At 58.9% G+C, this 56,372-nt stretch carries 56 protein-coding genes (1 of these 56 running past the window's edge); 18 read left to right on the forward strand and 38 right to left on the reverse strand.

The window, feature by feature from the left end; translation table 11 throughout:
• Positions 1-3: 3 nt before the first annotated feature.
• Both L8V22_RS04690 and L8V22_RS04695 read right to left on the reverse strand, forming a co-directional pair.
• Positions 4-1,035 (reverse strand): ATP-dependent 6-phosphofructokinase, encoded by a 1,032-nt coding sequence (locus L8V22_RS04690; RefSeq protein ID WP_238800994.1) that lies wholly within the window; start codon positions 1,033-1,035, stop codon positions 4-6.
• Between the two features lie 24 nt (positions 1,036-1,059).
• The gene (locus tag L8V22_RS04695) at positions 1,060-2,436 is read right to left on the reverse strand and encodes an MFS transporter (RefSeq protein ID WP_238800995.1); all 1,377 of its coding nucleotides are present in this window, start codon (positions 2,434-2,436) and stop codon (positions 1,060-1,062) included.
• Between the two features lie 47 nt (positions 2,437-2,483).
• Here L8V22_RS04695 and L8V22_RS04700 point away from each other — a divergent pair, with 47 nt between their 5' ends.
• The gene (locus L8V22_RS04700) at positions 2,484-2,807 is read left to right on the forward strand and encodes a hypothetical protein (protein WP_238800996.1); all 324 of its coding nucleotides are present in this window, start codon (positions 2,484-2,486) and stop codon (positions 2,805-2,807) included.
• A gap of 73 nt (positions 2,808-2,880) precedes the next feature.
• Here the strand turns inward: L8V22_RS04700 and L8V22_RS04705 are convergent, their stop codons facing one another.
• The 3 genes from L8V22_RS04705 to gatC all read right to left on the reverse strand — a co-directional run bounded on the left by L8V22_RS04705 (position 2,881) and on the right by gatC (position 5,246).
• Positions 2,881-3,375, reverse strand: coding sequence for an META domain-containing protein (locus L8V22_RS04705; RefSeq protein WP_238800997.1), 495 nt, complete (start codon positions 3,373-3,375; stop codon positions 2,881-2,883).
• A gap of 86 nt (positions 3,376-3,461) precedes the next feature.
• Positions 3,462-4,949, reverse strand: a complete 1,488-nt coding sequence (gene gatA, locus L8V22_RS04710) for an Asp-tRNA(Asn)/Glu-tRNA(Gln) amidotransferase subunit GatA (RefSeq protein ID WP_238800998.1) — start codon at positions 4,947-4,949, stop codon at positions 3,462-3,464.
• Positions 4,950-5,246 (reverse strand): Asp-tRNA(Asn)/Glu-tRNA(Gln) amidotransferase subunit GatC, encoded by a 297-nt coding sequence (gene gatC, locus L8V22_RS04715; protein WP_005327681.1) that lies wholly within the window; start codon positions 5,244-5,246, stop codon positions 4,950-4,952.
• Between the two features lie 204 nt (positions 5,247-5,450).
• On the opposite strand from gatC, the gene L8V22_RS04720 reads away from it, so the two are divergent.
• Positions 5,451-6,110, forward strand: a complete 660-nt coding sequence (locus tag L8V22_RS04720) for an ACT domain-containing protein (protein WP_238800999.1) — start codon at positions 5,451-5,453, stop codon at positions 6,108-6,110.
• A 10-nt stretch (positions 6,111-6,120) separates the two neighbouring features.
• On the opposite strand, the gene ligA is transcribed toward L8V22_RS04720, so the two are convergent.
• On the reverse strand, positions 6,121-8,190 hold the full coding sequence (gene ligA, locus L8V22_RS04725) for an NAD-dependent DNA ligase LigA (protein ID WP_255711762.1): 2,070 nt from the start codon (positions 8,188-8,190) through the stop codon (positions 6,121-6,123).
• A gap of 45 nt (positions 8,191-8,235) precedes the next feature.
• On the opposite strand from ligA, the gene L8V22_RS04730 reads away from it, so the two are divergent.
• The 4 genes from L8V22_RS04730 to L8V22_RS04745 all read left to right on the forward strand — a co-directional run bounded on the left by L8V22_RS04730 (position 8,236) and on the right by L8V22_RS04745 (position 11,899).
• On the forward strand, positions 8,236-8,907 hold the full coding sequence (locus L8V22_RS04730) for a 3'-5' exonuclease (RefSeq protein ID WP_238801001.1): 672 nt from the start codon (positions 8,236-8,238) through the stop codon (positions 8,905-8,907).
• A 40-nt stretch (positions 8,908-8,947) separates the two neighbouring features.
• Positions 8,948-9,445, forward strand: coding sequence for an ArsR/SmtB family transcription factor (locus tag L8V22_RS04735; protein WP_269966410.1), 498 nt, complete (start codon positions 8,948-8,950; stop codon positions 9,443-9,445).
• Positions 9,445-10,437 carry a serine hydrolase domain-containing protein gene (locus L8V22_RS04740; protein WP_238801003.1) on the forward strand — a complete coding sequence of 331 codons (993 nt, stop codon included), beginning with the start codon at positions 9,445-9,447 and terminating at the stop codon, positions 10,435-10,437. The genes L8V22_RS04735 and L8V22_RS04740 overlap by 1 nt, the downstream gene beginning before the upstream one ends.
• A 340-nt stretch (positions 10,438-10,777) precedes the next feature.
• On the forward strand, positions 10,778-11,899 hold the full coding sequence (locus tag L8V22_RS04745) for an AAA family ATPase (protein ID WP_238801004.1): 1,122 nt from the start codon (positions 10,778-10,780) through the stop codon (positions 11,897-11,899).
• Here the strand turns inward: L8V22_RS04745 and L8V22_RS04750 are convergent.
• Positions 11,896-12,813 carry a uroporphyrinogen decarboxylase/cobalamine-independent methonine synthase family protein gene (locus L8V22_RS04750; protein WP_238801005.1) on the reverse strand — a complete coding sequence of 306 codons (918 nt, stop codon included), beginning with the start codon at positions 12,811-12,813 and terminating at the stop codon, positions 11,896-11,898. The genes L8V22_RS04745 and L8V22_RS04750 overlap by 4 nt on opposite strands.
• Positions 12,814-13,899 carry a tRNA 2-thiouridine(34) synthase MnmA gene (gene mnmA, locus L8V22_RS04755; protein ID WP_238801006.1) on the reverse strand — a complete coding sequence of 362 codons (1,086 nt, stop codon included), beginning with the start codon at positions 13,897-13,899 and terminating at the stop codon, positions 12,814-12,816.
• A gap of 94 nt (positions 13,900-13,993) precedes the next feature.
• Here mnmA and L8V22_RS04760 point away from each other — a divergent pair, with 94 nt between their 5' ends.
• A complete protein-coding gene (locus tag L8V22_RS04760) occupies positions 13,994-14,830 on the forward strand; it encodes a spermidine synthase (protein WP_238801007.1) in 837 nt (278 codons plus the stop codon).
• Here L8V22_RS04760 and L8V22_RS04765 read toward each other — a convergent pair.
• Entirely contained in the window at positions 14,811-15,971 is a 1,161-nt protein-coding gene (locus L8V22_RS04765) for a glycoside hydrolase family 25 protein (protein WP_238801008.1), read from the reverse strand. The two genes, L8V22_RS04760 and L8V22_RS04765, sit on opposite strands and share 20 nt — an antisense overlap.
• 388 nt (positions 15,972-16,359) lie before the next feature.
• Here L8V22_RS04765 and L8V22_RS04770 point away from each other — a divergent pair, with 388 nt between their 5' ends.
• On the forward strand, positions 16,360-17,343 hold the full coding sequence (locus L8V22_RS04770) for an HNH endonuclease signature motif containing protein (RefSeq protein WP_238801009.1): 984 nt from the start codon (positions 16,360-16,362) through the stop codon (positions 17,341-17,343).
• Here the strand turns inward: L8V22_RS04770 and L8V22_RS04775 are convergent.
• From L8V22_RS04775 to L8V22_RS04800, 6 genes are read right to left on the reverse strand one after another with little or no spacing between them, the layout of a single operon-like run.
• Positions 17,340-18,455 (reverse strand): cysteine desulfurase family protein, encoded by a 1,116-nt coding sequence (locus L8V22_RS04775; RefSeq protein WP_238801010.1) that lies wholly within the window; start codon positions 18,453-18,455, stop codon positions 17,340-17,342. The two genes, L8V22_RS04770 and L8V22_RS04775, sit on opposite strands and share 4 nt — an antisense overlap.
• A complete protein-coding gene (locus tag L8V22_RS04780; RefSeq protein WP_238801011.1) occupies positions 18,455-19,396 on the reverse strand; it encodes an electron transfer flavoprotein subunit alpha/FixB family protein in 942 nt (313 codons plus the stop codon). Before L8V22_RS04780 ends, L8V22_RS04775 begins: the two co-directional genes overlap by 1 nt.
• An 8-nt stretch (positions 19,397-19,404) precedes the next feature.
• Positions 19,405-20,187, reverse strand: coding sequence for an electron transfer flavoprotein subunit beta/FixA family protein (locus tag L8V22_RS04785; protein ID WP_238801012.1), 783 nt, complete (start codon positions 20,185-20,187; stop codon positions 19,405-19,407).
• 24 nt (positions 20,188-20,211) lie between these two features.
• Complete coding sequence (locus L8V22_RS04790) at positions 20,212-21,345, reverse strand: THUMP-like domain-containing protein (protein ID WP_238801013.1); 1,134 nt, start codon at positions 21,343-21,345, stop codon at positions 20,212-20,214.
• Positions 21,342-22,169, reverse strand: coding sequence for an NUDIX hydrolase (locus L8V22_RS04795; RefSeq protein ID WP_238801014.1), 828 nt, complete (start codon positions 22,167-22,169; stop codon positions 21,342-21,344). The genes L8V22_RS04790 and L8V22_RS04795 overlap by 4 nt, the downstream gene beginning before the upstream one ends.
• Positions 22,166-22,987 carry an ABC transporter ATP-binding protein gene (locus L8V22_RS04800; RefSeq protein WP_238801015.1) on the reverse strand — a complete coding sequence of 274 codons (822 nt, stop codon included), beginning with the start codon at positions 22,985-22,987 and terminating at the stop codon, positions 22,166-22,168. The genes L8V22_RS04795 and L8V22_RS04800 overlap by 4 nt, the downstream gene beginning before the upstream one ends.
• Before the next feature lie 58 nt (positions 22,988-23,045).
• On the opposite strand from L8V22_RS04800, the gene L8V22_RS04805 reads away from it, so the two are divergent.
• A complete protein-coding gene (locus L8V22_RS04805; protein ID WP_238801016.1) occupies positions 23,046-25,055 on the forward strand; it encodes a maltotransferase domain-containing protein in 2,010 nt (669 codons plus the stop codon).
• A gap of 44 nt (positions 25,056-25,099) precedes the next feature.
• Positions 25,100-27,217, forward strand: a complete 2,118-nt coding sequence (gene glgB / locus L8V22_RS04810) for a 1,4-alpha-glucan branching protein GlgB (protein WP_238801017.1) — start codon at positions 25,100-25,102, stop codon at positions 27,215-27,217.
• A 4-nt stretch (positions 27,218-27,221) separates the two neighbouring features.
• On the opposite strand, the gene L8V22_RS04815 is transcribed toward glgB, so the two are convergent.
• The 20 genes from L8V22_RS04815 to rho form a co-directional block, all read right to left on the reverse strand.
• Positions 27,222-27,614 carry an arsenate reductase/protein-tyrosine-phosphatase family protein gene (locus tag L8V22_RS04815; RefSeq protein ID WP_238801018.1) on the reverse strand — a complete coding sequence of 131 codons (393 nt, stop codon included), beginning with the start codon at positions 27,612-27,614 and terminating at the stop codon, positions 27,222-27,224.
• A 20-nt stretch (positions 27,615-27,634) separates the two neighbouring features.
• On the reverse strand, positions 27,635-28,558 hold the full coding sequence (locus L8V22_RS04820; protein ID WP_238801019.1) for a tetratricopeptide repeat protein: 924 nt from the start codon (positions 28,556-28,558) through the stop codon (positions 27,635-27,637).
• A complete protein-coding gene (locus L8V22_RS04825; RefSeq protein ID WP_034656448.1) occupies positions 28,559-28,867 on the reverse strand; it encodes a thiamine-binding protein in 309 nt (102 codons plus the stop codon).
• Between the two features lie 10 nt (positions 28,868-28,877).
• A complete protein-coding gene (locus tag L8V22_RS04830) occupies positions 28,878-29,162 on the reverse strand; it encodes a hypothetical protein (RefSeq protein WP_238801020.1) in 285 nt (94 codons plus the stop codon).
• The gene (gene nucS / locus L8V22_RS04835) at positions 29,162-29,854 is read right to left on the reverse strand and encodes an endonuclease NucS (protein ID WP_238801021.1); all 693 of its coding nucleotides are present in this window, start codon (positions 29,852-29,854) and stop codon (positions 29,162-29,164) included. The genes L8V22_RS04830 and nucS overlap by 1 nt, the downstream gene beginning before the upstream one ends.
• A 23-nt stretch (positions 29,855-29,877) precedes the next feature.
• Complete coding sequence (locus tag L8V22_RS04840; protein WP_238801022.1) at positions 29,878-30,354, reverse strand: DUF2550 domain-containing protein; 477 nt, start codon at positions 30,352-30,354, stop codon at positions 29,878-29,880.
• A gap of 186 nt (positions 30,355-30,540) precedes the next feature.
• Positions 30,541-30,909 carry a F0F1 ATP synthase subunit epsilon gene (locus tag L8V22_RS04845; RefSeq protein WP_238801023.1) on the reverse strand — a complete coding sequence of 123 codons (369 nt, stop codon included), beginning with the start codon at positions 30,907-30,909 and terminating at the stop codon, positions 30,541-30,543.
• A gap of 10 nt (positions 30,910-30,919) precedes the next feature.
• On the reverse strand, positions 30,920-32,365 hold the full coding sequence (gene atpD, locus L8V22_RS04850; RefSeq protein ID WP_049361377.1) for a F0F1 ATP synthase subunit beta: 1,446 nt from the start codon (positions 32,363-32,365) through the stop codon (positions 30,920-30,922).
• 3 nt (positions 32,366-32,368) lie between these two features.
• Complete coding sequence (locus L8V22_RS04855) at positions 32,369-33,358, reverse strand: F0F1 ATP synthase subunit gamma (protein WP_238801024.1); 990 nt, start codon at positions 33,356-33,358, stop codon at positions 32,369-32,371.
• Positions 33,359-33,408: 50 nt separating this feature from the next.
• Entirely contained in the window at positions 33,409-35,049 is a 1,641-nt protein-coding gene (gene atpA, locus L8V22_RS04860; RefSeq protein ID WP_023021750.1) for a F0F1 ATP synthase subunit alpha, read from the reverse strand.
• A 60-nt stretch (positions 35,050-35,109) separates the two neighbouring features.
• Positions 35,110-35,925 carry a F0F1 ATP synthase subunit delta gene (locus L8V22_RS04865; RefSeq protein WP_238801025.1) on the reverse strand — a complete coding sequence of 272 codons (816 nt, stop codon included), beginning with the start codon at positions 35,923-35,925 and terminating at the stop codon, positions 35,110-35,112.
• Positions 35,926-35,931: 6 nt separating this feature from the next.
• Positions 35,932-36,504 carry a F0F1 ATP synthase subunit B gene (locus L8V22_RS04870; RefSeq protein ID WP_238801026.1) on the reverse strand — a complete coding sequence of 191 codons (573 nt, stop codon included), beginning with the start codon at positions 36,502-36,504 and terminating at the stop codon, positions 35,932-35,934.
• 44 nt (positions 36,505-36,548) lie between these two features.
• Positions 36,549-36,791, reverse strand: coding sequence for an ATP synthase F0 subunit C (locus L8V22_RS04875; protein WP_049361381.1), 243 nt, complete (start codon positions 36,789-36,791; stop codon positions 36,549-36,551).
• 103 nt (positions 36,792-36,894) lie between these two features.
• A complete protein-coding gene (gene atpB, locus L8V22_RS04880; RefSeq protein WP_049361382.1) occupies positions 36,895-37,707 on the reverse strand; it encodes a F0F1 ATP synthase subunit A in 813 nt (270 codons plus the stop codon).
• A gap of 458 nt (positions 37,708-38,165) precedes the next feature.
• On the reverse strand, positions 38,166-38,543 hold the full coding sequence (locus L8V22_RS04885) for a Cg1360 family ATP-synthase-associated protein (protein ID WP_238801086.1): 378 nt from the start codon (positions 38,541-38,543) through the stop codon (positions 38,166-38,168).
• Between the two features lie 73 nt (positions 38,544-38,616).
• Complete coding sequence (locus L8V22_RS04890; protein ID WP_238801027.1) at positions 38,617-39,792, reverse strand: MraY family glycosyltransferase; 1,176 nt, start codon at positions 39,790-39,792, stop codon at positions 38,617-38,619.
• Positions 39,793-39,805: 13 nt separating this feature from the next.
• Positions 39,806-40,474: an L-threonylcarbamoyladenylate synthase gene (locus L8V22_RS04895; RefSeq protein ID WP_269966411.1), complete on the reverse strand. Its 669-nt coding sequence runs from the start codon at positions 40,472-40,474 to the stop codon at positions 39,806-39,808.
• Between the two features lie 32 nt (positions 40,475-40,506).
• Complete coding sequence (gene prmC / locus L8V22_RS04900) at positions 40,507-41,343, reverse strand: peptide chain release factor N(5)-glutamine methyltransferase (protein ID WP_238801029.1); 837 nt, start codon at positions 41,341-41,343, stop codon at positions 40,507-40,509.
• 6 nt (positions 41,344-41,349) lie between these two features.
• A complete protein-coding gene (gene prfA / locus L8V22_RS04905) occupies positions 41,350-42,426 on the reverse strand; it encodes a peptide chain release factor 1 (protein WP_238801030.1) in 1,077 nt (358 codons plus the stop codon).
• On the reverse strand, positions 42,419-44,266 hold the full coding sequence (gene rho / locus L8V22_RS04910; RefSeq protein ID WP_238801031.1) for a transcription termination factor Rho: 1,848 nt from the start codon (positions 44,264-44,266) through the stop codon (positions 42,419-42,421). Before rho ends, prfA begins: the two co-directional genes overlap by 8 nt.
• Positions 44,267-44,617: 351 nt before the next feature.
• Between rho and L8V22_RS04915 the strand changes: the two genes are divergently transcribed.
• From L8V22_RS04915 to mobA, 5 genes are all read left to right on the forward strand, one after another.
• Positions 44,618-46,399, forward strand: a complete 1,782-nt coding sequence (locus tag L8V22_RS04915; RefSeq protein WP_238801032.1) for a long-chain fatty-acid--CoA ligase — start codon at positions 44,618-44,620, stop codon at positions 46,397-46,399.
• A 66-nt stretch (positions 46,400-46,465) separates the two neighbouring features.
• A complete protein-coding gene (moaA, locus tag L8V22_RS04920) occupies positions 46,466-47,578 on the forward strand; it encodes a GTP 3',8-cyclase MoaA (RefSeq protein ID WP_238801033.1) in 1,113 nt (370 codons plus the stop codon).
• A gap of 10 nt (positions 47,579-47,588) precedes the next feature.
• Complete coding sequence (locus L8V22_RS04925; RefSeq protein ID WP_238801034.1) at positions 47,589-48,788, forward strand: molybdopterin molybdotransferase MoeA; 1,200 nt, start codon at positions 47,589-47,591, stop codon at positions 48,786-48,788.
• A gap of 9 nt (positions 48,789-48,797) precedes the next feature.
• Complete coding sequence (moaC, locus tag L8V22_RS04930) at positions 48,798-49,277, forward strand: cyclic pyranopterin monophosphate synthase MoaC (RefSeq protein ID WP_238801035.1); 480 nt, start codon at positions 48,798-48,800, stop codon at positions 49,275-49,277.
• Positions 49,277-49,873, forward strand: coding sequence for a molybdenum cofactor guanylyltransferase (gene mobA, locus L8V22_RS04935; RefSeq protein WP_238801036.1), 597 nt, complete (start codon positions 49,277-49,279; stop codon positions 49,871-49,873). The genes moaC and mobA overlap by 1 nt, the downstream gene beginning before the upstream one ends.
• A 214-nt stretch (positions 49,874-50,087) precedes the next feature.
• On the opposite strand, the gene L8V22_RS04940 is transcribed toward mobA, so the two are convergent.
• The 3 genes from L8V22_RS04940 to L8V22_RS04950 are packed head-to-tail and all read right to left on the reverse strand — an operon-like array spanning position 50,088 to position 53,700.
• A complete protein-coding gene (locus tag L8V22_RS04940; RefSeq protein ID WP_238801037.1) occupies positions 50,088-51,455 on the reverse strand; it encodes a multicopper oxidase domain-containing protein in 1,368 nt (455 codons plus the stop codon).
• Positions 51,456-52,634 (reverse strand): beta-carotene 15,15'-monooxygenase, encoded by a 1,179-nt coding sequence (locus L8V22_RS04945; RefSeq protein WP_238801038.1) that lies wholly within the window; start codon positions 52,632-52,634, stop codon positions 51,456-51,458.
• Positions 52,621-53,700: a hypothetical protein gene (locus L8V22_RS04950; RefSeq protein ID WP_238801039.1), complete on the reverse strand. Its 1,080-nt coding sequence runs from the start codon at positions 53,698-53,700 to the stop codon at positions 52,621-52,623. The genes L8V22_RS04945 and L8V22_RS04950 overlap by 14 nt, the downstream gene beginning before the upstream one ends.
• 66 nt (positions 53,701-53,766) lie before the next feature.
• On the opposite strand from L8V22_RS04950, the gene L8V22_RS04955 reads away from it, so the two are divergent.
• The 3 genes from L8V22_RS04955 to L8V22_RS04965 form a co-directional block, all read left to right on the forward strand.
• The gene (locus L8V22_RS04955; protein ID WP_238801040.1) at positions 53,767-54,027 is read left to right on the forward strand and encodes a DUF2249 domain-containing protein; all 261 of its coding nucleotides are present in this window, start codon (positions 53,767-53,769) and stop codon (positions 54,025-54,027) included.
• 75 nt (positions 54,028-54,102) lie between these two features.
• A complete protein-coding gene (modA, locus tag L8V22_RS04960; RefSeq protein WP_238801041.1) occupies positions 54,103-54,867 on the forward strand; it encodes a molybdate ABC transporter substrate-binding protein in 765 nt (254 codons plus the stop codon).
• Between the two features lie 3 nt (positions 54,868-54,870).
• On the forward strand, positions 54,871-56,372 hold the 5' portion of the coding sequence (locus tag L8V22_RS04965) for an ATP-binding cassette domain-containing protein (RefSeq protein WP_238801042.1). It continues 331 nt past the right edge of the window; 1,502 of the gene's 1,833 nt are visible here — the first part of the coding sequence; its start codon is at positions 54,871-54,873; its stop codon lies off the right edge, out of view.

Below are 56,372 nucleotides of genomic sequence, written 5' to 3' on the forward strand. Positions count from 1 at the left end.
ACACTATCCAAAGAGCGCCTGCGCATTGCGGTAACGCGATTCCGGCACCGACTTTAGGGTTCCCACGGCCTCCTCCAGCGGAACAAGGTCAATATCCTCGCCATGGAGGGCAACACACATACCGAAATTCCCTTCGTGAATGGCGCGCGCTGCGTGCACACCATAGCGGGTGGCGAGGACGCGGTCATAGGCCGTTGGTGTACCACCGCGCTGAATATGGCCCAGCACCGTCGTACGCACGTCATACCCCGTACGCGCCTTGATTTCATCGCCAATTACCTGGCCAATGCCATTGAAGGTCTGGTGACCAAACTGATCGACGCCACCGGCCTCAAAGTCCATTGTCCCCTCTTTCGGGACAGCGCCTTCTGCCACGCAGATGATGCCGTACTTTTCCCCCATTTGGAACCGGCGCTCCATCGCCTTTGTAATTTCTGCGATATCGAAGGGTTCCTCGGGCACCACAGTGTAGTGCGCACCGCCGGCCATGCCCGCATGCAACGCAATCCACCCCACGTGGCGGCCCATGACCTCCACGATCAGGATACGGTTATGGGACTCTGCGGTCGTGTGCAGACGGTCAATAGCATCGGTGGCCACGGATACGGCGGTATCAAAACCAAAGGTGTAGTCGGTGGCGTTGACGTCGTTGTCAATAGTCTTTGGCACACCCACCACCGGCACGCCGTTATCAGAAAGCCACTTCGCGCCCTTGAGGGTACCTTCGCCACCGATGGCGACGAGGGCATCTACACCAGCATCTGCCATATTGGACTTAATCTGTGCAAGGCCAGCCTTGAATTTGTCCGGGTGCAGGCGGCCAGTGCCCAGGATGGTGCCGCCGCGCAACAAAATACGGTCGATTTCTGCATCGTCATAAAGATCGCGGCGACGGTCCTCCATAAGGCCGACCCAGCCGTCTTCATAACCGACGACGGTATCTCCAAATTCATTGGATGCGGTACGCACTACCGCTCGGATTACAGCATTGAGGCCGGGGCAATCGCCGCCGGACGTTAAAACTCCTAGACGCATACACCCCAATCTAGCGCGCGAATTTTAGCCCTGCAGTGTGTCCCTAAAACCTAGGGCAGAAACCAAACCCATCACCAGCGCAACTACGATGACGAGCAGCGAATTAATAATCGCTACTTCCGGGCTACCCGTTTGCATGACTGCAGATACCAAGGCGACTCCCAACACAGATCCCACTTGGCGGGAGGTGTTATACACGCCGGAGGCAGCGCCCATGAGCTGTGGCGGAATATCCCGCAAGGTGGTAGCTGCGTTAGAACCCCAAATGAACGATTGCCCTACACCTAGACCGGCAATAGGCAGGCCGAGGACCCAAGGAAGGGCGTCGACGTACATCACCCACCATGCTGCTAATAGCGAAAGTATAAGGATGGAAAATCCCATTACCCCAAGAAGGCGCGGATTAAGGTAATCCGCCATGATTCCTGCGAGCGGGGATATCAGCAAAGAGACCAGCGCCATTGGCGCCACAATGATGCCAGCCTCGTCCGCTGGAATGCCCTGCATGGTCTGCAGCCACAACATGATGGGTAGCATCACCGCGGCCGCCATAAACCCCATAGCAATGATGCCTACCGAGCCGGCAAGATAATTGCGGTCGCGAAAGAGCGTCAGCGGCACCAGCGGGCTCGCTCCCCGAGCGTGAGCGGTAGCCTGCAATCGAATAAACCATGCGCTTGCAAGTGCCCCGGCAAGCAGAATAAGCCAAATGGGCCAGTCCCAGCCCATTACTGGGCCTTGTTGGATACCAAAGACAATCGCAGCCAAGGCGATCAAGGACACGATAGCCGAGGGCACGTCGATGGACTGCGCGGTGGTGGGCAGCTCAGGTACCCACATCAGCGCAAATAAAATGGCAAGTACCACGAAGGGAATGTGCACCCAAAAGGCCGCCTGCCAGCCAAACTGCCCCACCAGGAATCCGCCGAAAAGTGGGCCGGCGAGTGCGGCCACCGAGCCAATTACGCCCCATACGCCGAGTGCGCGGCCACGTCGCTCACGCGCGAAAATTCGATTAATTAAGGACATGGTCTGCGGCATTTGCAAGGAAGCACCCACACCCTGCACGGCTCGCGCTGCAATCAGCATTTCCACGGTGGGAGCCAGGGCACACGCCCCCGCCCCCACGCCGAAGATAGCCACGCCTAGGCAGAACATCCGGCGTTGGCCTAAAACATCACCCAAGCGGCCAGCAAAAAGCAGTGGCACCACCACAGCTAATAGATAGGAAGCCGATACCCACATAGTGTGGTTTACCCCTGCGTTCAATTCGCGCTGTAGGTCCGGCAGTGCCACCGCCACGATGGATTGGTCCAAAAGGGATACAAAAAATCCCAGCGACAGCGCAAACATGGCGCGCCACGCTTGGCGCTCGGGCGGCAGGTGTGTCTCCACAGTCATGGCCATAGAGTCTAGCGGTCCCAGAGATGTCGGCCTAGACTGGCCATATGTCCATGATTGATATCAAAAAGCCCCAAGACGTTTCCACTGCCACCACTGTCACCCTCGGCCTCATCGGTGGCTGGGTTACTGCCCGCGAGACCGGTATTCGCCCACTCGGAGGCGTGCTCCTCGCCGCCGCCGGCGTGTGGGCAGGCCGCTCCTGGGCCAAGAAAACCACTCCGGCTACCACCGCTGGCCTGTGCGCACTCTACGTGGGTGCCTTTGGCGCTTCCCACCCGCTGGCTAAGAAGATCGGCGCTTGGCCGGCCGTCCTTGGCGTCACCGCGGCCTCGGCAGGCGCGGCCTATGCACTGTCCGACGCCAAGTAGTCCCCCCACACAAAAATGCGCACCATGCCCGAAGACATGGTGCGCATTTTTAGTTTTAGAGTGCTGCGAGTTTTTACTTGGCAACACTAAACTCGACCGCCGCGTCCTTGCTGCCCAAGGCGACGGTACCGCCGGGGAGGTTAAAGAAGGAAGGCTTGGATTCAAGGAGGCCGAGCAGGGCGTCGGAAAGCTGCTGCGTATGCTCATCGCAAGCCGCGAGCGTGGAGTTAAACTCGCCGACGCTGATGGTGCCATCCGCTGCCACCTTGTAGGTGGTGGTATAGGTATTGCAGCCATCATTCATCACCAAGGAGTGGTCCTTGGCAAATTCGACGCTAAACTTTCCTTCTTCCTTAATGGAGTGGAGAGTTCCAGTGATGGTCTGACCCTCGATGTGAGGCTCCAGCTTCTCCGCGCCCTTCGGCAGCGGGGCAATAAGCCCAGAGTTGGTCGGCGCGGTCATGCTGAACCCCGGATCGATGGAGGGTACCTGCGCGGCATTGGCAACGCCTACGCCCATGAGTGCAGCGGCGGACAGCGAAAAAATTGCGGTCTTCTTGAAATGCATACCCAATATTTTACCCCCGCCGAATATAAATTCAACGGGGGTAGATAAACCTTTATGGAATCGCCAGGAACCCCACAGAAAGACGCTTACTTAGTACGGCCCGCCTCATAGGCGGCGCCCACCTTGTACAGGCGGTCATCTTCGAAGGCTGGCGCCATGATCTGCAGGCCGGTCGGCAGCTTGGTATCGCTGGCCAAGCCCGATGGCACGGACATGCCACACAGACCGGCCAAATTCAGCGGCAGGGTGCACAGGTCGAAGTTGTACATTGCCATCGGATCCTCGACCTTCTCCCCCAGCTTGAATGCGGTAGTCGGGGTGGTCGGGGAAACGAGTACGTCAACCTGCTCGAAGGCGCGAGCAAAGTCCTGGGCAATGAGCGTACGCACGCGCTGCGCCTGCAGATAGTAGGCATCGTAGTAGCCCACGGACAGCGCATAAGTACCTAGCATGATGCGGCGCTTGACCTCAGGGCCAAAGCCCTCTGCACGGGACTGGGACATGACCTGCTCGGCAGAATGGGAGCCGTCATCGCCCGCGCGCAGGCCGTAGCGCATGCCGTCGAAACGCGCCAGGTTAGAGGACACCTCGCACGGCATGATCAGGTAGTACGCAGCCAGTGCGTCATCGAAGTGCGGGCAATCTACCTCGACAATCTCCGCACCTTGCTCGCGCAACTGCTCAACGGCGGCATGGTAGTTCTCCATCACGCCTTCCTGCCAGCCATCGCGCTCAAATTGCTTAATCAGGCCGACCTTGATTCCAGAGAGGTCACCCTTAGCACCCTCGCGTGCAGCGGCGACAACCGGCGCTACCGGCTTATCAACGGAAGTCGCATCGAAAGCATCGTGGCCAGCGATGACCTCGTGCAAGAGCGCGGTATCGAGGACAGTGCGGCCGCACGGACCCGCCTGATCAAGGGACGAGGCAGCAGCGATAAGACCGTAGCGGGACACGGTGCCGTAGGTCGGCTTTACGCCAACGGTGTTGGTCAGCGCAGCTGGCTGGCGGATGGAACCGCCAGTATCAGTACCGATGCCAAGTGGCGCCTGCCCGGACGCAAGCGCAGCAGCGGTACCACCGCCGGAGCCGCCCGGGGTGCGCTCGGTGTCATAGGGGTTATGCGCTGGGCCAAAAGCGGAGTTCTCATTGGAAGAACCCATAGCGAATTCATCCAGGTTGGTCTTGCCCAAGATGGGGATTCCAGCCTCGCGCAGCCGCTTGGTCACGGTGGCGTCATACGGAGAAACGTATCCCTCCAGCATCTTGGAGGCCGCGGTCGTCGGCGCATCGGTGGTAACCAGCAGGTCCTTAAGTGCCAGCGGCACGCCAGCTAGCCCGGAGGTCGGCTCTTCGCCGGCGTCGAGAGCCTTATCCACGGCGTCGGCAGCCGCGAGAGCTTCTTCCGCGCCTACGTGCAGGAAGGAGTTAAGCTCCTCGTTGGTCTCGGCAATACGGTCCAAGAAGGCCTGGGTAACCTCGCGGGAGGTAACTTCGCGGGAGTGAATCTTCTCCGCCAACTCAGCGGCGGTCAGGGAGGTCAAGCCCTCCGCAGGAACGGTCAGGTTAGACATTTATTCTCCTCCCAAAATCTGTGGCACAACAAAGCGCTCATCTTCTACGGCCGGCGCCTGGTCCAAGGCTTGCTCTGCAGTAAGGGTGCGTACAATAACGTCCTCGCGCATCGGGGCGTCCACGGAGTGCGGGTGGCTCATCGGCTCCACGCCCTCGGTATCCACGTTTCCTACCGCGGAAACGGAATCAACAATCTCATCAATCTGCGTTGCAAACTGGGCCAGCTCTTCCTCACTCAGGGCCAAGCGGGAAAGCTTGGCGAGGTGGGCTACCTCATCACGCGAAATCTCAGACACGCGAACTCCATCCTTTTTCTGCATAATCGTCATGCGGGTGAAAAATATTCACAAGAAGCATGTACCATGTGAATTGCTATCGCCCCATGGTACTGCACCTACCGAGACGGCTGCCGCGTCACCCCAAATTTGCGTTGCTTGAAGCCCGCATTGTGACGCACGTATCATGTTTGGGACTGCAAATTACCGAAAGCGTGCGAGACCATGTCCTTTTTGATTCGTGTACTGCTCCCCGATGCCCCAGGCAGCTTGGGCCAGCTTGCCGACGCCTTTGGACTCGTCGACGGCAATATCCAATCGGTGGATATCGTAGAAAACTTCCCCGATGGCACGGTCATGGATGACATTGTCATTGAGTTGCCACACGGTACCATGGCCGACGTCCTAATCACCGCTGCTTCCTCCGTCGACGGCGTGGAGGTCGACTCCATCCGCCCATTCAGCGGCCGAGTGGACCGCCGCGGACAAATCGAACTGCTTGCGCGCGTTGCCCATGCTACGAATGTCACTGCCGCTATGGAAGAGGTAGTAGCCGCGATCCCAAGGGCTTTAACCTCCACATGGTGCATCGTCATTGACAATAACGAGCCCATCCACCGCGTAGCTTCTTCCAATGCTGCCCCCGAAGATGACGGCACCGTTCCTCACGATATTGAGGTGGAAAGCGCACGCGTGCTCAGCCCCGAGCGTGACGAGTGGGTGCCAGATAGCTGGTCACTGCTTGACTCCGCACTCGCCGCCGCCCCGCTCGGCGATACCGGATTGGTTATCGCCATGGGCCGCACCGGCGGCCCTGACTACCTAGCCTCTGAAGTGGAGCACCTAGGCCACATCGGCACCATCTTGGGCAGCTTCCTCAAATAGCCGGACCGATTTAGGCCTTACCAGTTTCCAGGAGCTGCTGGAACTGCGCTTCATTGAGTATCGGGATTTCCAGTTCGCGGGCCTTGTCTTCCTTGGAGCCCGCATTCTCACCGGCCACCACATAGGAGGTCTTCTTCGATACCGAACCGGTAGCCTTTCCACCGCGAGAGACGATAGCCTCTTTCGCGGAATCACGGGTAAAGTTTTCCAAGCTACCGGTCACCACAATGGTCAATCCCTCTAGGGTTTGCTCCTTGTGGTCTTCCACCGCTACCTCCATAGCCACCCCCGCGGCGGCCCATTTGTCCACGATAGTGCGGTGCCAGTCCACTTCGAACCAATCGTGGAAAGATTGCGCGATGGTCATGCCCACGCCATCGACTTCTGCCAGCTCCTCTGTCTTGGCTGCGCGCAATTTATTCATGGATCCATAGCGAGAAGCCAGTGCCCGAGCGGCAATTGGCCCCACGTGGCGAATAGACAGCGCGACCAAGACGCGCCAGAAGTCACGGCCTTTGACCTCATCCAGATTCTTCAACAAGTTTTGTCCGGCCGTATTGACCTTGACATTTCCTTCTCTTTTGGTGCGCTTGTCTTTTGTATCCTTCTTCGCCGTGTAGACGTCCGAGGCCAGTAGCTTTTCCTCGGTGAGCTCGAAAAGCTCTGACTCATCGATGAGGATGCCGTTGTCAATTAGATCCATGGCCCCCTTCTCTCCCAGGGCCTCAATGTCCAGTGCCTTGCGCGAGGCCAAATACTCCAAGCGCGCGGAAAGTTGTGCTGGGCACGATTGGGTATTGGGGCACCGCCAATCCGCGTCGCCGTCTTTTTGTGGGGCCAATTTAGTACCGCAAGCCGGGCAGTTCTCCGGGAAAGTCCACTCATACTCGCTACCATCGCGCTGCTCGCGCACTGGTCCGAGCACCTCCGGGATAATCTCGCCCGCCTTGCGAATGATGACGGTATCCCCGATAAGCACGCCCTTGCGCTTTACCTCTGACTGATTATGCAAGGTAGCCATGGACACTGTGGAACCGGAGACAAAGACCGGCTCCATGATGGCAAACGGGGTCACTCGCCCGGTACGTCCAACACCCACCTCAATGCCCTTGAGCTTTGTGGTCACTTCCTCCGGCGGATACTTATAGGCAATAGCCCAGCGCGGGGCGCGGGAAGTCGCACCCAGTGCGCGCTGCGAGCCCAAATCATCTACCTTGACGACGAGCCCATCCATCTCAAAGATGGCATCGTGGCGGTGTTCTGCCCAATGTGCCACCTCGTCTTGGACTTCCTTGGCCGAATGAACCTGCTTGGTATATGGGGAAACCGGCAGCCCCCAAGCCGCAATTGCCTTATAAGCATCATGTTGGGAAGTGGGTGAAAATCCCTCGCGCGCGCCTAGGCCGTGGCACACCATTTTCAGGCGGCGCTTTTTCACCTCGGCGGGATCCTTCATGCGCAGTCCACCTGCCGCAGCATTGCGCGGATTAGCAAACTTTTCTTTGCCATCGGCCGCGCGCTCCTCATTGATCTCTTCAAAATCCTCGGGGCGCATATAGACTTCGCCGCGAATCTCGATCAGCTCTGGGACCGAGTATTCATCTGTCCCCTTGAGCTCATGCGGAATGTCTTCAATCACGCGCGCATTAGCAGTTATGTCTTCGCCCACTGTGCCATCGCCACGGGTCGCGGCGGTGATCAGGCGCCCATTGCGATAGACCAAATCGATAGACAAGCCATCAATCTTGAGCTCAGTGAGATAAGTCTTTGCTGGGGTTCTATCGAGCCAATCCTGCATCTCGCCAGCGCTAAAAACATTGTCCAGGCTCATCATGCGCTCAAGGTGCTCGATATCTTCGCCAGCACTGGGAGCGGCGCCTACCTGTTGGGTAGGCGAATCAGGCACGGCAAGCTCAGGATGTTCTTCTTCGATCGCAAGAAGGCGCTGGAAGAGGGCGTCAAAGTCGGCGTCGGGAATAGCCGGCTCACCGTTGTAGTACAGGTTGCGATGCCGGCGCACTTCCTGCGCAAGGTCATTCCATTCACGGTGCAGATCAACTGGATTAGTCACGCTGCCCAAGTGTAGCTATCCCTCGTGTCGGGGCTAGCTACTAAGGTATGGATCATGAATTTCGACGCCTCCCGCATGCTCGCCTTCGACCTTGAGACCACCTCGGCCAATCCCAAAGAAGCCCGCATCGTCACCTCTGCCCTAGTCCGCATTGATGGCCGCGATGTACAAAAGGTGGAGCACCTCGCCGATCCCGGAATCGAGATCCCGCAGGAAGCGACCAACGTGCATGGCATCACTACCGAAAAAGCCCGCGCCGAGGGCCGACCGCACGAAGAGGTTCTGAAAGATACGGTCGAGACAATCAAGGCCGCATGGGAGGATGGTCTAACGCTCATTGTCTACAACGCTGCTTTTGATCTCACCGTGCTGCGGAGCCTCACCGGCGATTTCACGGTCACTGGCCCGGTCTATGACCCCTATGTAATCGACCGCGTCAGTGATAAGTGGCGCAAGGGCAAGCGCACCCTTGGCGCCGTGTGCGAGCACTACGGCGTCGAGTTGGGCAACGCCCACGAAGCTACTGCCGACGCCCTCGCAGCCGCCCGCGTTGCCTGGAAACAGGTACGCCAGCACTACCCCAACCTGGCACAAATGGATGAAAACGAGCTCATGGAATTCCAGGCGGTCAAGTGGTACGAGGACCGGACTGCATTCAAGAAATACCTAGAGGGCAAGGGCCGCGATGCATCGGATGTCTCCACTGCATGGCCCCTAATTTCCTAAAACCGTTGCAATAGTTCTAGCTTTTTGGAATTCTAGAACTATGGAATCTTTGGAATCGAGAGTCTTGGCCCTCGAAGAGCGCGTCGCCAAGCTCGAAAGCCCCACAACAACCCCAGCAGAAGCTTCCACAGGCGAGTCCACGATGTGGCTCGCGGACACCCTCGAGCCTTCTCCAGAACTCCCCGAGGGATCCGTTATTTTTGGCGGCAACCTCACTATCGGCCAGAGCTCTTATACCTACCAATGGCAGCGGCCAGCTGAAGTAGTCACACATGGCGACTGGTCTGAAAACCTCGACCGCCTCGCCGCACTAGCCCACCCCGTTCGTGGCGATATCCTGCGCCGACTCCTTATTGCACCAGCTACCGCCGCAGAACTTGTCGAAGAAGAACTAGTTACTTCCACCGGTACCGCCTACCACCACCTCAGCGCCCTCACTAGTGCTGGATGGACCACCAAGACAGGCGGACGATACGCAATTCGACCTGCCCGAGTGGTTCCTCTCCTGACCATCATTACCGCAAGCGAGGCCCACTAATGCGCAAATTAGCACTGGCCACCATCGCGGCCGCGATATCGGCCACCTTCCTGCTCATCGTGGGACCCCAGCGAATCTCGATGGCTACTACCGCAACCGGCGATCCAGAACTCTCCACATACCTACGGGAGCACCCAGAGCCCGGCTTCAACAACCTCACCGTCTTCACACTTGTACAGGAAAAGGCCACCTTCGCCGGACTCGGCGCCGATGAGCACACCGAGGTGGAAATCGGTTCTGTAACCAAGATGTTCACCGGGGAAATTGCCCACCAACTAGTAGAAGAGGGAAAGATTCGCCTCGACACCACGGTGGGCGAAGTTCTCGAGGTTGACGACGCACCCGTCTCCGATGTCACAGTTCAGGAGCTGCTCGAGCACACCTCGGGGCTTCCACGGTTAGCGAATGGCAGCTTTTTCTCCTCCGTATTCGGGAGCGTCACTGGCGCTAACCCCTACGCGGGAGAAACCAACCGAAACATCTTAGATACAGCGATCGAAGCAAAGCTTGAAGATCGTGGTACAGAAACCTATTCCAACTTGGGATACGCCCTGCTCGGAATCCTTTTGGAAAGGGTCACTGATACGCCCTATGAACAGCTGCTCCACGAGAGAATCTTTAAGCCAGCTGGGATGACGGAAACTTATCTCATGACACCAGGGGCCGTCCCCGAAAATGCTCCACGCGGACTCACCTCCACCGGCCGAAAGGCTGAGCCTTGGGAAATGGACGGCTGCTTTGCTGCCGCTGGCGCCATTAGGTCCAATGCGAGTGATATGGCAGCTTTCACTGAGTGGTTTATCAAAAATGGCGACACCGCTTTCGGCTGGCAAGAGGATGAAGATAACCACACCTTCTGGCACAACGGTGGCACCTACGGATACTCGACAATGCTTATCATTGATCCGAAGAGCGGCCGCGCAGCCTTCGCCAATAATGATTCTCCAGCAGGAGTCGAAAATCTCGCCCAAGCACTGTTCGACCAGCTTTAAGGAACCACAATGCTTTTATCCATAGCCATCGCCGCCATTATTGCATCTGAGTTCTGGGCTGCATGGAATGCTCTAAAGAAACCACGCTCTACCGCTTCGCTGGTTGCGACAGGGATAATCACTCTTATCACCGTGATATTTATTGGTTACGCAATGCCGTGGTACAGAATCCTAAATTTTGGCTGGTGGTACGCACTCGTAGCCGCTAGTTCCCTTCACATCGGCGCCATCGCGTGGAGAATCTACACACCCCACCAGAAGAAGTCTCCCAATTCTCCTAAATCTCCAAGTACGGCTAAAAGTCTCCCAAATCTCCAATAACAAGGGTTACACTAGCCATATGGAAAATCCGTTCCGCCCTACATTCGGCGCTCCTCCCCTGTTCTGGGTCGGGCGCGGTATCGTGCTCGATAGCTTCCGCACTGCGCTCGATGGCTCGGCTGGCAATGCCTCTCGTTCCATGGTGCTTAGCGGCGCAAGGGGCATTGGTAAGACGGTCCTCATTAACGAGTTGGAAGACATTGCTGAAGCGCGCGGTTGGGTAACACTACGCGCCTCTGGGCGCTCCACCATGGTGGAGGAATTGGTCAATACCACCATCCCCAGGCTGCTTGAACAGCTCTCTCCGAGCGATAAGAAGAAGGTCAGCCGCATCGGCATCGGCGGCGTGGGGTCAATCGGCTTCGACCATCAAAGAGAAGATCGCTTCACCCCCACGCTAAATACTCGCCTGCGCGAGCTTTCCACTGAGCTAAAGGGCACCGGCATCCTGCTTACCATCGACGAGGTGCAAGACGCCGATGTCGAAGAACTCACTACCATCGCCGTGGCGTACCAAGACCTAGTGCGCGATGAATTCGACATCGCTTTGGTAGCCGCTGGTCTTCCCCAGGGAGTCAACCACCTATTAGATCTCCCCGGGGTAACGTTCCTGCGCCGGGCCCAGAAGTTCGTCTTAGGACCGCTTTCTCCGGCCAACACGCAGCAGGCTCTAGAGCACACGGCGTCGGGCTCGGGATTGGAGTTTAGCCCCGAGGCGATTAGGGACGCCGCGACGCTCACCCGGGGCTACCCGTACCTCGTGCAATTGGTTGGCTCACTGGCGTGGGAGCACAGTCGCCGAAACAAGGAAAGTGGCATTTCACAGGAGACGATTGCTTCAATAGCTCCGGAGGCAATTTCAATTATGGGCGCGCAGGTGCACCAGCCTGCTACGTTGACCTTGCCACCGGCACAGCGGGAGTTTTTAGAGGCAATGGCCGCAGTCGAAGTGGATGGCATCGCCACCATCGCCGACATCGCAGGGCACATGGACCGCACCGTGCGATCCTTGTCCGCCACTCGCCAGCGGCTTATCGACGCCGACCTGATCGAACCCACCGCACACGGCAAGCTGCGCTACGTCATCCCATATATGGGCGAATACTTCACTACCACGGATAGCCGCGGGCGCGTCGATTAAAGATCGCCGGCGTCCCGGGTGAGGATGGCGGCGGTCTCAGTGACAGACCGAAGCGATCTAGCGGAAGCCGCACTGGGGAAAACATCGAAGCTATCGACCAATAGCTCACGCGGCATGCCAATGCGATCAAGGTGGGAAGCTAGGGCGATTGCTTCCTCCCTCGCATCCATACCGGGAATGCCCAGGCCGATGCGATAGCCCGCACTGAGGTGTTCACCCAATCCGTCGTAGTGCTCTGGGGTGGAAAATTGCTGGCGAAAGCGCGAATCAACCAAAAAAGTCTTCGCTGCGCGCGCTACCGCCCAGATAGGCGCAGCATGCACATAGTCGGCTTCAAACGCTAAAAGGCTTTCAAGGACAACTTCCTCTGGGACTGCTGGTATCGAGTCAAAATCAGTAGTCCCGGGAATCCGCCCAGCAATGATATCCGCCAGCAGTGGTTCATCGAGTTGTATATGCACCTCGCTGTGGAAACGGTTTGCCACATCGTGGGCATGGGAGTGGAGGCCGTGCAAGAGGGCGTCGGAAAGCTCTGCGAAAGCGCTGGAGTCAGTCAAGACGCGGTGACCATCGGAGAGCTCAATGCTCGCCGCCAGGGACCAGGGACCCAAAGCCTGCACCTTAATGTGGGAAACCGTCTCGCCCCAGACCTCCTGAACCTCATCGAGATCGCGTTCTAAGCGATCCCAGGTACGCCGCGTCAAAAGCTGCGGACGCGTGGTCATGCGCCATGAACGCGGACCACGATCGATATTAATGGCCTCAAGCATGCTGGCCGTACGTCCAACCGCATCGGAGCCGAGGCCCCTATCTGGAAGTTGCGGGATGGCAGGGAGTGAGGTCTCGCTGATTATAATGTCCGCCGCTTCCGCTACGGAAGTGCCGGGCATGGGGCCAAGGGCAAAGCCGGTCATCTAGGCCGTCCCGCAAATGGTGCCGGAACCGATAACGATATCGCCAAGCGCGTCTGGCGACGGCAAATACAGTACGGCCGCCTGGCCGCGAGCGACACCAGATAGGGGCTCCTTAAGCTCAAGGCGCATCTCGTCCGCATCGCGGTCGACGTGGGCGACACATGGCACCACGGAACCATGCGCACGCACCTGAACCTCGCACTCGAAGTCCCCATCCATGCCCGGGTGGAGGTACTTCAGCCGATCAGCGTGAATCGAGGTCACGGCCAAGTCCTCGCGGGCACCGACGATCACCGTGCCCGTAGAGGCATCGATGTCGGTGACGTAGCGGGGACGGCCGTCGGCAGCCGGCGACTTGATGTCTAGGCCCTTTCGCTGACCGATGGTGTAGTTCCATGCACCATCGTGCTCTTTGAGCTCCGTGCCTTCTTGGTCCAATATCATGCCGGGGCGAAGCCCGATACGAGCGCCCAGAAACGCCTGTGTATTGCCATCTGGAATGAAGCAAATGTCGTAGGAATCCGGCTTCTTCGCGGTGGAAAAACCGTGCGCCGCAGCCTCTTCGCGGATTTGCGGCTTGGGGGTATCACCGATGGGGAAAAAGCAGTGCTCCAGCTCTTCGGCAGAGATGACACCTAAAACATAAGACTGGTCCTTATTTTCGTCCAGAGAACGGCGCATGTAGCCGTTTTCGTCGATGGTGGCGTAGTGACCCGTCGCAACGGCGTCGAATCCGAGCGCCATGCCTTTTTGTAGCAGTGCCCGGAACTTAATCTTTTCGTTGCAGCGCAAGCAGGGATTAGGGGTTTCACCACGCGCATAGGAATCCACGAAGTCCGTGATGACCTCTTCTTTAAATTCCTCCGAAAAATCCCATACATAGAAGGGAATGCCCAGCTTATCGCAGATACGGCGGGCATCAGCGGAATCCTCCAACGAGCAGCAACCGCGCGCCTTCTCCCTGGTTTGCTGCGCGTCTTTGTGCAGGGCGAGATGAACGCCAATCACCTCGTGGCCGGCTTCTACCGCACGAGCGGCGGCAACCGATGAGTCCACGCCGCCGGACATGGCAACCAATACTCGCATTGTCCTCCCCATTTCACCTTGACTACAGGCCCGAAAGTCTACTCCCTAGCCCCAACGCGGTGTAAATCGAATCCATTCCCTAAGCTTGTATGACATGGGCAGAAAGCGAGCTTCCACCAATCCGGGAATCACCGGAACCTACGAAATCTCGACCGGCACGGCCGAGGTTGTGGCGGATGAGTTCCGGGACGGTGCCTATATTCTCAACGTCAATGGTGTGCCAAGCAGCCACATTGTGCTGGGAGAGCCAGAAGAATTGGAGTTCGAGTACATGCGCTGGATTGCGGCGGCGGTCAAACACCTCAATACTCGGCCTGCAAACAAGCTTCGCGTCACCCACTTAGGTGGCGCAGGCTGCTCCCTTCCGCGCTATTTTGCCAGCACGCTCCCTGGCAGTCGCCACACGGTAGTCGAACTCGACGCCAAGTTGGGAGAATTGGTGCGTACGCTTTTCGACGTCCCCCGTTCCCCCACCGTGAAAATCCGCGCCGGCGAAGCACGCAAAGAAACCGAGGGCTTCCTGCCCGCCAGCCGCGACATCATCATCCGCGATGTCTTTGCTGGCGATAAGACTCCAGCAAATCTCACCACCGTAGAGTTCTTCCAGGCTGCGAAGCAGGCATTGGAATCAGGCGGGCTCTATATCGCCAATTGCGGAGACCATTCCGATCTGCAGCTAGCAAAGAGCGAACTGGCCGGACTAGACGAAGTTTTTGACCACCTCGCGGTCATCGCGGACCCACCAATGCTCAAGGGCCGGCGCTACGGCAACATTATCCTTGTAGCCTCGGATACAGAACTGCCAGCCGAAGGCTCCATTGAAGCCGCTCAGCTGGCAAAGACACTCCTTGGCGGAGCAGTCCCCGCCCACTACAAGGACGAGGAGTGGACCCGCACGTTTTTCGCTGGTGCTACTGCAGCACGCGATTAAGTAGCGTGGCTACTTGGCCCGCATCGAAATCGGGAACATCAGCGCCAGCTTTCTTGGCCGCATTCTTAGCCTCCGAGACTTCCGACTCGGAGACATTGCCAGACTTAACGTTATTCACATGACCGGCATTGTCCAGCAGGATTGCTAGGTCACCGACAGAGAAGGTGCCCTTTGCCATATCGCCCAAATCTTCTATTGGGAGGGCATCCTTTTCCTGCAGAGTCTTCACGAATCCAGCCAAGCCCTGGGCCGCTTGGGGATCGAGGCCGGACTTTTCGGCGGCGTCGGCAAGCTGCGGAAGCGCAATCAGGCCCGCAGCGAGGGCAAGGATAGCACCGATAAGCGGCGTGCTGTCTGAGCTTAGGTCAAGACCATCGCCCACAACTAGCTGTTCAAGCGCGCCGCCGACATCCACGTAGTTGCCGTCGCTGAAGGACTGCAGCTGCTGCTTGGAACCATTAAACAGGTTCATATCGACGTCGGTAGGAATGCCTGCCACCTTGCCAGAGCCAGAACGCTGCCAGAAGGATAGCTTCTTCCAGCCGCCGACAGCGTCGGGCGCCTGATCCTGATAGGCAGCAAGCCACAGCGGCATATCCGAGAACTTCTGGGAGTTATTCATCTGCCCCATCCAGAAGTACTTGTAGGTGTAAATCATGGGAGTGCGGCCGGTAAGGCGCTTGAGCTCGCTGGTAAATTCTTCAATCCACTGCTCCAACTGGGCCGCAGACTTACCTTCCGCAACCTCAATATCAAGAGCCGGGGGCAATGTCTGATCTGGCGCCAACGCAATCTGCGCGGCAAAGTTCGCCGCTTGCGTTTTGGCGTCGGTGGATGGACGAGCGTAGTGATAAGCACCGGTCTTTAGTCCGGCGGCGTGAGCGGCCTGAACGTCTTCGACGTAATGCGGATTTACCCAATCACCCCCCTCGGTTGCCTTTACAAATGCAAAAGACTGACCGTCGGTACGTACCTTGGACCAATCGATAGGCGTGCCACCCGGATGCTGGTGCGCTGCCACGTCAACGCCCTTAGGTGCACCAAAGTTCACCGCCTGGGCAACAGCGGTGCCACTAACAGCTAGTGCAGCCACGGTAACTACCGCAGTAATGCTCTTTCGGAGTGCCTTCTTTGAAGTCATGCGCGTGAGTCTAGCAACGCCATCACTCCAGTCACATGTTTAACACACGCCACTAGGGATAATTTTCTTTTCTCCTATTTCTACCAACCTGGAAATATCACCCTTTAGAACTTATTTTCGCCCCTTCCCCTTGCGGAGCCCCTGCACAAGACATAAAATGGACACCGTGAGGAAACGTTCATATGTGCTAATAATCGGGGAAATCAGGTTTGGAATCCTACTACATAGTCAATGATCCCAATGATCCACTTGCAGCTAGAGCAACAGAAAACAGGATTATCTATTTTGGAAAGAGGTCAAGCCTGACCTAGAAGACGACTTCGATATTTCTTGCCATACTCTCGCAACCCGCACGGGATTAAGCGAGCGGAGAACGCGGGACATAACCATGGCCCTCTACCGCCTAGCTGAGCTGCCGCTTACGAGGGCCCTGCAAGAAACCTACTACTTCTTGGATTTTTCTCGTCTCATTACCATTGACGCCGTACTCAGCAAGCTCGGTGACGTCCCTACCGAAACCCTTGAACGAATAGACCAAGAGCTGGCTAGTTATCTAACGCCGACGAGCCCCAGACAGGTACTGCCTTCAAATACAAATTTGCGACGAAAACTCAACGGTCTCATCGCTGTTGAAACCCCGACGCCCGAAGAAGAGAAGGAAGCTACCCCACAAAAGGATCCGTATTTCACGTACTCCAGCTTCGGCGGCAAAGCTGGGCTAGCCGTGGAATTCGATGAAGCTACATTGATAGCTATAGATGAACACGTCAGTCAAGCAGCCGAAAAGCATAACCTCACCAAGGCGGACGCACTGGCCAAATTGATTCTGGGCGATATTGAGCAACGGGTTAAGGTAGTCCTTCACATGTACCGCGCCTATGACCAAAAGGCTGCACCCGGGTTCATCCAGGGATTCGGCTGGGTAAGTCCAGAAACTGCGGACGGCATACGTCCCACTCAAAAGCGGGACATGGACCTAGCAAGAGAGCTGGAAAGCGAAAGCTACGTCACTCCCCCGCTCATTGGCGCCTTCGTGGAAGGCCGCGATGGCGTATGCCGCTGGCCGGGGTGCCACCGTCCCGCAGAAAGCTGTCAAAAGGACCATCGCATTGACCACGCAAAGGGTGGGAAAACTGCGGGAAGCAATTTGGCATCGTTATGCCAACATCACCACAACATCAAGACCGATGGCGGTGCCTTCTACATCATGGATCCGCATACCGGAGATATAGTATGGCTCTTTGATGATGGCCACTGGGAATACGATGAACCCCAAGGACCGTTAGCGCCCAAGAATAAGAACTGGGCGCTAACGGTGGGCCAAGCTATCGCCGCTCGGCGCGCGGCCGCCAAGGAAAGGAATGATAGCTAGACAGAACGGGCGCGAGATATCACCTCAGGAAGATGAGACAAGACATATTCAACGTCTTCCTCCGAGGTAAGCCGCCCGAGAGTAAAGCGCAGGGAACCAATGCCTTCTGCCTCGCTTACACCCATCGCTTCGAGGACATGTGACATGCGATTTACGCCTGCGCTGCAGGCGCTACCGGTAGAAGCCTCGATCTGCAAGGAATCAAGCAGCATAATGAGGCTATCGCCATCGGCACCGGGGAATGAGACATGCAGATGGGACGGTAGGCACGGCTCAGTGGAATTGACCACCACGTTATCGATGGTGGCGAGGATTCCGTCGCGCAACTTATTGCGGAGAGCAGCAATCCGTTCACCCTGGGAGGAAATTTCGGAGACGGACTCTTCTAGCGCCGCTGCTAAACCGGAAGCACTTGCAACGTCTACTGTGCCAGGGCGAATCCCTCGTTCTTGCCCACCACCAAAGGCAATGGGCTGGGGTGCAGGACTGCGCTTAGCTAGAAGCAGCCCAATGCCGCGAGGGCCGCCAAATTTATGGGCACTGGCGGCAAGACTGGTTGTCCCAAGTTCGGAAAAGTTAATGGGGACTTTGCCTACTGCTTGCACCGCATCTACGTGCACGGGAGTGCCGGCCGCACTCGCCCGAGCAACAATGTCTTCGACCGGCTGAATGGCACCGGTTTCATTATTGGCCCACATGCAGGTAGCGACGTCGGCAAGCGTGTCTAGGGCAGCCAGGTCTGCAACGTGCCCGGAACGATCCACGGGAAGGATTTCGACGGCCGCCCCGGAACTCTGCAGCTTAGTCACGGTATCGCGAACAGCGGGATGCTCGATATCAGTGGAGATGATGCGATTGGTTGTTCCAGCCGCGTAGAGTCCCTGAATGGCGATATTATCTGCCTCGGTGCCCGAAGAAGTGAAAATGACCTCAATGGGCTCGCAGCCAAGAAGGGAAGCAACCTTTTCGCGGGCATCATCCAGCACGGACCGAGCCTTTCGCCCCGAGCCATATTGCGCTCCGGAATTCAGGGAGCCGGCCGCCGCCACCCATGCATCAATCGCGCTCTGCCGCATCGGCTGAGTAGCGGCGTAGTCGAAGTAGTACGGCATTACTGACGCGCTTTCAGTTCTTCAGTAAGAGCTGGGGCGATTTCGTGCAGGTCTCCAACGACGCCGAGGTCAGCGATCTGGAAGAAAGGCTCATCCTGGTCCTGGTTGACCACCACAATGGTGCCGGAAGTCTGCATGCCGGAGGTGTGCTGGATAGCGCCGGAGATACCCAAACCGATATAGAGATCAGGCGAGACGGTAACGCCGGTCTGACCGATCTGATAAGCGGCGTCATAGAAGCCTTCATCCACGGCGTCGCGGGTAGCACCGACGGCGGCTCCGAGGGCGTCGGCAAGCGGCTCGACGACGGCGCTGAATTCGTCGCCCACGCCGCGGCCGCCGGCAACAACCGCTTTGGCCTCGGTAATTTCGGGGCGTGCAGACTTCTCGGCCGGAGTAAAGGAATTTACCTTGACATCTTTGCTTGTGCCGGCCGGAAGCGGCATCGGCGCCGGTTGTGTTTCCACCTGTTGTGGTGCGGCCTCAACCGCGCCTGGCCGGAGCGTGTAAATCGGGCACTCTCCGGTAGCGGTAGAGGTCGTCTCATAGGAGCCACCGAAGATAGTCATCTGGGCAGAGCGGTCGGCGGTGATACCGCTAACATTGACTAGTGCGCCGGAGGCGAGTCTAGCTGCTAGGCGGCCGGCGATCTCGTTATTGGCCGGAGTTGCGGCCAACACGATCGGCGCTGGGTTCGCAGCGCCTAGCGCATGCAGAGCGTCAACCTCTGGGGTGAGGAAACGCTGCTCATAATCGTCGGCCGTTGCTTGGACAACTTGGGCGGCACCGAGCGCGGCAAGATCAGCATCGAACTTATCAGCCTGCTTGCCGACGACCACTGCGGACACCGTGCCCAATTCCCGTGCGGCCGTAATCAGCTCGCCGGTAACGGGGAGGAGTTTATCCGCATCATGCTCAACTAGTACGTAAACGTGAGACATATCTACTCCTAAATCAAGTTCTTTGCGGACAGGAAGTCGGCGATCTTTTTCGCCGCGTCTTGTGGGTTGGGCTCGGAAATGACCTCGCCGGCGGTGCGCGGTGGGCGCTTTTCGGCGGCCGAAACGGAGGTGGTTGGCGCGATAGCCTCAATTCCCAAATCCGCCAAGGAGAAGGTAGTGATTTCGGCCTTCTTAGCGGCCATCAAGCCCTTGAAATTGGGGAACCGTGGCTTGTCGCTCTTATCGTTCACGGAAATAATCGCGGGCAGCGGCGCTTCTAGTTCCCAAGTGCCGCGCGCATCATCGCGAGTGCCACGCAGCGTGCTGCCCGCCAGCTCTACCTTGTGTAGGCCAGTAAGGGCCGGCAGCTGGCGGTACTCGGCGAGCAGACCAGCCAGGAGACCGGTGGAGGCGTCGGAAGCTTCGGTGCCGGCGGTGATCAATTGGACGTCGTCAAGCTTATTTAGCGCAGCGTTGAGGGTCCATGCGGTCGACAGCGCATCAGCTCCCGCCAGTGAATCATCGGAGACGAGGACGGCATCGTCGGCACCCATCGCCAGTGCCTTGCGCAGTGCTTCGTCTGCCTGGGCTGGCCCCATGGTCAGCGCTACGACTTTAAATCCCGCATCCGGGTTATCGTCGCGCAGGCGCAGGGCTTGCTCCACGGAGTACTCATTAACCTCATCGATAACGTTATCCACGGAGGTGCGATCCAGGGTGTGGTCATCTTCCAAGGACTTGGTAGACCACGTATCCGGCACGTGTTTGACCAGAGCCACAATAGTTGGCATTGGGCACTCACCTTTCCGATATATTTATGTTGCGTAATTATCCTCGGACGATGATACTCGGGGTTTGCACAGCAAGGCGATTCCCTGTGAGCCAATTCGCGTAATGATTACCGCAAAAGGCTTCTTCCCCTTCAGCTTCATCTTCTTCCGCAGCTGGTCAGGGTCAACTTCTACCCCGCGTACGAGGATTTCGAGACTTCCCGCGTCATAGGATTTAAGTACGGACTTTAATCTCTTTAGGGGGACCTTTTCTATGAATGGAAATCCCGAAGTTCCCTCGGGAATCCTCTCGCCTGTTAGATACGCGATGCGCGGATCGATTTGGTGCAGCCCTTCCCGTGCCGCGTAATGCTGAACCAAACCAGCGCGAACGATGGCTCCATCGGGGTCTATGAGATAGCTCCCAATATCTCCGGCCTCGGGCAGGTTGCTTTCCTGGTCATCTAGGACATCTACCTTGTGCCCACGAATCATCACCGCTCGTCGACCGGTACCAAAGCCTGGGGTATACAAGCAGGCTTCCTTTACTGCGCCTTCCACGCTCGCGACGGTGACAAGGCCGCTCCATTCGCTGAAATCCAGACCAGGTGCGCACTTGATGGCCAATTCCTTGCCGCGATGCTTGGCGACGACCTCTGACAGCGGCGGCACCAAATCCTCCGGCCGCGTGATTCTTCTACCACCGGCCCGACGCGCGGGATCCGCTAAAAGAACTTCGGCAGTCGTCGTTGTCGTGAGCGCATCCGCCCGGAAAATCTTGGCCGATGAGAGATTGTACCTCGCCATTTTCACCCGCGATTCATCCAGATCCGAGCCGAAGTACTCGAGCGGAGAATTATATCCTTCTGTGCCGATGGAGCAGGTGATGTCGTGGACGCTGCCTACTCCCTGTTCCGCCAGAAATGCCGCCCGGTATGCCGCAACCTCGACGGGGGTTGCTTGTTGAGCTGAGTCGGCGTCCATTAGCCAGCCACTGGGGAGTTTGCCCGAACTGCGGGCGGTCACTAGCTCCATGACCGCGCGGCCAAACTCGCCGAACTTCTCTTTCAAAATTTCGGTGTCTTTGAGCCGAGAAGACTTAGTTAGGGAAAGGTCGAGGCTAGCTATTTCCTCTTGGTGCTCGGCCAGGAAGCTGACTTCAGCGGGGGTATAACTCATATGCGGTCTAAAGGGGTGGTGGAAAAGAACTCTCGGTAGCGGGGATCCTCGCGCGGATCCCCAATGACGGGGCGCAGGTCAGAAAAGGACGCATCATCGAGGACTTCTTGAACCGAGGTATATCTGCTTAGTCTTTGCATCTGCGCCCACGTAGGGATCACAAGGCGCACCAGCCCGGCGCGCCAGCCGTCCAAGATTAGTTGTGGGGAGAACCATCCAGCATCGTCTGCTTCATCGGTATCGCCATCCGGTTCTTGGCCGGAGGGCAGTACCCCTACGAAGAAAAAGGTATCGAACCAGTGGCTCTTTCCTTTTCCTACCCACCGCGCCCAGGGAAGGAGCATATCGGCGTCGACACGCATGCCGTTATTACTCAGGAACTCAGTAAAAGAGATGGTGTGGTTTTCGAGTAGCTTTCGCTCCTTGTGATAGCGCCGCGCATTGGAGACGATGCCGTCTTCACGGATAGCGAAGAGGGTGCCGGCTTCCTCGAAGAGCTCGCGTGCCGCGGCGAATAAAAGGGCATGGGCTTTGTATTTGGTTACGCCCATCCGCCGGGCCAGGGAGATGACGGACTTGCCGGCCCATAGTTCGCCCGAGTCCCAGGAACGCGGCGGAAAGTCGCGAGGGTCTACCCCACCACCGGGAAATACTGAGTGCCCCGGGTAGTTGTGCATGGTGTGCACGCGCTCTTGCACCCAGACTTCAAGACCGTCGGCGCCGTCCCGCAGAAGCAGGACGGTTGCCGCCAAGCGCCCACCGTTAAAACCGGTGGTATCGCTGGCATCAACGGCATCGATACGGTCATGAAAGGGGTTGGTCATAAAGAAGCTCGGCGGGCGAAGTATCGCTGTCCAATGCGGTCTACCTGAATGGGCTGATGGAAGGCGCGAGTCAGGTTTTCTGAGGTGAGAACGGAATTAATCAGTCCTTTTGCCACTACCTTACCCTCATCCAGCAGCATGGCGTGGGTGAAGCCGTAGGGGATCTCTTCCACGTGGTGGGTGATCATGACAATCGCTGGGGCATCTGGATCCATTGCTAAATCGCCGAGATATCCCACTAGGTCTTCGCGGCCTCCCAGGTCCATTCCGGCAGAAGGCTCATCCAGGATAAGCAACTCGGGGTTAGTCATGAGTGCGCGAGCGAGGACGACGCGCTTCTTTTCTCCCTCGGACAGGGTTCCCCACGTGCGCTCTTTAAGGTGGGTGGCACCAACCTGTGCCAAGATGTCATCGGCGCGCGAGAAATCCATGTCTTGGTATTCCTCCCGCCAGCGGCCAAGCACAGCGTAGCCGGCAGAAACGACGAGATCGTCCACACGCTCATTTTCTGGGATCCGCGATTGCACCGCCGCGGAGGAGATGCCGATGAGCGCGCGCAGATCACGCATGTCGGTTTTGCCAATTTGCTCCCCCATTAAAAAGGCGGTGCCTTTCGAAGGGAATTCTTCGGCCGCGGCCATACGCACTAGCGAGGTCTTGCCCGCGCCATTGGGGCCAATGATGACCCAGCGCTCATCGAGTTCTACTTGCCAGTCCACAGGACCGACGAGGGTCTTGCGGCCGCGGCGCAGCTCGACGCCGCGAAAATCTACGAGCCAATCTTGATCTGTAGGAGTTACGTCGTTCACGCCTTCCATTGTGACTGATTTGTTCTTTGCCCGGTGAAATTGACACAGCTGCATTAGTCTTATGGGCATGACTACTCGCCTTGGTATTGACGATGTCCGCCCGCTGATCTCCGCCGGTTCTGTAGCCTCCAAAGCCGTTGTAGGCGAGGTAGTTCCTGTCACCGCCCTTGTCTGGCGCGAAGGACACGACGCGGTCTCTGCCACCTTGTCCGCCTGGGCGGCACGGTCCACGGCTACCTCCTCCGTTACCATGCAGGTAGACCCCACTGATCAGGATCGTGTGCACGGCGTCTTTACCCCAGGTACCCAAGGCACCTGGTACTTTCGAGTCGATGCTTGGTCGGATCCCATAGCTACGTGGAAAAACGCAATAACCAAGAAGATGGCGGCCGGGCAATCCGCTACCGAACTGGCCAATGACCTCCAGCATGGCGCTGACCTATTTTCTCGCGCGGCCTTGCAAACCCCCTCGGATATTGTCACGCCCCTCTTTGCTGCTGCACGGGACTTGGAGGATGAGTCCTTGGACGTCGATAATCGCGTGCAGGTGGCGCTCTCGGACGAGGTTGCAGACATTCTGCACTCACACCCCCTGCGCGATCTCTTGGTGGAGGGTTCAATCCACGAGGTATACGTAGAGCGTCCAGCCGCGCTCTATAACTCGTGGTACGAGCTTTTCCCGCGTTCCACGGGCGGCTGGGACGAAAAGGGGAATCCTGTGCACGGCACGTTCGAGACCACAGCCAAAGCACTCGAGCGCGTAGCCGATATGGGCTTCGATACGGTGTATTTTCCGCCCATCCACCCCATCGGTGAGGTGCACCGCAAGGGAAAAAATAACTCGGTCGTTGCTGAGCCCGGTGATGTAGGAAGTCCGTGGGCCATCCAGGACCACTCCACCACCCACCCCGACTTGGGCACAATAGAAGACTTCAAGAAGCTGGTCTCTCGCGCCCAGGAACTTGGCCTGGAAGTAGCGCTTGATTTCGCACTGCAGGCATCGCCCGATCACCCATGGGCCATCAGCCACCCAGAGTTTTTCACGGTCCTTCCGGATGGCACCATCGCCTACGCCGAGAACCCGCCGAAGAAGTATCAGGATATCTATCCACTCAACTTCGATAACGCACCTGATGCTATCTATCACGAAATCTATGAAACGCTCATGATTTGGGTAGAAGCCGGGGTGAGCACGTTCCGCGTGGATAACCCTCATACCAAGCCAGCTAACTTCTGGGATTGGTTGATTACCCGCGTGCACGCCACCCACCCAGATGTCATCTTCCTGGCAGAGGCCTTTACCCGCGCCCCTCGCCTTTTCGGGCTAGCGAAAGCGGGCTTTTCTCAGTCCTATACCTACTTCACCTGGCAGACCTCTAAGCATGAGCTCACCCAGTTTGGCCAGATGCACGTCGAGCAGGCAGATATCTGCCGCCCCAACCTTTTTGTCAATACCCCGGATATCCTGCATGAATCTTTACAAACCGGTGGGCGCGCCATGTTCGCCATCCGCGCTGTCCTCGCTGCGACCATTTCGCCGCTATGGGGCGTGTACTCCGGTTTTGAACTCTATGAGCACACTCCGGTAGCTCCGGGGTCCGAGGAATACCTCGACTCCGAAAAGTACGAGCTGCGCCCGCGCGATTTCGCTGCTGCGGCTGCGTCTGGCGATTCCCTCGAGTCCTATATCCGGCTGCTTAACCAGATTCGCCGGGATAACCCCGCATTGCAGCAATTGCGCACCCTGCGTTTCCATGACACCGACAATGAAGCCATCATTGCCTATTCCAAAGCGGATCCGACCACCGGCAACGTCGTCCTCGTCGTGGTTAACCTAGATCCGCGCAATGCGCAGGAAGCTACCGTCACGGTAAATATGCAAGCTATCGGCCGCCACCCTGGCGAGTCCTATACTGTCCAGGACACGATCACCGGCTCTGCCTACCACTGGTCCGAACGCAACTTTGTGCGTTTAGAGCCGCTTCGCGACGTCGCCCATGTCTTCGTTCTCCCCCCTGCCGACCACGCCCTCCAAGAACAGCTCACCTGGCGCAAGGTCACCGACTATCGCCCATAAACATTTGCCCACAGGACTGCACCCAATCTAGGTACTCTGATTGTATGAACATCCCGGCCACTGACCTCGCTCGCCTCAATGACTGCCGCCACCATGACCCCCACGGCTTCTACGGCTGGCACGAAGGTACCGTCCGTACTCGCCAGCCGGGTGCTACCGCGGTACGGCTTCATACCCCCACGCAATCCTTGTCCATGGATTTGGTGGGCGACGACATCTGGGAAGCGGAGGTAGGCGATAACTGCGATTACCGCCTGGAAATCTCCTACCCCGAGGCCCCTACCCGCACCGTGGCTGATGGATATCACTTCCTTCCCACCATCGGCTCGCTGGATCTGCACCTTATCGGCGAAGGCCGCCACGAGCGCCTCTGGGATGTCCTCGGTGCTAACCTGCGCTCTTATGACACAGAGATAGGGCCCGTAAGCGGCGTGTCCTTTGCTGTGTGGGCCCCCAATGCCCAAGGTGTGGCCGTCGTGGGCGATTTCTGCGGCTGGAACCCAACCCAGTATCCAATGCGTTCGCTTGGTTCTACCGGCGTATGGGAGGTCTTTGTTCCGGGCATCGGTGCTGGCGAGCGCTATAAGTTCGCCATATTTAGCCAGGAAGGACGCAAAGACAAGGCCGACCCATTGGCCAAGCGCACCGCCTGCCCTCCAGAGACAGACTCGATAGTGGATTCCACCAATTTCGCTTGGTCCGATTCTGCCTGGATGGACAAGCGCTCCGGCAACCTCGACGTCCCGATGAGCATCTATGAGGTCCACGTTGGCTCGTGGAAGGTCGGGGCGAATTATAACCAGCTACGCGAGGAGCTCATCCCTTATCTAAAGGAGCATGGCTTCACCCACGTTGAGCTCTTGCCCGTGGCCGAGCACCCCTTCGGCGGGTCCTGGGGATATCAAGTCTCCGGCTACTACTCGCCTTCTGCGCGGTGGGGCTCGCCGAATGAGTTCCGCGCATTAGTCAATGCACTGCACGAAAACGGCATCGGCGTCATCGTAGACTGGGTACCGGCCCACTTCCCCAAGGACGATTGGGCCCTCGGCCGCTTTGATGGTCAGGCTCTCTACGAGCACCCCGATCCCCGCCGCGGCGAACAGGCCGATTGGGGAACTTACGTCTTTGATTTTGGCCGCAATGAGGTGCGCAATTTCCTCGTGGCCAACGCCCTGTATTGGGCCGAAGAGTTCCACATCGACGGCCTGCGTGTAGACGCCGTCGCTTCCATGCTTTACCTGGATTATTCCCGCGATGAATGGCTACCTAACCAGTTTGGCGGTCGCGAGAATCTCGAAGCCGTGCAATTTTTGCAGGAGACCAACGCCACCCTCAATCGCACTCATCCAGGCGTGCTCACCATTGCTGAAGAATCCACCTCCTGGCCGGGCGTTACCGCCCCCACCTCCGAGAATGGTCTGGGCTTTTCCCTGAAGTGGAATATGGGCTGGATGAATGACACCTTGGAGTACTTCAAGCACGAACCCGTCCACCGCTCCTACCACCACGGTGAGCTCACCTTCTCCATGGTTTACGCCTATTCTGAGCGCTACGTGCTGCCCTTTAGCCATGACGAGGTAGTTCACGGCAAGGGTTCGCTGTGGCAGCGCATGCCTGGCGACGACTGGAATAAGGCAGCCGGCCTACGCGCGCTCTACGGCTACATGTTCTCTCACCCCGGCAAGAACCTCCTCTTCATGGGCCAGGAATTTGGCCAGACTACCGAGTGGGCCGAGGGACATTCAGTAGACTGGGCCAACCTCGATGGGTGGGGCAACGAATGGCACCGCGGTATCAAGAGGCTCGTGCGCGATATCAACCTCATCTACCGTGACACCCCAGCTTTGTGGAGCCAAGATTTCAGCCAAGATGGCTTCCGATGGGTCAAGGCCGATGACTCGACGAATAATGTCCTTGGTTACGTCCGCTACGGCGCAGACGGGTCTGCCTTGCTCGCCGTGTGCAACCTTTCGGGTTCTTCCATTCCCAACTACGGCCTCTGGGTTCCACATGACGGTGAGTGGCAGATGGTGCTCAACACTGATGATGCCGTGTATGAGGGCGCTGGGAATCCGCTTCCCCTACACATTCACGTGGCGGATAATTCTGCCACGCTCCATCTTCCGGCCAACTCGGTGCAGTGGTACGTACTGGAGCGATAGATGCCTATCGCTGCGCGCGTAGGAACTCCACCACGCGCGCTTCAATATCATCGCGAAGCGCATCCATGCGCTCTTCACCCTCCAGACCACGCAGCGAGGGATCCTCGATGTCCCACCGCTGCGCTGGCCCCTCATATTTCGCATCACCAACCACGATGACGTGGTCGACAGCGGCTGAAAGGTGGGGATCCACTAGAGCAGGAGTACCAGTCATTTCTGCTCCCACCTTCGCCAGGGAGGCTTTAGCCTCTTGATTGATGCCCTGCCGGGTATGCTCCGGGGTAGTTTGCACTCCAGCCGAGTAGATTTCCCATTCGGGGGCATGCTTGGCGGCTAACGCCGCAGCCATCTGCGACTTACCGCGATTTGTATTGCACAGGAAAAGCACTGAAGTCATGCTTTCCCATCCTACTCAAACTAGTACAGGGCACTCGCCAGCTTGGTGCGCGCTTCCAGGACACGCGGGTCATTGGCGTCGAAGAGGCCGAAAAGCTCTAGCAAGCGTTCTCGGATCTGTGCTTTCTTGTCACCTGCTGTTGCCTTCATCGTTTCAATGAGACGTTCAAAAGCTTTCTCCGGTGCTCCCGCCACTACCTCGGCATCCGCAGCACGCATTTGCTTATCGGCGTCCTCCTTATCCCCTTCCGCAGCCGCAATCGGGTCATCGGTCTGGTTAGCTGGGTCTAGGCGCTTGAGCAAGATCGTGGTATCGCGTGCCTGTTTAATCTGCACATTATCGGGCTCGGAATCCAAGATATCGTTGTAGACCTTGATGGCTCCGTCAAAGTCGCCCGCGTTCAAGAAGCTCTCCGCTTCCTGGAGACGCGGATCCTCTTCCTCTTGGGGCTGTGGCTCTCCCGCATCGCTCTGTAGGCCCTTCAACTGTGGGCCAACGTTCTGAACGAGGGTATCGACCCATTGTTTAAGCGCATCCTTGGGCTGCGCGCCTTCGAAATTCGTCAATGGTTGCCCAGCTCCCAAGGCCACCACGGTCGGCAGGTTCTTAACGCCAAAGGCCTGCGCAACCTGGGGAGTAGCATCCGCATCCACGTAAGCAACAAGGAAGCTCAAGTTGCCTTGCGAGGCTAATTCTTGCAGGTCAGACTTCAGCTGCTCTGACTGGGTGGAGCGAGCAGTGCCGATGAGAACTACCACCGGAACCTCCGTAGAGCGGCGCACTACGTCCTGATCGAAGTTAGCCTCCGTGACCGTGAAGAAGGGCTGGATTCCGCCAGCACCGGCTTGTGGCGACTCCTGCGCCTTCTGGCGCGCCTCGGCCCGAGCCTTAACCTGGCTGAGGTCGAGCGCGCCTCCTACATAAGCATTATTTGGTGAAGTCATCTAGTCCTCCTTTGCAAGGCGGCGGTTCACCGCATCTACCTTGTCCGTCAACTGATTAGTCACGCCCTCGCGAATATCGGCTTTCACCACTAAAGAAGTACGCGGAGACACCGCACGCACTGCATCGGTAGCCTTTTTAATGGTTCCAAAGACCTCGTCCCATTCGCCTTCTAGCAAGGTGAACATGGCATTGGTTTCGTTGGGCAGGCCAGACTCACGGACCACGCGCACGGCCTCGGCCACGGCGTCAGCCATTTCTTGGGAGTCATTATTTACTACCGCGGGGGCAACAGAAAATGCAACAATCATGCCCGCTAGTCTACCTACGCTCCCAACAGTGGCGGTGCCAATGCCGACGATCCTCGCCTTGGCGGCCCACGTCCCGTGGCCACGCAACGATATGGGCCACCCCGGGCGGAATATTTTGATTACACCCTGGGCACACATAATACTTCTGGGCACGCGCAGAACCGATATGCCGCATGACATAGGGTTCACCGTGCGTCCAGCTAGGCCCCTCGACCGTCTGCGAGCCGAGAAAAGTCGACCCATCTTTAGGCAAGGATCGAAGCTCGAGCGGTTTGCGTCTATTCCGCCGTGGCATTAGAACAATCGCAATTCATTCGACTCAAGACCGCGCAGCTCCTGGTAGTCCAGTACGACACACCGAATACCACGATCCTCTGCCAAAGTGCGTGCCTGCGGCTTGATTTCCTGCGCTGCGAATACACCAGACACTGGGGCGAGAAGCTCATCGCGATTGAGCAGCTCCAGATACCTCGTCAGCTGTTCCACGCCGTCGATCCCCCCACGGCGCTTTACCTCAATGGCCACATTATTGTTGTTCTCGTCCTTCGCCATGATGTCCACCGGACCGATTGCCGTGGGATATTCCCGACGCACCAACGTGTAGCGATCACCCAAGGTATTGATCTGGTCGGCCAAGAGTTCTTGGAGGTGCGCCTCAACGCCGTCTTTGACCAGACCCGGATCCTCACCCATGTCATAGGAGATTTCTTCGTGGATCTCCTCGATGGTAATGCGCAACTGCTCGCCCTTAGGGTTTTCCACCAGCCACAAGACTTCCCCTGTATCGTCACCGTCGAGGTCCTCAATCGCGGACTCCTTCAAGGTACATGGCGGCGTCATCCAGTTCAGCGGTTTATAGGCGCGGTCGTCGGCATGCACGGACACAGAACCGTCCGCTTTAACGATAAGCAGTCGGTCTGCCATCGGCAGGTGGGCATCCAAACGGCCCACGTAGTCTACTGAGCATCGGGCGATTACTAAACGCATGCTGTCTACCCTAGCGGGTAGGCCTATCGCTTGGATTGACGGGTGGCGCGATCGCGCAGTTGCCGGAAGTCAAAGCGCTGCTGCCGCTTGGAAGGAGCAGCTTCTACCCAGGCACCGAAGGCCATGATGCCGTGGGCGTCGGAAGCCAGCTCGTACTCCCTGCCCTTGACACGAAAGCGAACGACCTCGGTGGCGGCAGACATAAAAGAAGCCTCGGCATCATCGAGCGAGCGGGTGCTTACTACTTCGATGTCGAGGCGGTTGATACGCAGATCGCAGCGTGGAGAAACGGAACGGAGCTTAAAATACTCCACAAATTCGCCTTCATAACGCAAAGAACCATGCCGCCAAGAAAGAGAATTTCTAGCGGGTACTCGACGCAGAAGAACGGAAGTGCCGCGTGCACGCACGGTAAAAAAGCGAAGCGCAGCCAAAAAGATAACCAGCAATAGGGCCACCCCAAGGGCCCACAGAAGCACTGCAACCACTGTTGAATTCATGGGCCTTTTCACGCCATCCTCGCTTTGTGGAGAAACTGATTGCTTGAATTGTAGCGCCTTGAAGGTCCTGCACGCCAATAAGAATAGGCAAAGAAAACATGAAGAAGGCGCCCCGGCTATAAACCGGAGCGCCTTAAGAGAGCAGGAAGGGCGGCTATTGCTGCCCTCTCCTACCAATCCAAGGTATTAAGCCTTGGCGCGGCGAACTGCACGCTGTGCGGCCTCGCCACGGGACTTGGTGAGCTCGTGCTCAGAAGCAAAGTCCTTCTGAGCCTTCTCCTCATCCACCTCATCGGACCAAATGGCCCAATCAGCGAGGACGGTGATCTTGTCCTGGGTAACGGAGAGGAAACCACCCTGAACGGCGGCGACGCGGCGCTCGCCGTCCACCGGGTGGATGGTCACCACGCCATTGTCGATCAGCTGACCGATCATTGGCTCGTGACCGGGAAGCACGCCGATCTCACCCTCGGTGGTCTCAGCCGTGACCATGGAGGCCTGTCCAGACCACAGCAGGCGCTCGACGGAAACCAATTCAGCGGTGATGTCAGCCATGTGCCTCTCCCTACTTCTCGTTCAACTTCTTGTATGCAGCCTCGACGTCGTCCAAGCCACCCAAGCCGTTGAAGGCCTGCTCTGGGTAGTGGTCAAACTCGCCATCGCAGATGCGCTCGAAGGCATCGATGGTCTCAGACAGCGGCACGTAAGAGCCCGGCAGGCCGGTGAACTTCTGTGCGACGAAGAAGTTCTGGCCCAAGAAGCGCTCGATACGGCGAGCACGCTGAACAGTGACCTTGTCCTCCTCGGACAGCTCGTCCATACCGAGGATGGCGATGATGTCCTGGAGTTCCTTATTCTTCTGCAGAATACCGATGACGCGCTGTGCAACCTCGTAGTGCTTCTCGCCGACGATACCTGGCTCGAGAATACGAGAGGTAGAAGTCAGCGGGTTCACTGCAGGGTAAATACCCTTGGAGGCAATAGCACGGTCCAGCTCGGTGGTGGCGTCCAAGTGAGCGAACGTCGTAGCCGGAGCCGGGTCGGTGTAGTCATCGGCAGGAACGTAAACGGCCTGCAGGGACGTAATGGAACGGCCCTTGGTCGAGGTAATGCGCTCCTGCAAAACACCCATCTCATCAGCCAAGGTCGGCTGGTAGCCCACGGCGGAAGGCATACGACCCAGCAGGGTCGAAACCTCGGAGCCGGCCTGGGTGAAACGGAAGATGTTGTCAATGAACAGCAGCACGTCCTGGTTCTGCACATCGCGGAAGTACTCCGCCATGGTCAGGCCGGACAGAGCCACGCGCATACGGACTCCTGGCGGCTCATCCATCTGGCCGAAGACAAGGGCGGTATCTTGCAGCACGCCCATTTCTTCCATTTCCAGGAAGAGGTCGGTGCCCTCACGGGTACGCTCGCCGACGCCGGCGAAGACCGAGGTACCGGAGAACTCGCGGGCGATACGGGTAATCATCTCCTGAATGAGAACGGTCTTACCCACACCTGCACCGCCGAACAGGCCGATCTTGCCGCCCTTAACGTACGGGGTCAGCAGGTCGATGACCTTAATGCCGGTCTCCAGAATCTCGGTCTTACCCTCGAGCTGGTCGAACGCTGGCGGCTCGCGGTGGATTCCCCACTGCTCGCCATCGCGGCCGAGACCCGGCTCATCGAGGCAATCACCGAGGGCGTTGAAGACGTGGCCCTTGACGACGTCGCCGACCGGCACGGAAATTGGCTTTCCGGAGTCGATGACCTCGGCACCGCGGACGAGGCCGTCGGTCGGTGCCATGGACACGGTACGGACAAGGTTGTCACCGAGGTGCTGAGCGACCTCGAGGGTGACGGTCTTTGCAACAGCTTCGAGCTTGATGTCGACGTGCAGTGCGTTGTACAGGGCCGGCAGTGCCTCACGTGGGAACTCCACGTCCACAACCGGACCGATGACGCGCACGACACGACCGGCGACTGCCGAAGACTGTGCATTCTGCTCTTGCAGAGCTGTAGTCATAATCTAGTCACTTTCTGCGCTGTCAGATAGCGCGCCAGCGCCACCGACGATCTCTGAAATTTCCTGGGTAATCTGTGCCTGACGGGCCTGGTTAGCCACGCGGGAGAGGTCTTCGACCATCTCGGTTGCGTTGTCAGTAGCAGACTTCATAGCTGTACGGCGTGCAGCGGACTCGGAGGCAGAAGCCTCCAAGAACATAGCAAACAGGATACGTGAGACGTACTGCGGAAGCAGAGCTTCCATCAGCGTATCCGCGTCCGGCTCGAATTCGAATCCTGCGGCAACATCCTCCGCAGATTCGGCGTCGGACAGAGCGGAGTCACCGAGGTGGTACTCCTCATCCTGAATAACCGGCTCAACTGGCAACAGCTGCTGTGCGCGCGCGGTCTGGGTCAGCATGGACTCAAACTCTGTGTAGACAACGTGTACCTGGTCAAAGCCACGTACACCTGCGCCCTCACCCTGCGCATGCAGGCCGTCGCGGCCCTTGGTAGTGCCGGTGGAACCAGCAATAAAGCCATCAATCAGGTGACGGCGCACATCGTGGGTGGCCTCCCAGGTTGGGTCCTGAGAGAAACCGCCCCAGCTGCCAACTACCTCGTCCTCGCGGAACTTGTAGTGGCCGATGCCCTTGTTGCCGGTAACGTACCGAACTACCTCGTAGCCCTTGCTTTCCAGGAGAGCTTGCAGCTGTGCGGCCTTCTTGAAGACGTTGTTGTTGTAGCCACCACACATACCGCGGTCAGAAGTGACCACGAGGATGGCTGCGACGTTTCCGTCTTCGCGCTCACGCAGCATGTCATGCTCCAACGTAGAGGCAGAGGCCAGCTTATTCATGATGCTGGTCATCTCAGTCGCATAAGGCTGAGATGCTTCTACCCTGGCCTGGGCCTTGGTAATGCGCGAGGTAGCAATAAGCTCCTGGGCCTTGGTGATCTTCTTAGTCGAATTAACGGACCGGATGCGGTCACGTAGTTCGCGAAGATTAGCCATCGTTTCTCCTCCCTTCTTTAATCTAGACGGTTAGTTATGAGTTCTGAACTCTACTTAGCCGTCTTGCGGGAGACGTTGAGCTCGGTGTTCTTTACGTCGCTTTCATCCAAAGGCTCTACCGGTGCCTCAGAGCCCAAGTTATGGCCTTCGGAGGTGCGGAAGGTCGGCTGGAAATCCTTAGCTGCCGCAACCAATGCGTCCTTGGACTCATCGGTCAGCGGCTTGCCGCCGGAAATCTGCTCAAAGACCTCTGGGGTGTTGGCGTTGAGGTACTCGTGTACCTCGTCCTCGAAGCGGCGGACGTCTTCAACGGGAACGACGTCGAAGATGCCAGCCTCGGCGAGGTAGATGGATACCATCTGGTACTCCACCGGCTGCGGGGAGGACTCGGACTGCTTCAGCAGCTCAACCAGACGGGAACCGCGCTCCAGCTGAGCCTTGGAGGCAGCATCCAGGTCAGATGCGAATGCCGCGAAGGCCTGCAGGTCACGGTAGGACGCCAGGTCCAGACGCAGGTTACCGGCAACCTTCTTCATACCCTTGGTCTGTGCAGCGCCACCGACACGGGAGACGGAAACACCGACGTTAATAGCCGGGCGAACGCCCTGGTTGAACAGGTCGGACTCTAGGAAGACCTGGCCGTCAGTAATGGAAATGACGTTGGTCGGAATAAAGGCGCCGACGTCGTTTGCCTTGGTCTCGATGATCGGCAGTGCGGTCATGGAGCCAGCACCCATGTCGTCGGAAAGCTTTGCAGCACGCTCCAACAGACGGGAGTGCAGGTAGAACACATCGCCCGGGTATGCCTCGCGTCCCGGCGGACGGCGCAGCAGCAAGGAAATGGCACGGTAGGCCTCAGCCTGTTTGGTCAGATCATCGTAGATAACCAGAACGTGGTTGCCCTGGTACATCCAGTGCTGGCCCAGCGCTGCACCGGAGAACGGTGCCAACCACTTGAAGCCGGCGGAATCGGAAGCCGGTGCGGCCACGATGGTGGTGTAATCCAGTGCGCCGTGCTCCTCAAGGGTGCGGCGCACACCAGCGATGGTCGAGCCCTTCTGGCCAATAGCGACGTAGATGCAGCGTACCTGCTTATCCTTGTCGCCGGATTCCCAGTTAGCCTTCTGGTTCAAAATGGTATCGATGCAGACCGCGGTCTTACCGGTCTTACGGTCACCGATGACCAGCTGACGCTGGCCACGGCCGATCGGGGTCATTGCGTCGATAGCCTTGATGCCGGTCTGCATTGGCTCTTCAACCGGCTGACGCTGCAGCACGGAAGGTGCCTGCAACTCGAGGACGCGCTCCTCTTCAGCGTTGATTGGGCCCATGCCATCAATCGGCTGACCCAATGGGTTAATCACGCGGCCGAGGAATTCCTCGCCCACTGGGATGGAGAGAACCTCGCCGGTCCTCTTAACCTCGTCGCCCTCCTTAAGGGACTCGAAGTTGCCCAGGACCACAACACCGATGGAGTTGGTATCGAGGTTCTGTGCGACGCCAATTACGCCGCCTGGGAACTCGAGCAGCTCATTCGCCATAACGGATGGCAGGCCAGAAACCTGCGCAATACCGTCAGCTGCCGAAATGACCACGCCGACCTCCTCACGGGAGGCCTCCGCGGAGTAGCTCGAGGTGTAGTTCGCAATCGCACTACGGATCTCGTCGGAGGAGATCGTCAGCTCCGCCATGTTCTTCCTGCTCTCGGTAGTATCTTCCAGCACTTACTTAAATCGTTTCTGTCGTTTCGGCTACGCCATCTGGGCACGGAGGCGAGCAATCTTGCCTGCCGTGGAACCGTCAATGACTTCATCGCCGACGCGGATGCGCATGCCACCGAGGAGGCTGGTGTCAACCTCAGAGTGAATGGACATCGCACGACCATAAATTTTGCCCAGCTTCTCAGCGAGTACTGCTTGCTGGCCTTCGTTTAGTTCACCCGCAGCGGTAACGCGCGCAATGGTGCGGTCCTGCAGATCAGCTGCAGAATCGGCCAGTGCGGCGACATCATCGATCGGGTTCTGCTCAGGGCGGGAGATGGCCTGAAGCACGAGGGCTTCCGTAAACATCGTGACCTTGCCATAGAGCACATTTGCCAGCAATCCGCGCTTGCGGGCGGAATCAGCAGTTCGGTCGGAAAGCAGCTGGGTGAGCTCGCCCTCGCGGTCAAGGATCTGGGACAGGCGGAAAAGCTCGTCTTCTACCTGACCCAGCTGGCCCTGCGCCTCAGCTCCGCGCAACAGCGCGCGGCGACCCAGGGTGACCAAGCCCTTGACAAAGTCCTTAGGAGTGGACCACTGCACGGCCGCAGCTTCCTGAATGATGCGCAGTGCACCACCCGAAATCTTGGAGCCAAACAGATTCTCCGCTAGGGACTTGCGTGCCTCGCTCGGAGCGGCGATATCAGTGAATGCGACCCGCAGTTCACGGTCGCTATCCAAGACATCGACAACCTCAAAGACATCAAGGCCTGCCTGTGCGGCGGTAGCGACGTTGTTGTCACCGGCCAGAATTTCATCCAAGCGAGTTTGCGAGGTTGCGAGTGCTTCGCGGCTAGCTGCCTTCATAGTTGCCTACTTTCCGGCCGGTGCCACAGAGTCGAGCTCGGACAAGAAGCCATCAATGGTGGAGGACTTCTTAGAGGCGTCGGAAAGCTCGCCGCCCAGAATCTTCTCCGCAAGGTTGATGGAGTTCTGGCCCATTTCGGAACGCAGCTCAGTAACAACCTGCGAGCGGGAAGCCTCCAGCTGCTTCTCGCCATTGGCGACGATGCGGCGGGACTCTTCTTCCGCGTTGGTCTTGGCCTCGGCCTCGATCTGCTTGCCGCGCTCGCGCGCCTGCTCGCGGATCTCGGCTGCCTCTGCACGGGCATCAGCCAGCTGAGCATTGTACTTTTCCAGAGCAGCCTTGGCCTCGGCTTGCTGAGCCTTGGCACGCTTCAAACCGCCCTCGATCCGGTCTTCACGCTCCTGCAGCATCTCGCTGTACTTCGGAAGAACAAACTTCGCGAAAATCAGCAAGATGATGGCGAACGGAATGATTGACCAGACTAAGTCGTACATCTTGGGCAGGAGGATGGAGTTGCCGCTCTCCAGCGGCAGATGCTCACTTCCTTCTGCTGCAAGGTAGTAAATGACGTTGTTCATGGGTCTCCGTTCTTAAAGTTCGATTTACTTGTGTAAAGCGTTCTTTAGAACAGGAAGCCTGCAACGAGGCCGATCAGGGCCAGTGCCTCAACGAAGGCGATACCCAGGAACATGGTGGTACGCAGCTGGCCAGCCATCTCAGGCTGGCGAGCCATGCCCTCAACGGTCTTGCCAACGAGGATGCCGATGCCCAGGCCCGGGCCGATGGTGGCCAAGCCGTAGCCGAGGGACTGAAGGCCGTCGAAGGAGGTGGTTGCTGCGTCCTGAGCCAGGATGATCTCGTTCATGTGAAAGTCGTTCCCTTTCAATGTATATCCCGCGGGAATGTCCTGCGGGGCGGTGTTGGTTTGATTTTGGGGTATTTAGTTAACCGCGAGGTTCGCGTTGTTGTTAGTGCGAATCTGCATGCAACGACAATTCGATGTATACCGCCGTCAGCAGGGCAAAGATGTATGCCTGCAGGAAGATGACGATAAGTTCGTAAAGCGTGAACAGAACCGCTGCGACCAGGGTCAAGCCACCCACTGCGGTCCAGGCGTTGAACTGGAAGAAGAAGAAGTTCGTAGCCGAGTACAACAGGACCAAAATGAGGTGGCCAGCCAGGAAGTTCGCCATAAGACGAAGAGCCAAGGTGACTGGGCGCATAACAAACGTAGAGAATGCCTCAATCGGCACGACAAGAATGTGCAAGGCCGGTGGCAGGTTAGGGATAACCACCGAGGACTTGATGAACTTGCCAAAGCCATAGCGCTTAGCGCCGGCGTAAATCATGGCGATATACGCGACAGCAGCCAAGACGATTGGCATACCGATACGGGCGTTCGGAGAAATGTTCAGACCCGGCACAATAGTTGTGAGGTTCCAGAACAAAACTGCAAAGAAGATAGAGGCCAAAAGTGGAAGGAAGCGACGTCCTTCCTTCTTGCCCAAGATGTCTTCTGCGATCTGAACTCGCACGAAGTCAATCGCATGCTCGCCTACGTTTTGGATTCCTTTAGGAACCAACTTGGGGTTCCTAAAAGCGACAACAAATAGGAGCACCAGCACGGCCGCCATCAGAAGGCGAACGAGCATGATGCGATCCAAAGCGAACCAACCGTTGGCAAAATCGCTCAACCAGAGGTCAACGACTCCGCCATCATCGGTTACGTGCCCCGGGAAAAATTCTGGGTCCAGTTCGGGTGCATGGAAGCTACCCTTCATGGCCAATGTTGTAACGCTCAGCGTTCTCTCCCGTGTTCGGGCCACACAGCTTGTCGAAGGCCGTGTGGTGCGATGGACGTCTCAAACTCTCTGCCTCACACACGGACTCCGTCGCACATCAGCGTGCGTAAGACAGGGATTCACCGCTGCGAAAGCCAGCTTTGTGCTAGCCCGCGGTAACCCGAAGAAAAGCGTATCAGTTAGATCAAGAGTTTTCGCACGTGGGGGGCCACTAACGCGACGATTTCCGCCTTAGCTGGGTACAATTTCGCCACAAATTCACAACAATAAGGCCACATTCTGCCTAAATCCTGCTACGTGGAGTTCATCACACTTGGCTATTTCCCCACCATGACGGGGGTAACCACAACAGAAACGATTGCATGTCCACATGGAAAAAGGGCCCACCACCTTTCCTTCCGGAAAAGCAGTAGGCCCCTCATGAGACCGCTTCCCTATTAGGAAACGTAAGTCACCCGGGAAGTAACTACAGCCCATACCTCGGTACCCAAGGTGGCAAAAAGGGCCAGCATGACGGTCACAAAGAGGGCCAAGGTGTCATAGAAATCCATATCTCTGATAACCAACAACACCATGACCAAGACCACGACCTTGAGCAACCAGCCACCCAGCACCACTGCCATGGTATTGGCGGGGGTCGTATTAGCGGTCAGTAGCACCGACAAGGCGGTAAAAAGGACGAAGCCGCCCCCGATGGCGGCACCGACGAGTACCCCCCATATACCGGGGAGGCCGCGGAGGCCTCCCCAGGCGGCGAGGGAGACCACCGTGATAACCAGCAGAGCTAAGCCACCGAGCTTGACCGCCCTCTGCATGGGGCGGCGGTGGTCATCAAATTCCGAGGCTTGCGTAGTCGACTGTGCTTCACTCACGGCTACACACCCTACCTCACGAGGGCTCGGTTTCCTTCACCACGACGGCTTCTCGCCCGGCCGGACCAATTTTGCCTTGCCGCAGTGGCACCAGAGTAGCCGCGAACGCGAGCAGCAAGGCGGCGATAGTAACGCCAATGGCCACCGGCGCGGGCACGATGGAAAAGGACACCGCCCCGAAGGCAACAGCGGAGACCCACAGATAGAGCACCAACACGGTACGACGGTGGGTATGGCCGAGGGAAAGAAGGCGGTGGTGAATATGCGCTTTGTCCGCCGAAAACGGCGATCGGCCCTGCGACAGGCGCCGAATCACAGCCCAGACAAGGTCAAGGACTGGAATAAAGACCGCTGCAACCACCACGATGATGGGAGACATTAGGGCCACGATATCTACCGTGCCATAGAGGGACATATTGATTTTGCCGGAGGCGGAGGTCGACGCCGCAGCGAGCAAAAGACCAATGAGCATTGAGCCGGAATCCCCCATAAAAATGCGGGAAGGCTCAAAGTTGTGCGGCAAGAAGCCGGCACACGTTCCTACCAAAGCGGCGCTAATAATGGCCGGTGGATAGGCCGATACCGCACCGCCTTGATCGTGCAGGACAGTTAAGGAAAAGACCAGAATCGCTGCTCCCGCGATCAGGCCGAGACCAGCCGCCAATCCATCGAGGCCGTCTACAAAATTGATGGCGTTGATGAGCAGGACGGTAAAAAATGCAGTCAACAAGGTGCTTTGCAATTGGTCCAGCACAACCGTGGTGCCGCCGCCAAAGGGGATAAAAAGTAGCGTCCAAGTAAGGCCCAATCCGCTCATGAGCGTGGCCGCAAAGAGCTGACCGAATAGCTTCACAATGGCGCTGAGTTCAACTAGGTCATCGATGACGCCGACAAGTACCAGCGCTAGCGCCGCCCACAGCACGGCATTCATCTCTGGCGTGACGGGCATGAAGCCGCGAGTCAAGGCTGGGAGCTGGGCAGCAAGGAAAATCGCCGCCGCGAAGCCGGTAAACATGGCCACGCCTCCCAGGCGAGGAGTGGGCTGAGTGTGGGCGTCACGCAGGCGAATTTCCGCCACGCGGCCGGTACGCACCAGAAAGGAACGCACCACACCGGTAGTGAGGTACGTAAACGCTGCTGCGACGAGAATGACGAGGGCCAACTCGCGCAGCGGGACACCACTGCCACTCACGCGAATTCCTCCTTTAGGCTTGGGGGCGGGTGCGCAGGGTTTGCGCGTCGACGCCGATGACCTCGGCGATTTCCTCGGCCGACAGGGCACCTTCGCGCAGTAGATACGGGCGCTCGCCGGACAGGTCGATAATGGTCGAAGGCTTGCCGACGGCCGTTTCTCCCCCATCCAAGTAAACTGTCACGGCTTTACCCAGCTGCTGCTTAGCCATTAGTGCGGTGGTCGGTGGTTGATGGCCGGAGATATTGGCAGAGGAGACAGCCATAGGGCCAACCTCACGCAGCAATTCGATAGCGATGGGATGTAGCGGCATGCGCAGCATCACGGTGCCGCGGGTATCGCCAAGGTTCCACGGCAAGGACGGCGCTTGCGGAACGACGATAGACAGGCCTCCGGGCCAGAAGGCTTCCACCAAATCACGTGCAGTCTCGGTATAGGAGGCTACAAGACCGCGAACAGTATCCCAAGACCCCACCAATACCGGCACCGGCATATCCGGGCCGCGCTGCTTGGTGGCCAAAAGGTTGGCTACGGCGTCATTATCAAAGGCATCGCAACCCAAACCGTAGAGAGTATCGGTAGGCATCACTACCAGGCGGCCGGATTGAGCAGCCTTGACTGCGATGTTCATGCCCTCTTCGCGCTCGGCATTATCGGCGCAATTAAAAATCTTTCCTTGCATATTATTCTCCCCTTCTTGCCCTCAATGGTGTCTTAGTCTACTCCGCGCACCGCAGTGACAAAGCGGGGCGTTCCCGTTAGATCCGGCAGCGCCGTAATCTCTTCGAAGCCGCCGTAGTCAGCCATCACGGCTTGAACAACTTCGCTGGTAGAGTCGTCGTGCTCGATGGCTACCTTGCCGCCTGGGCGCAGCAGGCGCGCTATGGTCGGGATAAGGTCTGTGATAACGCCCATCCCATCCGCACCGGCGAATACCGCAGTGTGTGGATCGTGATAGACCTCCGGTTCTAGGTTCGGAGTCTCCGGCACGTACGGCGGGTTAGTGACAATGAGGTCCACGGTCCCGTTCCACTCCGCCAGCGTATCGGCATCGGTGGCATCTGCTTGGATGGCCTCTACTCCGGTGCCGCGGGTATTGGCTTTGGTGTAGTCAAAGGCGGCGTCGGCAAGCTCAACTGCCCGCACCTGCGCTTGTGGCAGATAGTGTTGCAGGTAGAGCGCCAACGCGCCCGTGCCGGTGCACAAGTCCACCAGTCGAGGGCCGTGTGCACTGCGCACCGCCCAGTCCGCCATGACCTCAGTTTCCGGCCGCGGGATAAACACACCCGGACCGACCTTGAGCTCCAGCGGGCCAAACCAAGCGGTGCCTAGCACATACTGCAAAGGCTCACGGGCCTCCCGGCGGCATAGCAGCGCGCCATAGGCTACGTCGAAGCCGGGCATAGCAGCTTCCTCGAGCGGAATATCCATGTGGCCACAATGTATAAGGTGCGCCGCCATGATGCGCGCATCCCACTCGGGGCTGGCCACCCCAGCAGCACGAAGGCGCTGCACCCCGAGGCGCAGCGCCTGTCCATACGTGTTTGCCACGACCGTTTAGCCCTCGGCCTCGAGGCGCTCAGCACGCTCTTGGTCCTGCAGAGCCTTAATAAGGTCATGCATATCGCCGTTCAACACAGAGTCCAAATTATTGGCCTTATAGCCAATGCGGTGGTCGGTGATGCGGTTTTCCGGCCAGTTATAGGTACGGACGCGCTCAGAGCGATCCATGGTGCGCACCTGGGAGGCGCGCTGCTCGCCCGCTTCAGCCTCACGAGCCTCGCGCTCCATCTGATCCAGACGGGCCTGCAGAACCTGCAGCGCACGCGCCTTGTTCTGGATCTGAGAACGCTCCTTTTGACAGGTCACGATAAGCCCGGTGGGCAGGTGGGTAATACGCACCGCAGAGTCGGTAGTGTTCACGCCCTGGCCGCCCTTACCGGAGGAACGGTAAACGTCGACGCGGATATCCTTGTCATCGATATTGACGGACTCGACCTCTTCTGGCTCTGGGTAGACCAGCACACCGGCGGCAGAGGTTTGAATACGGCCCTGGGACTCGGTGACCGGAACGCGCTGCACGCGGTGCACACCGCCCTCAAACTTGAACACGGACCACGCACCATCGCGCGAAGGGGACTTAGAGCGGAAGGAAATGGTCATATCCTTCACACCGCCCAAATCGGACTCATTGAGGCCCAAGACCTCCCAGTTAAAGCCGGTCTTATCCGCGTAACGCTCATACATGCGGGCCAAGTCGCCGGCAAAAAGCGCTGCCTCTTCGCCACCCGCACCGGCCTTAATCTCCATAATGATGTCCTCGGAGTCCTGCTCATCGCGCGGTGCGAGCAGGTCAGCCAGCTTTTCTTCCAGGCTCTCCACGGACTTTTCGAGGCGGTCCGCTTCTTCTTGGAAGTCATGGTCCTCGTAGGCCATCTCCTTGGCGTCCGCGAGATCCTCGCGCGCCTGGGTGAGCTCATCATTGACCATGATGATGGGGCGCAGCTCCGCGTAGCGCTTGGAGAGCTTGCGGAATTGCTTCTGGTCGCCGGCAACCTCCGGATCGCCCATCTGCATCTCAATGCCCTGGTACTCAGACACGATGTCATCAACGAGGGAAACCTGATTAGACATAATCTTCTTCATCCTTATCCGCAGCCATCGGGGCCGAGGAGGCCACCTGCATCAAGAACTCGCCATTGGAGCGGGTCTTCTTCAGCTGCTTAATGAGCAAGTCAATCGCCTGGTGGGAATCCAGGGCAGAAAGGATGCGACGCAGCTTGGTCATGATGCGCGCCTCCTCAGGAACGAGCAATAGTTCGTCCTTACGGGTGCCGGACGGGTTAACGTCCACAGCCGGGAAGACGCGGCGCTCGGAAATGCCACGGTCCAGCTTCAACTCGGCATTGCCGGTGCCCTTGAATTCCTCGAAGATGACGGTATCGCCGGTAGATCCGGTCTCCACCATTGCGGTGGCGATGATCGTCAGCGAGCCACCCTCTTCGATATTGCGAGCGGCACCCAGGAAACGCTTTGGCGGGTAGAGCGCATTAGAGTCCACACCGCCGGAGAGGATGCGGCCGGAAGCTGGGGAGGAATTATTGTAGGCGCGGCCCAGGCGGGTAATGGAGTCGAGCAAGACCACGACATCCTTGCCCTGCTCCACCAGGCGCTTGGCGCGCTCGATGGCCAGCTCAGCCACGGAGGTGTGCTCTGATGGCGGGCGGTCAAAGGTCGAGGCAATAACCTCGCCGTTGACAGAGCGTTGCATATCCGTAACTTCCTCAGGGCGCTCATCTACGAGAACGACCATGAGGTAGCACTCCGGGTTATTGGTAGAAATCGCATTAGCGATATTCTGCAGAATCGTCGTCTTACCGGCCTTTGGCGGGGAGACGATCAGCGCGCGCTGGCCCTTGCCAATGGGCATAATGAGGTCGATCACGCGGGTGGTAAGGATCTTCGGATCCGTCTCCAAACGCAGGCGCTTATTCGGGTACAGCGGGGTCAGCTTATTAAAATGCGGACGCTGCTTTGCGGCTTCTGGTTCGATGCCGTTGACGGTATCGACCTGTACCAGCTGGTTGTACTTGCGGCGATTGCGGCCATTGCCGTGCGTATGCGTCGGGCCGGAGACCTTAACCTGACCGGTGATGGCATCACCGGAGCGCAGGCCTAAGCGGCGGACGATGCCGTTGTTGACAAAAACGTCGGAAGCCGCGGCGCGGTAACCGGTAGTGCGCAGGAAGGCGACGTTATTGTCTACCACGTCCAAAATGCCACCGACAGCCTGCAGCTCATCGCCCTCGCGGACCTGCAAATCGTTGCCGCCGTTATTGTCATTATTGTTTCCGCGGCCGCGACGGTTGCGGCGGTTGCGGCGCCCACGCCGGTTGCCGCGCTCATGATTGTTGTTGTCATCGTGGCGGTTGCCGCGCTGCTTATTATCGCCGCGGTCATTCTTTTCACCCTGATTCTCGGAGCCGTCCTGGGAGCCATTATCGCGGTTATCTTTATTGCCGCCCTGCTCCTCATGGCGGTTGCGTTCCTCGCGCTCTTGACGTTCCTGCCGCTCCTGGCGTTCTTGCCGGCGGGCGCGGTTGCGGCGAGCGCGGCGTGCCTGAGAACGCGACTCATAGCGCTGCTCGTCGCCAGAGTTCTGCTGGCGGTTATCCTGCTTTTCGCCGGATTCTTCCTGCTTTTCCGCCTTCTGCGGCGCATCGTCCTGCGCCTTAGTGCGTGGTTTATCAGCCTTTTCAGGCTTCTCTGCCTTTTCCGCCTTTTCTACCCGAGCGGCCTTTTCCACCTTGGCCTTGGCCTTTGGCGGAACTTGACCAGTCTTGATGGCGGTGATGAGATCCCCCTTGCGCAGGGCAGAGACACCACGTAGGCCGCGCTCTGCGGCCATTTTGCGCAATTCCGGCAGCTTCAGGGATGCAAGATCCTGTGCTGCGGTGTTGTCCGTTTCGCTCACGGATATCCTTTCGTTGCTTGACCAGGTCCGATGATGCGGGAGCCGCCGTAGCCTAGGCTCACGGCGTTGCACTGGAAGCCAATGTGTATTTTTCTAGGACTTCTCGCCCTCGTGCCAAGGCGCATGCGCGTCCTGCCGGGCAATAAGTATGAGGCCTCTTCCATGTTCTCAAGGAGAATTCGCACAGCGGGTGCACGAACCGGAAGAAATCAAGAAACGACTGCGGGCAAAACTTCTCTGGGCCCGAATCCATAGGAAAGGGGAGCTAAAAATTCCGGTTTCCTACCAGTCGCGAACAAGTATAACGCATAGACCGCAACGCCCGCACCATGACACCGCTACAGTAGAGGCATGCTTTCCACGATGATGGATATCCCCCTCTCCCTGACCCGCATTTTGGAATACGGCGCCTCGGTGCACGGCAGCACCACGGTGACAACCTGGCACGGTGAGGGCACCGGCTCTGAATTTGATCCGGCCGAAGAAGTTACCTTCCGCGATATCGCCGCTCGCGCAGCCGCCTTCGCCCACGCTATTCATGATGATTTGGGTATTACCGGCGATGAGCGGGTGGGCAGTTTTATGTGGAACTGCGCCGAACACCTCGAGGTCATGTTTGGCACTGCTTGCAAGGGCGCGATTTTTGCGCCGCTGAATAAGCAGCTGATGAATGACCAGATTCGCCATATTATTAATCACGCGGAAATATCTGCCATCGTGTGCGATCCCCGGCTGGCGCAGCAACTAGGCAAGGTGCTTGTGGGTACCGACTCCGTGGAAAGCGTCATCATTACCGGTGCACAACCGGCGCAGCAGTTTGCCTACCTCTTTCCGCGCGGAGTTGAGGTGTATTCCTATGAAGCTTTAATTGATGGCCGCTCCACCGTCTATGACTGGCCGGAACTAGATGAGCGCACGGCCGCGGCACTGTGCTATTCCACAGGCACCACGGGTGCCCCCAAGGGCGTACTGTATTCGCACCGTTCGCTGTATCTGGAGGCCATGCAGCTGCGCTCCTCGGACTCGCTGTGCATCACCCACGGTGAGACTTTCCTGTGCTGCATCCCCATCTGTCACGTGCTGAGCTGGGGCGTTCCCTTTACCTGCTTCATGACGGGCACCCCGCTCGTGCTTCCCGACGCCGACGTATCCGCCCCCACCCTTGCCAAGGCCATTGCCGCTACTTCTCCGCGCGTGGCCCACGGCGTTCCCACCATCTGGATCCAACTCTTTGTGCACTACATGCACCACCCGCCGGAGCGCATGACCCTCACGGAGATCTATGCCGGCGGCTCCCCCGTTCCCCCAACTCTTATCAAGATGTGGGAGGAACGCTACGGTGTCGACGTTGTTCACGTGTGGGGCATGGTAGAAACCTCCACCGTCGGCAGCGTCGCCCGCCCTCCACAGGGCGCTTCGGGCGATACGCGGTGGGCCTACCGCATCTCCCAGGGCCGCATCCCCGCCTCGCTGGAATACCGCGTGGTCAATGACGGCCAAGTTGTGGCCCGAACCGACCGCAACGCGGGCGAACTGCAGGTACGCGGCAACCTGGTCACCGGTTCCTACTACCACTCGCCTACCGCTGAGCCGGGCGAAATCGCCTCCGAATTTCGCGGCAAGCAGGTCGAGGCTGCAGAGGGCAAGTTCACCGCGGATGGCTGGCTGCGCACTGGCGATGTCGGCTCGGTCACCAAGGACGGCTTCCTTACCGTAGAGGACCGCGCCCGAGACGTCATCCGCTCCGGCGGCGAGTGGATCTATTCCGTCCAGCTGGAAAACCTCATCATGTCTGACCCACTCGTCGTCGAAGCCGCCGTTATCGGCTATCCCGATAAGCAATGGGTCGAGCGCCCACTGGCCGTTACCGTCTTGGCAGAAGGTGCTTCTCCCACCATCGAAACCGCAGAGCGCCTGCGCGCCAGCATGCGCAAGGAGCTGCCGAGTTGGATGCTGCCGGAGTACTGGACCTTTGTAAAGTCCATCGATAAAACTTCCGTGGGCAAATTCGATAAGAAGGATTTGCGCACCCACCTGGCAGAAGGCGAGTACAACATCATCCGGCTCAAGGGTCCAGGCGAATCGCAGCGCCTCGCTGCCACCGAAGCCACCGATTTAAGCCGGGAAAACTAGGAATAATATCCTTCTCTAAGCCGTTGCAGCTTGGTGTACCTCATCCCCTCTCTTAGACTGGCACCGATGACCTCTTCCACGCAGCGACCCGTAGTTTCCCTGCCCCTGCCCACCGTGGTCCGGGCGCAGTCGCCAGCGGATCTGCCCGCCCCGGCTGCTGATGGCACGCGCGCACTGCTGGATCGCTATGGCCGCCAAGCCCGCGACCTGCGCGTCTCCCTCACGGATCGCTGCAACTTGCGCTGCACCTATTGCATGCCGGCCGAAGGCTTAGAGTGGATGCCCACAGAGAAGACCTTGAGCGATGAGGAAACCATCCGACTGATTCGAATTGGCGTCGGCAAGCTGGGCATCCGCCAAGTGCGTTTTACCGGCGGCGAACCCTTGCTGCGTAAGTCGCTGGAAAAATTTATTGCCGCCACTAAAGAGCTGCGCACCGACCAGGGGAGATCCCCGTCCACCGCGCTAACCACCAACGGGCTTGGCCTAGAAAAGCGCGCCGGCGCCCTCGCCGCAGCCGGACTGGATCGCATCAATATCTCGCTCGATACCATCGACCGCGAGCGCTACGCCGCGCTCACCCGCCGCGACCGCCTTGATCACGTGCTCCAGGCCATCGCCGCTGCGGATGCCGCAGGCCTCCACCCCATCAAAATCAACGCCGTGGTCATGCCCGGGGTCAACGAAGAAGACATCGTCCCGCTAGCGGACTATGCCGTCCGCCACGGTGCTCAGCTGCGCTTCATCGAACAGATGCCGCTTGGGCCCCGCGAGCAATGGCGCCGCGAGGACATGGTAACGGCCGCGGACATCCTCGTCCGTCTGCGCACCCATTTTTCGCTACAGCCCGCCCGCGAACCGCGGGGATCTGCCCCCGCCGCCCTGTGGGAGGCCACCGCTCCGGATGGAACACGCGGAACACTGGGCATCATTGCCTCGGTCACCCACCCCTTCTGCGGCGACTGCGATCGTACGCGGCTGACTACCGACGGCGCCGTGCGCAACTGCCTCTTTGGCAATTCCGAAACCCCGCTGCGGGAACTATTGCGCTCTGGGGCCAGCGATGAGGAGATCATGGAGGCCTGGGCTGGGGAAATGTGGAGCAAAAAGCCTGGCCATGGCATCGATGACGAAGGCTTTCTGCAACCGGACCGTCCGATGTCTGCCATCGGCGGCTAACCTTATTTTTATGTCCACGCCCCGCAGCATCTCCGCGCACCTCGATGCCGTCCTCACCCTGGCATCCCCCCTGCCGGCCGAGTCAGCCGCCGTCGATGCCTCCCTCATCGGCCGCGTCCTCGCCGCCGATGCCACCGCGCGCTTTCCCGTGCCGCCCCACGCCAACTCGGCGATGGATGGCTTCCTCGTCCACGCCGCGGATCTTCCCTCCCCCGGCCCATGGGCACTCCCCGTCGCCGGCGATGTACCAGCCGGTGCCGCCCCTACCGAGGTCCCCGCGGGACACGCGGTGCGCATCATGACCGGCGCACCGGTAGCTGATACCGCAGGAATGCTTGTCGTGCCCGTGGAAAATACCACCACCCCGGCCGGCCCCGTAGCGCTTCCAGACGAGGTGACCATCACCGATGCTCCCACCAAGTCACATATCCGCGCCGCCGGGGAGGATATCCAGCCCGGCGCGCCAGTGGCCACAGCAGGCACGCTTGTCGACGCCGCCGTAATCGCCGCTCTCACCTCCGCTGGCGTTTATTCCGTCTCGGTCCACCGCAGCCCACGCATAGCGATCATCTCTTCTGGCGAAGAACTAGTCTCTTCCCCAACAGAGCTCGCTCCCGGCCAGCTGCCGAATTCCAATGGCCCCATGCTCGCTGCCCTTGCAGGCGCAGACGCACACGTCCACGTGGGTGATGCCCCTGCGGACCTCGCCTCCGCGCTGGATGAGCTTGCCTCCTCCCACGACCTCATCATCACCTCCGGCGGCGTTTCGGCCGGCGCGTTCGACGTCGTCCATACTGTGCTGAGGCGCACGGATTCCGCGTGGTTCGGGCACGTCGACCAGCGCCCGGGCGCCCCACAGGGCTACTCCAATTGGAAAGGCACCCCGATATTATGCTTGCCCGGCAACCCCGTGGCTGCCTTCGTAGATTTTCAGCTCTATGCTCGTCCCCTCCTCGCCGCGCTTTCTGGTCACCCCGCGCCACGCGAGCAGGTCCACCTACGCGCCCGCGTAGACTCGCCCCTCCCGACCTCCCGCGGCCGGCCTACCATTGTGCCCGTGACCGTAGACTTCCAGGCGGAGCCCGCCATTACGTCGCACTTACCTCACGGCAGCCATCGCATCGTATCGCTCGCCGGTACCAATGGCTTTTGCCTCATCTCCTCCGAGCCGCCCGCCTTGGGTGAGGAGACCACCGTTTATCTGTATTAAGGAGCAACCATGAAATTTACCCACCTAAATTCTGACGGCGCCGCCTACATGGTCGATGTCACCGAGAAGCAACCCACCGTGCGCACTGCCACGGCCGAGGGCGAAGTCGCCTGCTCCCCCGAGGTCATGACCGCTTTGCGCGACGGCACGGTATCCAAGGGAGACGTGCTCGCCGTAGCCCGCATCGCCGGCATTTCCGCCGCCAAGAAGGTCCCCGAGCTGCTTCCGTTGGCCCATACCATTGGCGTGCACGGCTGCGCCGTGGAGCTCACGCTTGCCGACGACCACGTCTCCATCTCCGCCACCGTCCGCACCGCCGACCGCACTGGCGTGGAAATGGAAGCGCTTACGGCCGTGAATGTTTCCGCGCTCGCCATCATCGACATGGTCAAGGGCGTGGACCGCTCCGCCTATATCCGCCGTTGCGGCATCGTGGCGAAATCCGGCGGCCGCTCCGGGGACTGGTCCCGCACCCTGCCGGAGGCCTAATGCTCGGCGCGATAATCCTCGCCGGTGGCCACGGCCGACGCATGGGCGGCACAGATAAAGCCTCTCTTTCCGCCCACGGAACACGTTTTATAGACCGCCTGCTCGCCCAGCTCCCCTACGGCACCCCGGCCGTGGCCGTCTCACCGCATTATCTCGGCCTACCCCAGGTGTGCGAGTCCCCGCTCTACGGTGGTCCCGTCGCTGGCATCGCGGCCGGCGCACAAGCGTTATCCCACTGCACCGAACTTGCCCTCTTCGCCGTGGATGCCCCCGATTCGCCGCTACTGCTTCCCCGTCTGCGCTCGACCCTCGCCTCCTCCACGGCCGATGCCGTACTCACCCGCGCCGCCGACGGCTACCTCCAGCCGCTGTGTTCCCTCTGGCACGCCCCCGCGCTCCACACTCAGCTCGAATCCCTTCCTACGGCTAGGAACGTCTCCGTCCGCCGCCTCATCCGCGGTGTGAATTTTGTCGAGGTCCCTGGCACCGGCGCCGAACGCGACTACGACACACACGCGGAATTGCGCGAGCTCCCCCTGCTCTGCTTCCCGGACCCTGCCCTCCCCCTTCGCGCTCACCGCAGCTCGCTGAACTAGGCCACGGCACCGCACTGGTGAGCGGCAAGGGTAAGGGTCTTCTTCCCACCACCCTTCGCGCTCACTAGCAGCCGCGGGTAGCACGAAATCACCGTCCCGGTGAGCGCGAAGGGGAAGCTGCAGAACTACCCCGCTCTTCGCGATCACCGTGAAGCCGCGGATTTATGAAACTTGTTTCATGGTGAGCGCGAAGGGTGTATCGAGCGAGGCTGGCCTACTCCGTAACGATGAACTTTCCGTGCTGCCCCTTCTCCGCGTTTGTCATGATGTGATTCACAAAGGAATAAGTGCCCGGCTCGTTGAAGGTCATTTCGACGAATCCGCCTTGCGCTGGAAGCAGGTCAAGCGCTTGCGAACCAGTGGAGTCCTCATTCTTGATGAGGTAAGCGCCTTCCTTGTAGGCGGTATCGAATTGTTCGCCCACAACGTGGAAGCTCAGCGGCTGGTCGGGGCCTAGATTGGTCAGCCACAGGCGAACAGTATCGCCCACCTTGGCCTTGATGGGTTCTGCATCGTACTGGCCGGGATAATAGTTAAAGGCCATGAGGTCGAAGCGGCCGTCGGCTACGCGCTGGGCATCGGCACCAGTGTTTTCCTCACCGAGGAAGACGTCGGTAGCCATGAAGTTATACTCCGCGTCTACGGGCTTCAGGTTCGGCGGATCGATGATGACGTTGCCGGCCATGCCGTTAGCGATGTGGAGGGACATGGGCATCGTGGAACAGTGATACATCCAGATGCCGGAGCGATGCGCGGTGAATTTGTAGGTCAATTCCTCGCCCGGCTGGATGGATTTCATGGTCTTATCTGGGTTGACCTCGCCGGCGTGGAAGTCAATGGAGTGGGCCATGGAGCCCTCGTTCTTGATGGTGATTTCGAACTTATCGCCCACTTTTCCGCGCAGGGTCGGGCCTGGGGCTTGGCCGTTGAAAAGCCACCGCATCTGTTTGATTCCTGGGGCGACCTCTACGACCTTCTCGGTCATCGTCCAGGTCTCTTTGTGCGTCTTCGTTTCGGCGGCAGGCTGCAAGGTGGCGTCAAAGGCGGAAAAGCCTTCGCGCTGGGTGCCGAGTTCAGCGGCGGTAGGCACGTCCACGTGGGGGTTGCTTGCAGAAGCCACCGTGTGGTCATGCCCTGCAGCGGCGCCATCTCCGACGTTGACCTTAAAAGTCATGCCCTGCATCTTGTGGCCGGCGATGGTGCAATAACCTTCCGCGGAGGAATCGATGACGCCGGCATCGAGTTGAACTGTCTCGCCGGGATCGACGCGGCCGGTTTCGGCATCACCGATCTTTAGGTCATGGACTTGGTCACCCGAGTTGGTGAAGTTGACCACCAGATGGGTTCCAGGGTCGATATCGATAGACGAGGGCGTAAAGGCCATGCCATCCACACCAACGTCAATGGTCTGCGTTTCACCAGAGGCTACAGGCGTAGCGGACTGAGAGCTCTTGCCGGTGGAATTGACCACCGCGAGTGCGATAACTGCCGCTAACGCGATACCGATGAGTAGCCACGAAGCCCAAGATGAGTCCTTGGAGGCGGGCTTGTCCGCGGGTTGTGAGGAAGAAACGCTCAGCATTTAGTTCTCCAGTCTTTTCTGTAAGTAAAGGGCTCGGCCAACGGCGAAGATATTGGCGGCAAGACCTATCCCCATCATGATAAGCCCGGCCGCAATAGCATCCAGCAAGCTAAGTAGTCCGCCCAGGTTGATGAGCAGCAGACGAGCGTAACCGGTGCGGTCCGCGGTATTGGGGCGCGCCCCGGTAAGTATGGGCAGCAGGTGGTGTAGGACACCGGTCACCAGCTGCAAAAGGCCAGCACCGAGGAAGGCGGGAAGCACAACCAAGGTGATGGTGCGCGGATAGGCTCCGACGGCTGCGGAGATGGCATCACCGGCGCACAACGCCAGCATCCACAGCAGGCCGGCGATGACGGCAACGGTGGCGGTGGTCAGCCGTGGTGAGCGCCCCATGACGGTAGCGAGTACCGGCTGGATGATGAGCAGGGCTGCCAAGACCACGAGCAGCTGGGCCACGCCTGCAGCTCGGGTGAGGCCTACCGCGTATAGCGCCATCGCACAGCCCAGCCCCGCGCAGTGCACGATGAGCGCACGAATACACCGCGCACGAGCAGTGGGAGAAATCGCGGTGGCAGACAGCGTGGGAAGCAGCGTTACCACCGTGCCGATGACGGTAAGCCAGGCAAATCCCCAGACCATACCGCGCGAGTGGGCGCCGATGAGGAGGGAGTACTCGCCTACCCCATTGCCGCTGAGGATGACGAGTACTACGGAGACGATCATGAACACGCTAGCGGCGATATAAAAGGGCACAGTCACGGCAAAGGAACCAGACAGCGAACCGCGCAGGCGCCGCACCACGAACCACAGGTGCCAGGTGAGGGAGGCGATGATGAGGGTTGAGGCGACGTCGGCAAGCGGGCTCCAGTCATACCCTGCCCTATCTATGAGCAGCAAAATAAGCCCAATCTGGACTAGGGCCACGCGACTGCCGACGCCCCGATAGTCCCCACCCGCAGTCCTAGTCAAGGCCTCGGTGAAGTGAGTGGAAAAGACGATGATCGCCGTAGTCAGCGCGCCAATTGTGAAGGGGTGGATGATATCCCACCACACCACGGGTGCGCCCAAGGAGCTAGCGATGAGCAGGCCGAGGCCAACTAGGATCCACCCTGCGATAAGGGCTGCGGTCAAGATATGCCAACGGCCACGTGCGGCCAGTGAAATGTCATGAATGCGCACGTCGCGCCTCCTTGCCGGTCAAGGTAATGCCGCAGGCGAGAAACACTATTACCGCACTAATAGTAACCACTCCGCCGCTTTGGAGCGCTGTGGTGTGCTGGGCACAATCTGCAAGGACTCGCAGCGCAAGGCCACCATGCAAGAGCCCCACAGGTACGTAGAGCACTTTGTGGTACGGCAAGCGGCGGCAAATAACAGAGGTGACGATGATGGGCGCGTGCGCGAAAATCATGGACATGACAAAGCCCAGGAAAATGGTGTGCACCGAGGCATCATAGACAAAGCCGGTAGCCTCGCCATAGATTAGCCACAAGTACCCGCCGAGCGCGAGCCAGGCGTAGCCGGCCAGCATGCATGCCGCCGAATAGCGCGGCAATCCTTGTGAGCGCACCAAGTTCTTGGCCACGTCCACCCGCGCGGTGGCCGCGGCGATAGCAATCAGCGCCAGCCCCATAGTGCGATAGCCCACCGCCGGGGAAAGCATATAGATAACGCTGACTGCCGCCAGCCCCAGCACTAAGAGGGTGAGATGATTTTCGGCGCGAGTGCCGGCCATGGTTACGCGCGCTAATTCCATGCGCTCGCCGATGATGGTGGCCACGGCATAAAGTGCGCACAGCGGCATCGCTGTAGCAAACCCCGGCCCCATGGCCCAGAGGGCGGCGGCGACTACTCCCCCAATGACGCCGACTGTCTGCACCAGAATCGCGAGGCTAGCCTGGCGACGGTAGATAGTGGCATAGATGCAGCCAAGGACAAGGAATCCGGCGGCAAAGAACATGGCTGCGACCCCACGCGGTAGGCCGGCGAGAATGCTGAGCACGCCAACGACGTGACACACAGGCCCCGCCCAGGCCCACGTGGTGCGCACGGCGACGACGCGTTCGAGGCCGATGGCTCCGCCTAAGAAGCCGAAGACCATAAGCGGGCCGTGGTCGGCAGCAAAGGATGCTCCCGGGGTAGCGTTCAGCCCCAGGAGGGAGGCGCCCGCACCCAGCCCAACCAGCAGGGATAGCCCTGCACAGGCGAGAAAGATAAGGCGATGCGCCACGCTATTATTTTGCACGAGTTTTATCGTACTAATATTGGGGTCAGAGCGAAACTCGCACCCCAGTAGAAAGGACTACTAGCCATGCAGCTGCCCATCTCCGACGCCAATAAGCCGCATTCCATCCCCACCCTCAACGCCTCCGAAATTCCGCACGCCGTTCGCCACGGTGCCATCCATGGCGCGCTAGGCACCCTAAATGTAGGCGAATCAATGCTCCTCATCGCCCCGCATAACCCGGTTCCGCTGCTCAAAGAGGTCGAGTCCCGCGCGGAGAAGTTCGAGCTTGAATACCTCAAGGAAGAAGAAAACGACTTCCACATCAAATTCACCCGCGTGAGCTAATCCTTTGCTCAGCGGAGGGCTATTCTAGGTAGGTCATACTCACCGCCGAAGAAGCCGAAAAGGACCTCTCCGCAGATGCAAAAACGCGTCACCGTACTCCTCGTTGCCTTGGGAATTGCTCTTTCAGCCTGCGCTCCACAAACGTCAGTAACCTCGCCGCAGGATGCGACGGATCCCACGCTCAATGTACTGGCGGCCTCATCTACCCGCGTCATCAATGAGGAACTTACCCAGCGCGCCGGCCAGCTCGAATCCCCGGTGATTTTGAGCTTTGAAAATGGCGGCTCTTCCGATCTGGTAAGTAAGCTGGGTGAAGGCGCCCCGGCCGATCTGCTCCTCACGGCTTCCAAGAAGACCATGGATAAGGCGGTCCAGGATGGCACCGTCACCACACCTGAGGTGCTCGCCACCAATGTCATGGTCATGGTGGTTCCCAAGGGAAATCCGGCGGGAATCCATTCCGTGCACGATCTCTCCCACTCCCATCACTTCGTACTCTGCGATCCGCAGGTTCCCTGCGGTGATATTTCCTCCCAAATCATCGATGACCAGCAATTGGACGTGCACCCCTCCTCCCAGGAGCGCCAGGTGGCAGACGTTTTAGGAAAGGTGGCCTCGGGCGAAGCCGATGCTGGATGGGTCTACTCCACCGATGCCGCCGCGGCCGGTAATGACGTTGAGGTGATTGATATTCCAGGAGCGGAGAAATTCTCTAATCAGATCTTGGGCGCCGTTGCCACGGACGCCTCTCATCCCGACCAGGCCCGCGCGGTGCTCGAGGTATTGGGCAGCGACTTTAATTCCACCTGGCGCGACCTCGGCTTTACCCCAGCGGAGTAGTCTATGTCCGCCCCTCAGCCCGTCCGCCCCAAGTCCCCGCTGCTCATCGGCCTCATTGGCATCATTGCGGTGGCTATCATCATCGTTCCCGTGGCAGCTCTCGGGCTGCGGGTGCCGTGGGCGCGCATCGGCGATTACCTTGCACGCGACGAGATTCGAGACATGCTGCTCATCTCCGTGGCGGCGGCTTTCCAATCCATGGTGCTCGCGGTCGTATTGGGCTTAGGGCTGGCAGTGTGGGTCCAGCAGCTCGGCCGCGGCAGCGCCATTATTCGCCTCTTGGTCTACCTCCCGTTGGCCATGCCACCGGTGGTGGGCGGCTTGGCCCTTACCGCAGCCTTTGGCCGCAAGGGGTATCTGGCCCCGCTTCTCGACGCCCTGGGGATCCATCTCTCCTTCGCTTTCCCCGGAGTCGTGGTGGCGCAGACCTTCGTGGCGCTACCCTTTGTGGTGGTAGCGGTCGATTCGGCGCTGCGCCAACTAGACCAGGAAATCCTCGCTTCTGCACGGGGCGTGGGCTTGGGGCGTTGGGAGATACTCGGAAAAGTAACCCTTCCTTCGATCGCGCCGGCTGTGGCTACTGGCGCGGGGTTGGCCTTCGCGCGCTCGTTGGGCGAATTTGGCACGACGCTGACCTTTGCCGGGTCTCAACCTGGGGTTACCCGCACGATGCCGCTGGGCATCTACTTAGAGCGCGAGGTCGACGCGGACGGCGCCTACGTGCTCTCCGCCCTGCTTATCGGGCTGGCGTTGGTCTGCCTGGCGCTGGCGGGCTTGCCGGCCCTGCGCAGGCGGCGCTACCAGCCGCGGGCAAGGCAGTTGCATTCCATGGACGTGGATAAGCTCCGCGAGCTCACCCAACCGAAGAATGCACAGGCGCTTTCGGTTACGGTCGATGGCGTGCGCACGGCATTGTCCCCGGGCGCGATTACGGCTGTGGTGGGACCGAACGGCTCCGGCAAGACCACACTTATGGGGCGCATTGCCGGGCGCCTTTGCGGCGGTGAGGTTTCTCCAGGGGGAACCGATATCGTCTTACTCACCCAGCGACCGGGCTTGCCGCCGCGCTCGACGGCCCAGCAAGCGGTCGCCATGGTTACCCGCGATACTGACCGTGCGCAGGAGCTTCTCGCGGCAGCAGGATTGCGCGAGCTTGCCGACGTCCCAGTAACAGCCCTCTCCGGCGGCCAAGCCGCCCACGTGGCCCTGGTGCGCGCGCTAGCCGCCCGGCCGGCCGTTCTCATACTCGACGAGCCCCTTGCCGCAGTTGATGTGAGATCAGCCGAAAGGTGGCGCCATTTTCTGCACGCGGCCCGCAAGGATCGGACCACCCTGCTCGTTACGCATAATGCACTCGATATTGCGAATCTGGCGCAGGACATGCTGGTCATGGAATCCGGCCGAGTGCGAGCACACGGCGCTACCGCGCGGCTGCTTGATGCCCCTCCAACTGGCTTCGTTGCGGCACTAGCGGGGCTTAACCGCCTCGAAGGAACAGTAACCGC

Origin of the sequence: Corynebacterium yonathiae (genome assembly GCF_027570195.1) — a bacterium.
Taxonomy (GTDB): Bacteria; Actinomycetota; Actinomycetes; order Mycobacteriales; family Mycobacteriaceae; genus Corynebacterium; species Corynebacterium yonathiae.

Excerpts from the sequence above, each read along its gene's own strand:
- L8V22_RS04795 (WP_238801014.1), bottom strand. The coding sequence starts at position 22,169 with ATGACCAACCCCTTTCATGACCGTATCGATGCCGTTGATGCCAGCGAT.
- L8V22_RS04885 (WP_238801086.1), bottom strand. The coding sequence starts at position 38,543 with ATGCAGAGGGCGGTCAAGCTCGGTGGCTTAGCTCTGCTGGTTATCACG.
- L8V22_RS04815 (WP_238801018.1), bottom strand. The coding sequence starts at position 27,614 with ATGACTTCAGTGCTTTTCCTGTGCAATACAAATCGCGGTAAGTCGCAG.
- glgB (WP_238801017.1), top strand. The coding sequence starts at position 25,100 with ATGAACATCCCGGCCACTGACCTCGCTCGCCTCAATGACTGCCGCCAC.
- nucS (WP_238801021.1), bottom strand. The coding sequence starts at position 29,854 with ATGCGTTTAGTAATCGCCCGATGCTCAGTAGACTACGTGGGCCGTTTG.
- L8V22_RS04895 (WP_269966411.1), bottom strand. The coding sequence starts at position 40,474 with ATGCAAGGAAAGATTTTTAATTGCGCCGATAATGCCGAGCGCGAAGAG.
- L8V22_RS04955 (WP_238801040.1), top strand. The coding sequence starts at position 53,767 with ATGCAGCTGCCCATCTCCGACGCCAATAAGCCGCATTCCATCCCCACC.
- L8V22_RS04940 (WP_238801037.1), bottom strand. The coding sequence starts at position 51,455 with ATGCTGAGCGTTTCTTCCTCACAACCCGCGGACAAGCCCGCCTCCAAG.
- L8V22_RS04840 (WP_238801022.1), bottom strand. The coding sequence starts at position 30,354 with ATGAATTCAACAGTGGTTGCAGTGCTTCTGTGGGCCCTTGGGGTGGCC.
- L8V22_RS04775 (WP_238801010.1), bottom strand. The coding sequence starts at position 18,455 with ATGCCGTACTACTTCGACTACGCCGCTACTCAGCCGATGCGGCAGAGC.
- L8V22_RS04760 (WP_238801007.1), top strand. The coding sequence starts at position 13,994 with ATGGGCAGAAAGCGAGCTTCCACCAATCCGGGAATCACCGGAACCTAC.
- L8V22_RS04740 (WP_238801003.1), top strand. The coding sequence starts at position 9,445 with ATGCGCAAATTAGCACTGGCCACCATCGCGGCCGCGATATCGGCCACC.
- L8V22_RS04745 (WP_238801004.1), top strand. The coding sequence starts at position 10,778 with ATGGAAAATCCGTTCCGCCCTACATTCGGCGCTCCTCCCCTGTTCTGG.
- moaC (WP_238801035.1), top strand. The coding sequence starts at position 48,798 with ATGAAATTTACCCACCTAAATTCTGACGGCGCCGCCTACATGGTCGAT.
- L8V22_RS04780 (WP_238801011.1), bottom strand. The coding sequence starts at position 19,396 with ATGTCTCACGTTTACGTACTAGTTGAGCATGATGCGGATAAACTCCTC.
- L8V22_RS04800 (WP_238801015.1), bottom strand. The coding sequence starts at position 22,987 with ATGGAAGGCGTGAACGACGTAACTCCTACAGATCAAGATTGGCTCGTA.
- atpB (WP_049361382.1), bottom strand. The coding sequence starts at position 37,707 with ATGAAGGGTAGCTTCCATGCACCCGAACTGGACCCAGAATTTTTCCCG.
- L8V22_RS04925 (WP_238801034.1), top strand. The coding sequence starts at position 47,589 with ATGTCCACGCCCCGCAGCATCTCCGCGCACCTCGATGCCGTCCTCACC.
- gatA (WP_238800998.1), bottom strand. The coding sequence starts at position 4,949 with ATGTCTAACCTGACCGTTCCTGCGGAGGGCTTGACCTCCCTGACCGCC.
- L8V22_RS04720 (WP_238800999.1), top strand. The coding sequence starts at position 5,451 with ATGTCCTTTTTGATTCGTGTACTGCTCCCCGATGCCCCAGGCAGCTTG.
- prfA (WP_238801030.1), bottom strand. The coding sequence starts at position 42,426 with ATGTCTAATCAGGTTTCCCTCGTTGATGACATCGTGTCTGAGTACCAG.
- L8V22_RS04845 (WP_238801023.1), bottom strand. The coding sequence starts at position 30,909 with ATGGCTGACATCACCGCTGAATTGGTTTCCGTCGAGCGCCTGCTGTGG.
- L8V22_RS04825 (WP_034656448.1), bottom strand. The coding sequence starts at position 28,867 with ATGATTGTTGCATTTTCTGTTGCCCCCGCGGTAGTAAATAATGACTCC.
- atpD (WP_049361377.1), bottom strand. The coding sequence starts at position 32,365 with ATGACTACAGCTCTGCAAGAGCAGAATGCACAGTCTTCGGCAGTCGCC.
- moaA (WP_238801033.1), top strand. The coding sequence starts at position 46,466 with ATGACCTCTTCCACGCAGCGACCCGTAGTTTCCCTGCCCCTGCCCACC.
- L8V22_RS04915 (WP_238801032.1), top strand. The coding sequence starts at position 44,618 with ATGCTTTCCACGATGATGGATATCCCCCTCTCCCTGACCCGCATTTTG.
- L8V22_RS04855 (WP_238801024.1), bottom strand. The coding sequence starts at position 33,358 with ATGGCTAATCTTCGCGAACTACGTGACCGCATCCGGTCCGTTAATTCG.
- L8V22_RS04790 (WP_238801013.1), bottom strand. The coding sequence starts at position 21,345 with ATGAGTTATACCCCCGCTGAAGTCAGCTTCCTGGCCGAGCACCAAGAG.
- L8V22_RS04700 (WP_238800996.1), top strand. The coding sequence starts at position 2,484 with ATGTCCATGATTGATATCAAAAAGCCCCAAGACGTTTCCACTGCCACC.
- L8V22_RS04695 (WP_238800995.1), bottom strand. The coding sequence starts at position 2,436 with ATGACTGTGGAGACACACCTGCCGCCCGAGCGCCAAGCGTGGCGCGCC.
- L8V22_RS04735 (WP_269966410.1), top strand. The coding sequence starts at position 8,948 with ATGGAATCTTTGGAATCGAGAGTCTTGGCCCTCGAAGAGCGCGTCGCC.
- L8V22_RS04765 (WP_238801008.1), bottom strand. The coding sequence starts at position 15,971 with ATGACTTCAAAGAAGGCACTCCGAAAGAGCATTACTGCGGTAGTTACC.
- L8V22_RS04705 (WP_238800997.1), bottom strand. The coding sequence starts at position 3,375 with ATGCATTTCAAGAAGACCGCAATTTTTTCGCTGTCCGCCGCTGCACTC.
- L8V22_RS04690 (WP_238800994.1), bottom strand. The coding sequence starts at position 1,035 with ATGCGTCTAGGAGTTTTAACGTCCGGCGGCGATTGCCCCGGCCTCAAT.
- mobA (WP_238801036.1), top strand. The coding sequence starts at position 49,277 with ATGCTCGGCGCGATAATCCTCGCCGGTGGCCACGGCCGACGCATGGGC.
- L8V22_RS04730 (WP_238801001.1), top strand. The coding sequence starts at position 8,236 with ATGAATTTCGACGCCTCCCGCATGCTCGCCTTCGACCTTGAGACCACC.
- L8V22_RS04805 (WP_238801016.1), top strand. The coding sequence starts at position 23,046 with ATGACTACTCGCCTTGGTATTGACGATGTCCGCCCGCTGATCTCCGCC.
- L8V22_RS04870 (WP_238801026.1), bottom strand. The coding sequence starts at position 36,504 with ATGAACAACGTCATTTACTACCTTGCAGCAGAAGGAAGTGAGCATCTG.
- L8V22_RS04785 (WP_238801012.1), bottom strand. The coding sequence starts at position 20,187 with ATGCCAACTATTGTGGCTCTGGTCAAACACGTGCCGGATACGTGGTCT.
- L8V22_RS04830 (WP_238801020.1), bottom strand. The coding sequence starts at position 29,162 with ATGCCACGGCGGAATAGACGCAAACCGCTCGAGCTTCGATCCTTGCCT.
- L8V22_RS04750 (WP_238801005.1), bottom strand. The coding sequence starts at position 12,813 with ATGACCGGCTTTGCCCTTGGCCCCATGCCCGGCACTTCCGTAGCGGAA.
- L8V22_RS04865 (WP_238801025.1), bottom strand. The coding sequence starts at position 35,925 with ATGAAGGCAGCTAGCCGCGAAGCACTCGCAACCTCGCAAACTCGCTTG.
- L8V22_RS04875 (WP_049361381.1), bottom strand. The coding sequence starts at position 36,791 with ATGAACGAGATCATCCTGGCTCAGGACGCAGCAACCACCTCCTTCGAC.
- L8V22_RS04770 (WP_238801009.1), top strand. The coding sequence starts at position 16,360 with ATGGCCCTCTACCGCCTAGCTGAGCTGCCGCTTACGAGGGCCCTGCAA.
- mnmA (WP_238801006.1), bottom strand. The coding sequence starts at position 13,899 with ATGCGAGTATTGGTTGCCATGTCCGGCGGCGTGGACTCATCGGTTGCC.
- atpA (WP_023021750.1), bottom strand. The coding sequence starts at position 35,049 with ATGGCGGAGCTGACGATCTCCTCCGACGAGATCCGTAGTGCGATTGCG.
- modA (WP_238801041.1), top strand. The coding sequence starts at position 54,103 with ATGCAAAAACGCGTCACCGTACTCCTCGTTGCCTTGGGAATTGCTCTT.
- L8V22_RS04820 (WP_238801019.1), bottom strand. The coding sequence starts at position 28,558 with ATGACTTCACCAAATAATGCTTATGTAGGAGGCGCGCTCGACCTCAGC.